This window comes from Bradyrhizobium sp., from assembly GCF_016219575.1.
Classification (GTDB): Bacteria; Pseudomonadota; Alphaproteobacteria; order Rhizobiales; family Xanthobacteraceae; genus Bradyrhizobium.
On sequence record NZ_JACRMG010000037.1, the window covers coordinates 1 to 55,354 of the forward strand.

Consider the following 55,354-nt stretch of genomic DNA (forward strand, 5'->3'; position numbering starts at 1 on the left):
ATTTGCCGAATCGAGCTGCCATTGGCCGAAAGGCGGGCAATCTCGCATCGATCGTCCAGGGAAAGCTGATCGTAACTCCGCCCCATGGCAACACCTCCCTAAGGAAGTGTTGCACTTCGTTTGTGAACTCAGGGGACCCATCAACCAGCGTCGTCGATTGTTGGAATACGCTGGAGCTACAGCTGTACATGACCACGTGCATTCGTGGTTATGCGCCCCGGCCCGCGCCGGGGCGACGGAAAGAATCGAAACGGCCGCCCAATCGGGCGGCCGCTTTGCATTCGGCTTCCGCTATGAGCCCCACATGGTTATGAAAGAGGCCGCCAGCTTAGGCGGTCGCTCGGTGCTTTCGTCCTCGACTCCCGCTAAGGTCGGGGCATTGCGAAGTTGGGGAGGGGATTTACCAATGCGCGCCTTCACTTGCGGTGCGATCGCGTTGATCGCCGCGGCAATGTCAGTGCCGTCCATCGGGGCCGCGTTCGCGCAGGCGGGAAGCACCGGCGGAACGATCGGCAATCGTGAGAAATCGATCATCGGCGGCGAAGAGCAGCCCGTCGCGAGGAAGCAGCCGGCCAGGCGCGCGAGCCAGCCGCCGCGCCGCGGAGCGCAAGCACCGCCGCTGGGGTCATTCGACGGGAACTGGGCGGGGGTGAGCGTCGGCTCCTGCATCGGCCGGTTCGGTTGGAGAGTCCAGGTTTCCAACGGGGTCATTTCCGGCGGCGCCACCGGAAATATAGCCCGCAGCGGCGCTACGAACGGTGACATGGTGATCTTGGGCAAGCACTATCTGTTCAAGGGGGTAACCCGCGCCTCCGGCACAGCCTCCGGTACCTGGACCGCGCGCAACTGTTCGGGAAACTGGACTGCGGTCAGGTCTTAGGCTCGCTCACTTTGAGCCCGAGCAAGCGCTTCGCAGGGGTGTGAAACGAAGACGGCCGCCTGATCGGGCGACCGTCTTTCGATGCGTCCGGGCCGAGGCGAGTCTTCGGTTTTCGCGATGAGACGTGAGCCGACATCGGTTCAGCTCGGCCCACGCGCTCTCGGCCTGGTCTCGTTCAACGGAACCACCTCCACTGTTGCGCTTTCGGTGACCCGCTCGCGCTCGATTGTAAGCCGGACCTGCTGGCCGACCGGCGTGAGCCCGATAATGTTACGCATCTGCGTGGCGCTCCGGATCGGAATGTCATTGGCCCTCAGAATTATATCGCCGCGGCGCAAGCCCGCGCGCTCCGCCGGTGAGCCGGGGCTGACCTCCTTGATCCGGGCGCCCTGCAGCGATCGCGCGGAAGGCATTTCCAGATCCTCCAGCGCGATGCCTATCCGTCCGCGCTCGACCCGGCCGGTCTCAGCGAGTTGCTCCATCACCTTTCGCGCCATGTTGATGGGAACGGCAAAGCCGATCCCCACATTGCCGCCGCCCGGCGAAATGATCGCGGTGTTGATACCGACCAATTCGCCTCTCAGGCTGATCAGCGCCCCGCCGGAATTGCCGGGATTGATGGCCGCATCGGTTTGGATGAAATCTTCATAGCCATGCTTGCCCAGCCCGGTGCGTCCGAGCGCGCTGACGAGACCAGAGGTGACGGTTTGCCCGAGGCCGAAAGGATTGCCCACCGCGATCACGAAATCGCCGACCTGCAGTGCATCGCTGTCGCCGAGCATGATGGCTTTGAGCCCGGTGGGTTCCTTGACCTGGAGCAGGGCAATATCGGTCGGTGCATCGCGGCCGACCACCCGGCCTGCGAATTTACGCCCGTCCTTGGTCCTTATCTGAACAGCCGTGGCATTGGCAACGACATGGTTTGCCGTCAGCACATAGCCGCGCTGCGCATCGACGATCACGCCCGATCCGGTCGCACTGACCTCTTTCTCCAGCTGCCGAGGGACGTTGAAGAACTCTCGGAATAGTGGGTCTTGGTAAAGTGGATTGTCCTCGCGCACCCGTCCCTGCACGGAAATGTTTACCACGGCCGGGGTCACCTCCCGGACCAGAGGTGCAAGGGTAGGCAGGCGCCCAATATGGAGGTCCGGAATCTGGGCACTCACCGGCGCCCCCCACAGCACCCACACGAGCCCGGAGGCGACGCTCAGTCGTCCGAGCAGACGCAAAAGCTGCATAGATATCTCCCTGACATATGCTTGGCGGCCCACGATTGACGGCGCGCGTCGGGTTAGCTGGTTCGGTCCAACCGCCGTTCAAGAGAGCCTCTGGCACCCAACGGGTGCGAGTGAGAAAATTTTTGCGAACCCCCTTGAAGGATTTTTTCTCCCTTCCTAGGTCGTTTTTCGCCCGGGGGCCGGTTCCCGGACCCGGCCTTTAGACATCGCTAACCTGACAAGGAGGATGTGCATGCATTTCCGTCCACTGCACGACCGCGTGCTCGTGTGCCGTATCGATGCCGAAGAGAAGACCGCCGGCGGCATCATCATTCCCGACACCGCGAAGGAGAAACCGCAAGAGGGCGAGATCGTCGCTGCGGGTCCTGGCGCGAGGAATGAGCAAGGCCAACTGATCCCTGTCGACGTCAAGCCGGGAGACAGGGTGCTGTTCGCAAAATGGTCCGGCACGGAGGTGAAGATCGACGGCCAGGACTACCTGATCATGAAGGAGAGCGACCTTCTCGGTGTGGTCGACAAGACCGGTACGCTCAAGAAGGCTGCCTGACAAGATTTCGAAGCTGACAGTCATAAGGGAAAGGAGCAGGCAAGATGGCTGCCAAAGATGTGAAATTCTCCACCGAGGCCCGCGAGCGGATGCTGCGGGGCGTGGATATGCTGGCGAATGCGGTGAAGGTCACATTGGGTCCGAAAGGACGCAACGTCGTGATCGAAAAATCCTTCGGCGCGCCGCGCATCACCAAGGATGGCGTCACTGTCGCCAAGGAAATCGAGCTGGAGGACAAGTTCGAGAACATGGGCGCGCAGATGGTGCGCGAAGTCGCCTCCAAGACCAATGACCTTGCCGGTGACGGAACGACGACCGCGACCGTGCTGGCCCAGGCCATCGTCAAGGAAGGCGCCAAATCGGTTGCCGCCGGCATGAACCCCATGGACCTCAAGCGCGGCATCGACCTTGCCGTCGAGGCCATCGTCGGGGATCTGAAGGCGCACGCCAAGAAGGTTACCTCCAACGAGGAGATTGCCCAGATTGGCACCATCTCGGCCAACGGAGATACCGAAATCGGCCGCTTCCTTGCCGACGCCATGCAGAAGGTCGGCAACGAGGGGGTTATCACCGTCGAGGAAGCCAAGAGCCTCAACACCGAGCTGGAGGTGGTCGAAGGCATGCAGTTCGATCGCGGCTATGTCTCGCCCTATTTCGTCACCAACGCGGAAAAGATGCGGGTCGAGCTCGAAGATCCCTACATCCTGATCCACGAGAAGAAACTGTCCGGGTTGCAGACCATGCTGCCGCTGCTCGAATCCGTCGTGCAGTCCGGCAAGCCGCTGCTGATCGTCGCCGAGGACGTCGAGGGCGAAGCACTTGCAACGCTCGTCGTCAACCGGCTGCGCGGCGGCTTGAAGGTCGCGGCTGTCAAGGCCCCCGGCTTCGGCGACCGCCGCAAGGCAATGCTCGAGGACATCGCGATCCTCACCGGCGGAACAGCGATCTCCGAGGATCTCGGCATCAAGCTCGAGAATGTGACCTTGAAGATGCTCGGACGCGCCAAGAAGGTCGTGATCGACAAGGAAAATACGACCATCGTCAACGGCGCCGGCGCCAAGAAGGACATCGAGGCGCGCGTGACGCAAATCAAGGCGCAGATCGAGGAGACCACTTCCGACTACGATCGCGAGAAGCTGCAGGAGCGGCTGGCCAAGCTCGCCGGCGGGGTCGCCGTGATCCGGGTTGGCGGGGCGACCGAGGTCGAGGTCAAGGAGAAGAAGGACCGGGTGGACGACGCCATGCATGCGACCCGCGCCGCGGTCGAGGAAGGTATCCTGCCCGGTGGCGGTGTTGCGCTGCTGCGCTCGCTGAAAGTGCTCGAAAGCGTGAGGACCGCCAATGCCGACCAGAAGGCGGGCGTCGACATCGTGCGCCGAGCCATTCAGGTGCCCGCGCGACAGATCGTCCAGAACGCGGGCGAGGACGGGTCTCTCGTGGTCGGCAAGCTGCTTGAGAACTCCAGCTACAATTGGGGTTTCAACGCTGCGACAGGCGAATACCAGGACATGGTGAAGGCTGGCGTGATCGATCCCGCCAAGGTCGTTCGCACCGCCTTGCAGGATGCGGCCTCGGTCGCGGCCTTGCTGATCACAACGGAAGCGCTGGTGGCCGACAAGCCCAAGAAGTCTGAGCCGGCTGCCGCCGCGCCGCCGATGGACTTCTGATCGATCAAAATCGAGCCCGGCCGGTGATGGCCGGGCTCCCCAACTACTGCAAGAGAAGGGAACGTACAGCTAAAGGAGCCTCAGATGAGCACACGCATGCAATCACGATCGCACAAGAGCGGGGCGACTGTAGTGCATTGGCTCATGTTCGCCCTCAGCCTTCTCACGATCGCATGGATCAGTTTTCCAACGACAGGAGGATGAGATGACCAGGAATAATACGCTCGTCTCCGCTCAGCCGGGGACTTCCAAACGCCGCGCCTGGACACTTCTTGCCGGCGTCTTCGCGTTGGCAGCGACGCTGCCGCCAATCGATGCATGGGGCTTGGACAGCAGCCCCAAGCAGGCAGTCAATCGAACGGATCAGCTACCGCTCCCGCCTATTGCTTACTTGGAATCGATGCGCTGGATGAGCTGGAAGCCGAATGCGCCGCTGTTCAAGGTTGATACGCTGCTGCTGCCGGACGGCATCCAACCCGGCCAGTTTCGGCTTCCATCCGACTACGAGCGGGATCTCCCGCGGGTGAGCTGAATCTCCGGGGGCACGGCGCACCGTCGCGAGTCGTGCCCCCATGGCGTCGAAGGCAAGAATGCTCGAGCTGGCAAACCGTCCAACGCCGCCGGAAGGGCTGGATCGCTCCCTTCCCGACGCTGTGCGTGCTTTCTTGGTCGAAAGCGAGCGCCGGGTCGTTTTGCACTGCCATAAACTATTGGACAATCGACAGCTTCCTGGCGAAGACCGCTACAGGCTGGCTCGTCTTTCCGAACGGGCAGAAGAGGAACTGCGGCGCTTGGGGGCGTGACTGAGATTTCCTGGACTGGGCGCAAAAAAATTGCGGACTCCTCTTGAAACCACTCCTGCATTTTTCTAATTCTGTTTTACCGCAATTTGCGGTGTCGGGCGCCAGATCGGGTCCGGCATTGAACCGGGCGCCGGACGGTGTCCTGCGCTCCTTCGTATCCATCTTGCTCCCTGGAGGACTTGGTTATGAGGACCAACTTTGACTTCGCGCCCTTGTGGCGTTCCACCATCGGCTTCGATCACCTGGCCGATCTGGTTGACAGCACGCTTCGCCACGCCAACGAGGATAATTATCCTCCCTACAACATCGAACGGTCCAATGAAGATCATTACCGGATCTCATCGGCCGTGGCCGGCTTTGGCGTCAACGATATCACGGTGACGGCTGAGCATAACGCGCTCACCATCGAAGGCCAGAAGCCCGAGGGCCATGCGCGCGAATACTTGTACCAGGGCATCGCTGCGAGACCGTTCCGGCGCGTGTTCAATCTCGCCGACCATGTCCAGGTCAAGCAGGCCTCCTTTCAGGACGGTCTGCTGGTGATCGAACTCGTCCGTGAGGTTCCCGAGGCCATGAAGCCGCGACGCATCGAGATCGGCACCGGCAATTCTACTTCGCCCCAGATCGAGCAGCGGAAAGCCGCCTAGGCACGCGATCAAGGCATCAAGAACGGAGTGTGGATGTACTAGTGCGCCCACACTTCCGCCCATGAGCGAAGGAGAAGAAACATGGCTTTTCGTGATCTCATCCCCTGGACAAAAAACCAGGAGCTTGCGCCTGCGCGCGATAACCTCGATCCGCTCCTGACGTTGCATCGCGAGATGAATCGTCTGTTCGACGATGTATTTCGCGGCTTTGGCAGTGCGAGCCTGTCACCGCTGATGGAGGGGCGCTTCAGTTGGCCAAAGGTCGAACTCAGCGAGAGCGAACAGGCGCTGACAATCTCGGCCGAATTGCCCGGCATGACGGAGAAGGATGTCCAGATCGAAATCGTCAACGGCGTCCTGACGATCCGCGGCGAGAAGAAGGCCGAGCGAGATGGTGGAGGCAAGTACTTTACCGAACGCTATTACGGAGCTTTTGAGCGCCGGATACCGCTGGACGACGTTCAAGAGGACAAGGCTCAGGCATCGTTCAAGGACGGCGTCTTGACGATCCTGCTGCCGAAGTCAGACAAACCGCGAGAGGGGGGCAGGCGTATAGCAATCAATACCCAAACCTAACGTGAGGAGCAGCGTCTGGCTGCGCCGCATCGCAATTGTAAGTCCGTCCCTGGAAAGGAGTGTAAGGAGGGAACGAAGATGGCTAAGATCAATGCTGAAACCGGCACGCATCCGCTTTTCCATCCAGCGGCTCACTATGATTGTCCGGCCGATGTCTTGAACGACGACGCGCTCTCCACGCCAGAGAAGAAAGTTGTCTTGTCGTCATGGGCCTCCGATATGTATGCGGTCGAATCCTGCCCCGGGTTGAGGGAGATACCGGGGATACACCACACCATCCGACTCGCCGACATAATCGCAGCCTTGCGCCAACTTGATGGTGATGATGACCCTCCGCGCGGTGGCGGCGTTCCAATGCGATTGCGGCGGCCTTGGGCCGCCGTATCCGTGGGGAGGCATTATTGATGCTTACCGGAACAGTTCTTGGCCTTGTATGGCTTGGCCACATTGGCGCAGCCTGGACTCTTCCATTAGTCGACGCATGGCAGCTGCTGGGAACATCAAGCGAGCCGAACCGTTCGAGGTAGCCAGACGAGAAGCTTAGCTAGCTCGCGCCTGACAAGCGCCTGCCGTATCGCTGTCCGAAGCGGTCGCCACGTCCGTTTCGGAACAAAGCCCGCACAGGGCCTTCGCAGAGGGGTGAAACGAAAACGGCCTCCCGATCGGGCGGCCGTTCCGTTTCACGCCACGCAACCGACGCACACGCCACGCTTACGCGTAATCGCTGTCGCCGTCGCCGTCGAAGCCGTCGGAATCGTGGTCGATGTCATCCTCGTCGTCATGGTCCTCGTTCGAGGCCTGCTCGTACATGCCCTGGCGCGAGCCGTAATCGCTGCCGCCGCGGCCGGACGAGCCGATGTCGTTGATCCCGGCGTCCTTGGCGAGGCTGCCGCCGTCCCGATCGCCCCACGGCCGGCGGTCCTCGATGCCGCCGCTGTGGCCCGCAGTATCGCCAAAACTCTGGTGATGACCGCCGCCCATCATGCCGCGGATGCCCGAGAGCAGCAGCGAGCCGCCGACGACGCCGGCGGCTGCCGCCGCGGCCGTGCCGAGGAACGATCCGCCACCACCGCCACCGGGGACCGGCGGGGGCTGCGGCGTGCCATAGGGCTGGCCGTAACCGGGCGCTTGACCCGGGGCCTGGCCGTAGCCGGGCGGCAGTGCCTGGCCGGTGTTCCACATCGGCCGGCTGCCGGCATTGGGCACCGAGCCGCGCGGCGGCTGGCCCTGGGACTGACCACCTTGGCCGAACACCGCGTCGCGCATGGAATCGAGGAAGCTGCCGGATTGCTGCGGCTCGGGAGCGTGACCTTCCAACTCCTGGATGCGGGCGTTGGCGCGCTTGAGCGCCTCGTCCTGCACCAGCACCGTCTGCACCAACGCGTAAGCCGCATTCGGCGCGCGCCGCAGGCCGCTCATGATCGCAGCTTCGGCGTCGGCATCGCGCGGCGAGCCCTCCAGCTTCGAAAGCCGGTCGAACAGATCGTCAATCAGTTGGCGTTCCTGCGGTGTCATGTCGAATCTCCTCCGCTCCGGGGACCGAAGCGCCCGGGAATGTAAGGGCGCATTTCGGCGCCAACAGGGGGAACCGCAGAATTAAATTTCGGTAAGCGACAAGTTGACCCGTGGTCTTCCTGCCCGATGTCACGCGAGCGTCACCTTGTTCGCGGCCAGCAGCGGCGGGAAATGCTCACTGGCCAGGAACGCGTGTTCATGTTCGCGCTGGGTGGTCAACGGGTCGAGGCCTTCCAGCGTCTCATCGACAAAACCGGGATGACACATCACCAGCCCGCCTTCCGGCAGGCCGTGCAGGAACTGCTGCATCAAGGCGGCGAAATCCGGCTTGCGCATGAAATCATAGGCGCCGGCAAAGGCCGTATTGAAGGTGACGTTGGCGCGCGCGGCACGCTTGCGGAACTGGCGGCTCAGCGCGTCCAGCAGCAGCGCCTTGGGTGAGTTGAGCCGCTTCAGGAGCGGCCGGTTGCGTCCGCCCTGGCGCACCCAGGCACCGGGTGCGTGCGCGGCGGTCGCCGCGATGAAGGCGTCGCGCACCACCGGAAAGAGCTGCGTATGCTGGTGGCCGTCGGCAAAGTCGGGCGCGCGGCCGAACAGGTCGCGGAAGGCGGCGAACTGTGCCGCGATTTCGGACTGGACGATCTCGCGATCGAGCCGGCGCACGAAGCCATGCTGCAGCATGGTCGGCAGGGACAGGAACATCCCGCCATCGGCCGGCCTGAAATGCATGGTCAGCGGCCGGAATGGCGCGGTCAGCGTGACATGGAGCCCGATGGCGCAGCGCTGGCTCGCGCTCGCGACGTCCTGCAAGGCGGCGACTTCGTCGCGGCCGATCGCATGCCCCACCACCATCACCGAGGTCGCATTGAGGCGGCCCTTGGCGATCAGGTCGCGGATGGCGTGGTTGACGCCGGGACTGATCCCGTAATCGTCGGCGCACAGCCAGATCCGGCGATTCATTCCGCCGCGGTCCGTTCGGGCGCGGCTTCGCCGGCCTTCTCGCCACCCTTGGCGTCTGAGCGCTTCTCGCTGTGTTCGGCAACGAAATAGATCGGCCGCGCTTTCAATTCGCTGAGGATCTTGCCGATATATTCGCCGAGCACGCCGATCATGATCAGCTGCACGCCGCCGATGGTCATCAGGCCGACCACCAGCGAGGGATAGCCGGGCACCTGCTTGCCGGTGGTCCAGACTTCCCAGACGATCGACAGGCCGAACAGGAACGCACCGCCCGCCAGCACGACGCCGAGCAGGCTGGCAAAGCGCAGCGGCGCCACCGAGAACGAGGTGAGGCCCTCGATCGACAGACCGATCAGCCGGCCGGCGTTGAACGTGGTGACGCCATGCGCGCGCGGCGCCGGCTCGTAGTCGACGCGGATCTGGCGAAAACCGATCCAGCTCGCCAGGCCCTTGAAGAAGCGGTTGCGCTCGGGCAGTTGCCGCAGCGCCGCGGCGGCCCGCGGCGACAGCAGGCGGAAGTCGCCGGCGTCTTCCGGAATCTTCTGCCGCGCACCCCAGTTGATCAGGGCGTAGAAGCCGTGCACGGCCATTCGCCGCAGGAACGATTCATTGTCGCGATGCGCCTTGGCGGTATAGACGACGTCATATCCGTCATCGATCCAGTGCCCGACCAGCTGTTCGATCAGCGCCGGCGGGTGCTGGCCGTCGCCGTCCATGAACATCACTGCGCCGCGGCCGGCGTGGTCGAGGCCGGCGACGAGCGCGGCCTCCTTGCCGAAATTGCGCGACAGCGACACCACCTGCACGTCCAGCGCGTCGGGCGACAGCGCGCGCGCGATCTTGAGCGTGTCGTCCTGGCTGCCGTCGTCGACATAGATCACTTCGCAGGAAAGCTGCCAGCGCCTGGCCAGCGTGCGTGCGAGGCCGGCGAGGCGCGCGTGCAGCGCGGCCAGCCCCGCCGCCTCGTTGTAGACGGGGACGACGATCGACAGCCCTTGCACTGCAGCATTAGCCGCGGTGGTGGACAGTCCGGAAACGTCGCTACCCAGCTTCATCGATCAGGTCCCAGTGATGGTCCAACAGCATATGCTACCTGCCGCAAGCTGTCGCCACGATGAACGGGGTTAAATTCCGTTCATCGGCCGAGAAATGTCTCGAGCCGGGCATACAGCGGATTCTGGCGGTCAAGCACATAGTCCAGCGAGGCGATCGAGACCGTATCGGCCCCGTGGTCGCGCAGGAAGCTGCCGAGCGCGTAAAGCTGCGCCGGTGGGCAGTGCAGCGTCAGCATGCCCGAGGAGGTCGGTCCGCCGAACGGGGCCACCACACCGAAGCGGCTATGCGCCTCGCCCAGCAGCTTGTCGTTGCAGCCGGCGAAGCGCGTGCGCACCTCGCGGTACTTGCTGGCCCGCGCCCGGGCGGCGATGTGGTCGAGGATCACGCGCGCCGTTTCGCGCGTGGTCTCGTTCCAGTCGGCCTCGCGCGAGGCGACGAGATTGGCCTGGCTCTTCAGGATCACGCCGTCGTCGAGCACCTTCAACCCGTTGGCGGCAAGCGTCGCGCCCGTGGTGGTGATGTCGACGATCAGCTCCGCGGCGCCGGTCGCGGGCGCGCCTTCGGTGGCGCCGGCGCTCTCGACGATGCGGTAGTCGACGATACCGTGCGAAGCAAAGAAGCTGCGCGTCAGGTTGATGTATTTGGTGGCAACCCGCATGCGGCGATTGTGCTGGGCGCGGAAGCCGGTGGTGACGTCGTCGAGGTCGGCCATGGTGCGCACGTCGATCCAGGCCTGCGGCACCGCGACCACGACGTTGGCGGCACCGAAGCCGAGGCTGTCGATCAAGAGCACGCGCTTGTCGGCGTCTGGAATGCTCTCGCGCACCAGGTCCTCGCCGGTGACGCCGAGATGCACGGCGCCGCGCGCGAGATTGGCGGCGATCTCGCTCGCCGAGAGATAGGCGATCTCGACATTGTCGAGGCCTGAAATGGTGCCGCGATAGTCGCGCGCCCCGCCGGGCTTGGCCAGCGCGAGTCCCGCGCGGGTGAAGAAGGCTTCGGCGTTTTCCTGCAGGCGTCCCTTGGAGGGCACGGCCAGAACGAACGGGGCCGTCATCGCGCGCCCCCGCTCTTGCCGGCCTTCACCAGCGCATCCACCCAGATCGAGAAGCCGACGGCAGGAATGGGCTCGCGCGAACCAAGCTGCGTCATCAGCCCGTCATAGCGTCCACCCGCCACCAATGGCTCGCTGCCATTGCCCTTGTGATGCAGCTCGAATTCGAAGCCGGTGTAGTAATCCAGCCCGCGCCCGAACGAAGTCGAGAAGCGGGTCTTCTTGATGCCGATGCCGCGCGCGGCCATGAAGCCGACGCGGGCTTCGAACTGGTCGATGGCGGCGGTGATGTCGAGTTTTGCGTCGGCGGCCAGCGCGCGCAATTGCGCCACAGCGCCTTCCGGCTCGCCGGCGATCGAAAGAAAGCGCTTGATGGTGCCGATGGCATCGCGCGGCAGTGCGCCCGCCTTCAGCGTTGCCTGTTCGAGGAAGCGGTCGGCGATCTCGGCCACCGTGCGGCCGCCGACATTGGTGGTGCCGGCAATCGACATCAGGTCGGTGACCAGCGCCAGCGCCGCCTTGCGGTCGGAGCCGGCAAGGGCTGCGAGAACGCCCTCATATTCGTTGCGGCCGGGCGCCGTCTTCAAGGTGAGCTGCTCGATGTCGTCGGTCAGGCTGATCTTGCGGTTGAAATCCTTGATCAGGCGGCGCCGCCACACCGGATAGAGGTCGAGCGCGTCGATCAGCGCGTTGAACAGCGCGACGTCGCCGGTGCGGATTTCGACGTCGGCGATGCCGAAGGCGCCGGCCGCCTGCAGCGCCAGTGCCAGCATTTCGGCGTCCGCCGCGGGGCGGTCCTGCCGGCCGAACGACTCGATGCCGGCCTGCAGGAACTCGCTCTTCCTGCCGCTGCGATAGCGGAACACCGGGCCGAGATAGGAGAAGCCGGCCGGCTGCCCGGCGCGAGCGGAGGCGAGATAATCCCGCGCCACGGGGATGGTGAGGTCCGGCCGCAGGCACAGTTCCTCGCCGGTCGCATCCGTCGTCAGGTACAGGCTTTTGCGGATGTCCTCGCCGGAGAGGTCGAGGAAGGGGTCGGCCGGCTGCAGGATGTCGGGCTCGGCATGGACGTAGCCGGCCTGCGCAAAGGATTGCAGCAGGGTGTCCGCCCAGGCGGCGGAGGGGGGCGCGGTTACGTTCATCGGACTAGTCCAGATCGCCGGAAAACGGGGTTCCAACAGGGGGTTAAACGGTTCGAAATGGGGTTATGGGCGGAGCCCTTAGCACGGCCTGCCGCGGGATACGACAGGGATTGGGCAAAGGGCTTAATGGGCGGTGCTTTTTGCGTGCCGTTAACCAGACCCGGCCCAGTCGCCAATTGCGGCCTGTACCAGCGCCAGCGCCGCGACGCCAGCGGTGTCCGCCCGCAATATCCGCGGTCCCAGGCAAAGCCGCAGCGTACGGGGCTGGCGCAACAAGGCCTCGCGTTCCTCCCCGGCAAAGCCGCCCTCGGGACCGATCAGGACGTCGATGCCGCCCGTTGTCCTTGCGGCCTTCAATGCTGCGAGGGGATCGGCGATCTCGGCGGCCTCGTCGCAGAACACCAGCAACCGCTGCGCATCGCGCTCGGCGAGGTAACGCTCCAGCGCGATCGGCGCGGCGACGGCGGCGAGACTGAGGATGCCGCACTGCTCGGCGGCCTCGATCACGTTGGCGCTCATTCGCTCCAGATTGACGCGCGACACCTGGGTGAAGCGCGTCGTCACCGGCTGCAGTTTTGCCGCGCCCATCTCGACCGCCTTCTGCACGACGTAGTCGAGCCGCGCGTGCTTCAGCAGCGCGAAGACGTAGGTGATATCGCCGAGCTGGTCCTGCTCGCGCGTCTGCCTGACGATGGTCAGGCGTTCCGGCCGCTTGCGCCCGGCGATCTCCGCCTGCCATTCGCCGTCGCGGCCGTTGAAGGCCAGGATGGATGCGCCGCTGCCGAGCCGCAGCACATTGCCGAGATAGTTTGCCTGGTCGCGGTCGAGCTCGACGCTGGCTCCTTGCGCGAGCGGGGCGTCGACGAACAGGCGCTGGCTTCGGAAATCGAGTTGGGGCATTTCGTTAATGTTTCTGAACGGGGCCGCTTTTAGCTGAAATGATGAGATTCCGGGGCAATAATTGCGGTCTTGTGCCGCGCTGTTGCCCCATTCCATGGGTTGTTAAGGCCCGGCAAGGATCGTAAAAAGGCCTTTAACCGGAATCGCTTTGATCGGAAGACGTTGGGGCCCCTCGGACATTTGCCTAGGACCTTGCCGGAGAAACACCCTTGATCATCCGTCGCTTGCTTGCGCCGCTCGCAGTCGCCGCCTTTGCCCTCCATGCCGGGCAGGCCGGCGCGCAGGGCGCGTTCCCGGCTCCGCTGCCGAACCAGGCCGCGCAGCCCGCCAATGCGTCGCCCTTTCCGCCGGTTGGTGGTGCGCCGGCGCAATCCTCGCCGTTCCCGCCCGCCGGCGGGGCGGCTGCGGCATCCAGTCCCTTCCCGTCGCAGGGCGCCGCCCCGATGCAGGGCGCCGGCTTCGGAGCGCCGCAGGGGCCGACCTCAGGCCCGTCGGAGGCCTGCATGAAGGGTTTTGTGCCGCTGCGCGAGGAAGCCGAAAGGCGCGGCAAGCTGATCAAGGCGGCATCCGAGCGCAAGGCGCCGCCGGACGAGGCCTGCAAGCTGATCGCTAATTTCGGTGCGGCTGAAGTCAAGATGATCAAGTACATCGAGGCCAACGCGGCGAAATGCGGGATCCCGCCGCAGATCGGCGACCAGATGAAGGCCGGGCACAAGAACACCGAACAGCTGCAGCAGAAGGTCTGCGGCGTGGCGCAGCAGATGACGCAGCAGAAGGCGGCCGCCGCGCCGAGCCTTTCCGAGGCGCTCGGCGCGATCTCCGCCCCCGAGGCGCAGGCCACCCGCAAGGGCGGCTCCACCTTCGACACGCTGAACGGCAACGTGCTGGCGCGATGAGCGACGTCACCGCCCGCGTTGCCGATTCCACCGGCAACTGGGTCGATACCCGCGCTCCGTCCTGGTCGCGGCCTTACTTGCGGCTCTCCCGGTTCGACCGCCCGATCGGCTCATGGCTGCTGCTGATGCCGTGCTGGTGGTCGGCCGCGCTCGCCGCAGGGATCTCCGGCAATGTCGGGTCGCTGCCGCTCACGGCGGCGCTGTTCTTCATCGGCGCCTTCGTCATGCGCGGGGCGGGCTGCACCTGGAACGACATCACCGACCGCCATCTCGATGAAAAAGTGGAGCGCACCCGCTCGCGGCCGATTCCGGCGGGACAGGTCAGTGTGGCGCAGGCCTTTGCCTTTCTCCTGTTGCAGGCGCTGATCGGCCTTGCCGTACTCCTGCAGTTCAACCGCTTTGCGATTTTCACCGGCATCGCCTCGCTTCTGGTCGTCGCCGTCTATCCCTTCATGAAGCGCATCACCTGGTGGCCGCAGGTCGTGCTGGGCCTGGCCTTCTCCTGGGGCGCGCTGATGGGATTTGCGGCGGAATTCTCCCGCATCGATCCGGTCGCGCTGGTGCTCTATGCCGGTTCGATTGCCTGGGTGATCGGCTACGACACCATCTACGCGCACCAGGATGCCGAGGACGACGCGCTGATCGGCATCAAGTCCACCGCGCGGCTGTTCGGCGCCAAGACGAAGCCCGCGCTGGTCGCCTTCTACGGTCTGGCTGTCTTGCTGATCGGCGTGGCGCTGTGGCTTGCCGCCGCGCGCTGGCCGGCCTGGATTGGCCTGGCGCTGTTCGCCTTACATCTGGTCTGGCAGGTGGCCCGGCTCGAGATCGGCAATTCCGCGCTGTGCCTGAAACTGTTCAAGTCGAACCGCGACGCGGGGCTGTTGCTGTTCGCGGGACTGCTGGTCGATGCGGTGATGCGTGCCGCCTAGTTTGTAGGGTGGGCAAAGGCGCGCAAGCGCCGTGCCCACCTTCAGCGGCGTGCTCATGAAGGTGGGCACGCTAGCGCTTTGCCCACCCTACGCGGTGCTGCGTTCGGCTCAGTTGCGCGCGATGATTTCGCGCTCGCCGCGGTAGACGGGCAGTTCGCGCGCGGCATCGCCGGCGCGGCGGCGCACCAGGAATCGCGGACGGCGCTTGCTGATGATGTTGCGGCGGCGGCGCCGGGCGGCGGGCTCGCGCCGCTTTTCCTCCGGCAGCTGCGGCAGCCCGAAGATCTCGCTCCACATCGCCGACGCGCTGTCGAGCTCGTCGCGGTCGGCGCTGATGCCGAGCGGAATGGTCAGCGAGGGATCGCGGTGGATCAGCGCCAGCATCTGTGCGTCGCCGTCGATGCCGCGCACGCCGATGCCGATGAAGTCGCAGACGCGAACGTTGACGGCCATCCGCATGCCCTGAACGGCCCGGCGCAGCACGACGCGTTCGCGATGAATCTCGACCTGCCGCACGCCGCCGTCGGCGCGGATGTCTCGCGCATCGAAGCGTTGCGGAAGGGAAAGAGGGTCGAGCCGCAATGCGCGGCTCGACCCGGCGGGATTGATCCCGCTTGTTTGTGTTTGACGCCTCACGGCTTTGGTCTCCCCGCCGGAATTATGTTCCCGGTCGATGCGTGAGAGCTTGCCACAGCGCCGGCCCGATCCGCTTAAAAAGGCTGGTTAATCGCGTCTCAATGGCCCTGCTTCTGCCTGCATGATTGACAACACCTTGGCGCGCATGATTGACGGGACCTTGCGCGAGGGGCTCGAAATTGATGGCTTTTGCCCGCCTAAAATGCTTGAAGTCCCTGTGAATCAGGCACATCTCAGGGGTTCGCGGGCGCGCCCGCGCGTACCCTAAAATCCCGGGAATTTCGTTCGTGATCTCTTCACCATCGGCTGCTTCGAAGCTTTCGCCTGAGGCCGCCGCATCCGGCCTGTTCGATCAATCGGCGCTGTCGGCGCTGGCCCAGCGCCTGGTCGAGGCCGCCAGACGCGCCGGTGCGGATGCAGCCGACGCGGTCGCTGTGCGCGGCGTCTCGCAGGGCGTCGAGGTGCGCGACGGCCGCGTCGAGGAATCCGAGCGTTCCGAGGGCGACGACGTCGGCCTGCGCGTATTCGTCGGAAAGCGCCAGGCGGTGGTCTCCACCAACGACGTCAACGGCGACGGCATCGCCCGGCTCGCCGAGCGCGCGGTGGCGATGGCGCGCGTCGCGCCGGAAGACAAGTATGTCGGGCTTGCCGATCCGGCGGAGCTCGCGCGCGAGTTTCCCGAGCTCGATCTGCTCGATCCCGATATTCCCTCGACCGAGGTGCTGGAGCGCCGCGCCAAGGAGGCCGAGGCCGCAGGGCTTGCGGTGAAGGGCGTGACCAAATCCGGCGGCGCGTCGGCATCGGCCGGCATCGGCGGCATGGTGCTGGTGACCTCGACCGGTTTCCACGGCTCCTATCTGCGTTCCAGCCAGGGCGTCTCGATGACCGCGATCTCCGGCGAGGGCACGGGCATGGAGCGCGATTACGATTACACCTCGGCGCTGCATGCTTCCGACCTCGCCTCGCCCGCAAGCGTCGGCCGCAAGGCGGGCGAGCGCGCGGTAGCCCGCACCAATCCGCGCAAGGTCGAGACCTGCAAGGTGCCGGTCGTGTACGACCCGCGCGTCTCCAATTCGCTGGTCGGCCATCTCGTCGGCGCCGTCAACGGCGCCTCGATCGCGCGCAAGACCAGCTTCCTCAAGGACAAGCTCGGCCAGCAGCTGTTCTCCGACGGCATCCGCATCGTCGACGATCCCCTGCGCGTGCGCGGCCTGCGCTCGCAGGCCTTCGACGCCGAAGGCGTCAGGGTGAGGAAGCTCGCCATCATCGACGGCGGCGTGCTGAAATCTTGGCTGCTCGATTGCGCCACCGCGCGCGAGCTCGGCATGGCCACGACCGGCCATGCCCATCGCGGCGTGTCGTCGTCGCCCTCGCCGGGCGCGTACAACCTGCATATGGAAGCCGGCAGCGCGGCGCCGAAGGATCTGATCGCCGACATCAAGCAGGGCATCTATGTCACCGACCTGATCGGCTCGGGCGTCAACGGCGTGACCGGCGATTACAGCCGCGGCGCCTCCGGTTTCTGGATCGAGAACGGCGAGATCACCTATCCCGTCAGCGAAGTCACCATCGCGGGCCATCTGCTCGACATGTTCAAATCGCTGACGCCTGCCAACGACCTCGAATTCCGCTACGGCATCAACGCGCCGACGCTGCGCATCGAAGGGCTGACCCTTGGCGGACGTTGAACTGCGCGACACTTTGGCGCGCGACGCGGCGCTGCTGAGCGGAGCGGTGCGGGAGGCAGGCGCACTCGCCAAGTCGCTGTTCGGCACCGAGCTGAAGAACTGGATCAAGGGCGCATCCTCGCCGGTCTCCGAGGCCGACATCGCCGTCAACGATCTGCTGGAACAGCGCCTGCGCACGGCGACGCCGGATTACGGCTGGCTGTCCGAAGAGAGCACCGACGACGAGAAGCGGCTCGGCAAGCGCTTCGCCTGGATCGTCGATCCGATCGACGGCACCCGCGCCTATCTTGCCGGCCGCGACGACTGGTGCGTCTGCGCGGCGCTGGTGGAGGATTCGAGCCCGGTGCTGGCCGCGGTATATGCGCCGGCGAGCGAGGAGTTCTTCTTCGCCGCGCGCGGGCAGGGCGCCTCGCTCAACGACAGGCGCGTGCTCGCCAGTTCCGGCGACGATCTCGACTTTTCCCGCATGGCGGGCCCAAAGCCGCTGGTCCAGCGCCTGAGCCGTTCGTCCGAGGAAATCTCGCTGCATCCGCGCATCGGCTCGCTGGCGCTGCGGCTCTGCCGTGTGGCGCACGGCGCGCTCGATGCCGCCTTCGCCGGCGGGCAGAGCCGCGACTGGGATCTTGCCGCGGCGAATTTGATCGTGCAGGAAGCGAATGGTAGAATGACCGCGCTCTCGGGGGATGCGATCCTTTACAATCGCCGGGACGTGGTGCACGGAGTGCTGGTGGCGGCCGGACGCGATCGTCATGCGCGCATTGTCGCGCATTTCAGGGAACGTCCGCTGCCCTGAGCCTTCTTCCCGCGACGCCGACATCCCCTCGCGACGCCAACATCCGCCTTGCCGGGCAGCTCGTTCAAGAAAGTCCCGATATGTCTGACAATGCCCAGCCGCAACTGCTTCACCTCGTTCTCGGCGGCGAACTGGTCGATCTCGAACACGTCACCTTCAAGGACCTCGACAAGGTCGATATCGTCGGCGTGTTCCCCAACTACGCCTCCGCCTATGCGGCCTGGAAGTCCAAGGCGCAGATGACGGTCGACAACGCCCAGATGCGTTACTTCATCGTTCACCTGCACCGGCTGCTCGATCCGGATCAAGACACGAAACGGTCCCGTTGAAACGCTTCTTCCGCGATCTGCTGCGCAGCCCCTGGGTTCAGCGTGCGCTCGGCGTGCTGGCGGCCGAATATCTGCGGCTGGTCTGGCGCACCACCCGCTTCGGCTACGACCCGGCCAATGTCTATGACCTGGTCGAGCCGGCGCAGCCCGCGATCTTCGCGTTCTGGCACGGCCAGCATTTCATGACGCCGTTCATCAAGACCAAGGACAGCCACCGCGCCAAGGTCCTGATCTCGCGCCATCGCGACGGCGAGTTCAACGCGATCGCCGCCGAGCGGCTCGGCATCGGCACCATCCGCGGCTCCGGCGACCATGGCGGCGCGTTCCACCGCAAGGGCGGCGTCGGCGCGTTCCGCGAAATGGTGCAGGCGCTGGGCGAAGGCTGGAACGTCGCAACCACGGCCGACGTGCCCAAGCGCTCGCGCGTGGCCGGGCTCGGCGTCATCATGCTGGCGCGCGAATCGGGCAGGCCGATCCTGCCTTTTGCCATGGTGACCAGCCGCTTCATCCGATTGAAAAACTGGGACTCCACCACCATCAATCTGCCCTTCGGGCGCGGTGCCGTGGTAGGTATTGACGCCGTTATCGTGCCCCCGGACGCAGACGCCGAGACCATGGAAAGACTGCGCCAGCAAGTCGAGACCTATCTCAACGAAGCGACCCGTCGCGCCTATGCGCAGGTGGGCCGCCCGGAGGCCGGCCTTGGCTGATACGCTGCCGATGACGCTGCGGGTCTACCGGAAGCTGTCGTTCGCGATGGTGCCGCTGGCGCCTGCGCTGATCAGGAGCCGCCTCAAGCAGGGCAAGGAGGACCCCGAGCGCGTCGGCGAGCGGCGGGGCCTGTCGCTGGGCACGAGGCCGTCCGGCCCGCTGGTATGGATTCACGGCGCGAGCGTCGGCGAGGTGCTGGCGGCGGCGGCGCTGATCGAGCGGCTGCGCGCACTCAATCTGCGCATCCTGCTCACCTCGGGCACGGTGACGTCGGCCGCGATCGTGGCAAAGCGCTTTCCGCCCGACATCATCCATCAATACGTTCCCTGGGATTCGCCGCGATATGTCGCGCGCTTCCTCGATCACTGGCGTCCGTCGCTGGCGCTGTTCATCGAGTCCGACCTGTGGCCGAACCTGATCCTGCAGGCCTCCGCGCGCCGGCTGCCGATGGTCTTGATCAACGGGCGGATGTCGCCGCGTTCCTTCCCGCGCTGGCGCAGAGCCCGCAACACGATCTCCGCGCTGCTCGGCCAGTTCGAGGTGTGCCTGGCGCAGTCCGCCACCGATGCGGAGCGTTTTGCCGCGCTCGGTGCCCGCAACGTCATCGTGACCGGCAATCTCAAGCTCGACGTGCCGGCGCCGCCCGCCGACCCCGCCAGGCTCGAAAAGCTGATGGCGATGACGCGCGGCCGGCCGGTCATCGTCGCGGCCTCGACCCATCCAGGCGAGGAAGAGATCCTGATCGAGACCCATCGCACGCTCGCCGGATTCTTTCCGGGGCTGCTCTCCGTGATCGTGCCGCGGCATCCCGACCGCGGCAACGCGGTGGCCGGCCTCGTCGCCGCATCGGGGCTGCGCTTCATGCAGCGCTCGCGCGAGGAACTGCCGGCGGCGAACACTGACATCTACATCGCCGACACGCTCGGCGAGCTCGGCCTGTTCTATCGCCTCGCGCCCATCGTGTTCATGGGCGGCTCGCTGGTCGAGCATGGCGGCCAGAACCCGATCGAGGCGGTCAAGCTGGGGGCCGCCATCGTGCACGGCCCGCATGTCTTCAATTTCTCCGACGTCTATGAGGCGCTGGACAAGGCCGGCGGCGCGCGCCTGGCCGGCCATCAGGAAGCGCTGGTGAAGCAGCTCGGGCAATTGCTGGCCGATCCCGCGGCGCGCGATGCCGCGGCGGCCAATGCCGCCCGCGTGGTGGAGCAGCTCGGCGGCGCTCTGGAGCGGACGCTCGCCGCGCTCGAGCCCTATCTCATGCAGCTGCGCATCGAGATGGGAGCCGCCAATGCGTGAGCCGGCCTTCTGGTACCGGCCCGCGTCCTGGAAATCGCATCTGCTCCGGCCGCTCGCGGCGCTCTACGGCGCCGTCGCCGCGCATCGGCTGAATCGCAAGGGGCTGAACGCCGGCATTCCCGTGCTCTGCGTCGGCAATTATCACGGCGGCGGCGCCGGCAAGACGCCGGCGGTGCTGGCGCTGGCGAAACTGCTGCGCGAGCTCGGCGAGACGCCGGTGGTGCTCAGCCGCGGCTATCGCGGCAGATTGCGCGGCCCGGTGCGGGTCGACGGCGCAAGGCACGGCGCAGCCGACGTCGGCGACGAGCCGTTGATGCTGTCGCAAAGCCTGGGCGTCGTGGTGTCGCGCGACCGCGCCGACGGCGTGGCGCTGGCCAAGTCGCTGGCCGCCACCGTGATCCTGATGGACGACGGCTTCCAGAACCCGACTGTGGCCAAGGATGCCTCGCTGATCGTGATCGACAGCGTGCGCGGCATCGGCAATGCCAGGGTGATGCCGGCGGGTCCGCTGCGCGCGCCGCTGTCGGTGCAGATCGAGCGCACCGACGCGCTGATCGTGATCGGCGACGGCGGTGCAGCCGATGGCGTGGCTGCATCGATCGCCGCGCAGGGCAAGCCGGTGCTGCGGGCACGTTTCAAACCCGACGAAGCTTCGCTGGCCGCATTGCGCGGCAGGCGCGTGCTCGCCTTTGCCGGCATCGGCGATCCCGCGCGGTTCCTGGCCACGTTGCGCGACAGCGGCGTGGATGTCGCGAGCAAGCGGCTGTTCGCCGACCATCACCCGCTCACGGCGGACGAAGCCGCCAGCCTGGTTGCGGAATCGGAAGGCGGCGGCCTGACGCTGGCGACCACGGAAAAGGATCTCGCGCGCCTGCGCACGCCGGACGGCTTGCCCGGCTGGGCACGCGAGATCGTTCCGTTCAAGGTGGCGCTTGAATTCGACGACGCGGCGGCGCTGCGATCGTTCGTCGCCACCCGGCTCTTCAAGGCGCGCGAGCGGAAATCGCAGACCTGAAATTGCAGGCCTAAAGCGCGATGAGATCGGGATGAATCGTCATCGCGCTTCAGGTTGTTGTTTGAGCATGATCTTTTCGGAAAACCGCTTCACACTTTTCCGGATCATGCTCTAGCGAATCCCGATGCGATTGACGCCGCCGTTGACGTTGCGCGGGGTCGCCGTGGTAGCGCGGACGGCGGCGCGTGCGACCGGGCGGGGCCGCAGCACGATTCCGGGCCTTGCGATGCAGCTCGGCGGGTAATCGATGTACTGGCAGTACACCACTGCGGCCGCTGGCTCGGTGCTGAATGTTACGCCCGCAAGTCCCAGCAAAGCGCTCACGGCCAGCCCTGCGATCGTCGCCGGCTTCACGAACTGACTAAGCTGCCGCATGGTGCTTTCTCCCGATCTCGTTGGCGATTTCATCGACGTGCAATTCAGCCGCAAGCCGTGCGACCTTATGGTGTGGAGTGTGGACCGCCCGGAATGAGTGATGTTGATGCAAGTCAAGAATTGCCGCGGCGCCTCGAGGTCGAGGTCGACCGGTTCATGACCGGCGTTCGCGCGGCGTGCCCCGGAATGACGGGGACGGTGTTGCAAAATTGGCGCGACGGGCAAATCGCTTCGGGTTGCCGGAATCGTGTCAAGCCCCGGAATCAAAAATATTTCGCTTTACCGGAATTCTGATTTACGATATTGGTCGCCCCAGCCCGCGTCACCATGAGGGGACGCTTCGCGGTCGTCACGAACGTTGGCGCGGGTTGCGATGGACGCTGCGGCGTCAGGCGGGTTCATTCCCGCCCGACGAAACGTTGGCAGCGTACGGTGAAATCGTGTGGTCCTGGCGCCGCGACCCTGGCGTCTATCCCCGCCGGCCTGTGCTGGCGGGGCAACGGGGGCAAGACAGGCCGTCCCCCGGGGAGAGCGCGACATAAGCCGTAAAGCCATTGCGCGGGGAAAGCCGGGATGTCTCGGCTGTACCTGTCAAACCCGTGTGCATTCCGTTCGCTACAGATCGCACACGGCGATGCGGGCGCAGTCGGCGCCCGGCTTTCCCTGCGCCCTCTCCTCCGGGAGGGCCGACGAATTTGCAAAGCTCAGGCGAAAAACGCGCCGTGAGATTGAGAGCGCATGTCTTTCCACATCGTCACTGCGAGGAGCGAAAGCGACGATCCGTCTACGCTTGCTGCGCAAGCTACGCCGGGCTGGGAGTCCGCCGAAGCTCGCAGAGCGAAGGCGGAAGCAATCCATCTATCCCCGCGGGAAAGGGCTGGATTGCTTCGCGGAGCCCGTCATCGGGCGCGCGTTCGCGCGACCCGTTGGCTCGCAATGACGGCGGCAAGCCCGGCAATGACGGCGGTGGGATTTCGTGCCCGCGCCCGCTACTTCTTCACCTGCCCCGGATGATGCCGCTGCAGCACGGCCACCGGTTGCGCATACGCCTCCTGCAGGTCGACGCTCCAGTATTTCAGCTCGTCGAGCGGGATGCGGACGTCGGTGATGGCGCAGCGGACATAGGTCCCCGGCGAGATCACGCGGAAATCGCCGTCGAGATATTGCACCTGCGCTTCGCCGCTGCCCGAGGGGCCGAACTTGTTCAGCAAGATCAAAAGCTCCGATTCGAAACGGGCTGCTCAAAAGCGCCCGGTCAATGCATTTCCGGATTGCGATCTATCATAAATAAGTCGTGGTGTCCGCCCCCGCAAACCCACCGATTTGTGATGGTTTCGTGGCGAGCGCGCATGCTAGCCTTTTCGACATGGATCGCTGTCCTCCAGCGCCATACCAATCCCGGCACCCCATCATGCGCCTCAAGTCAGCAGTCCTGATCCTGACGCTATCTGCGGTCGTCTGCTCGGCGCGCGCGGCTCCCGCGCCGACGCAGGTCGAGATCCCCTCGGGCAAGCTCGAGCTGCATGCCCAGCTCTACAAGCCCGCCGGCAACGGGCCGTTCCCGGTGGTGATCGCGCTGCACGCCTGCGGCGGACTGGGCGGACAGGGCGAGCCCGTGCTGCCGCGCTATCGCGACTGGACGGAACGGCTGCTGAAGGCTGGCTACGCCGTGCTGTGGCCCGACAGTTTCGGTTCGCGCGAGGCCGGGCCGCAATGCCGCGAGAAGGAGCGCAAGGTGCTGGCGCGCCGCGAGCGCGTCGCCGACATCACGGCTTCGCACAAATGGCTGGCGGCGCAGGGCTGGGTGGCGCGCGACCGCATCAGCCTGATCGGCTGGGCCCATGGCGCGAGCGCCGTGCTGTGGGCGGTGCGTCCGCAGCTCTCCCCCCGCAGCAAGGAGCAGCCGGACTATCGCACCGCGGTTGCCTTCTATCCGGAATGCCGCGTCTCCTCGCGCACCGGCTGGAGCGCGCGGGTGCCGACACTGCTCTTGATCGGCGCCAGGGACGATATCGCCTCGCCGCCGCTGTGCCGGCAGATGGTGGACGGCGCCCGCGGCCGCAGCGCGCTGGCCCGGATCGTGGTCTACCCCAGCGCGCCCCACGATTTCGACCGCGCCAACCTGCCGCTGCGCGCGCTCGAAGGCAAGGATCCCGCCGCGCCGGACCACGGCCATATCGGCACCGACGCCGACGCGCGCGCCGATGCGCAGAACCGCGTCGCGGAGTGGCTGGCAAGGTAGACGTCAATGCGAGGAGCGAAGCGACGAAGCAATCCAGCTTTCTTGTTGTGGCGAACGAAGCTGGATTGCTTCGCTTCGCTCGCAATGACGGTGGAGCAACGAGCTTAGAACAAGTTGCCTTGATCGACCGGCTTCACCACACGCTTCGCAGCAGCGGGCCTCGCGTCGCGAACGGCAGGCTTCGGCGGCGCGGCGACCGCCGGCCGGTCGGCATCCGCGGTGACGCCGACGCGGCCATCGGCAAACTCGACGGAGAGATGCGCACTGGGGCCGATGGAAGCGGCCGCATGCACGGGATGGCCGGCCGCATCGCGCACCAGCGCAAAGCCGCGGTCCAGCACGCTGCGATAGGACAGCGCGGTGAGAAGCTTGCCGCTGCGTTCGACCCGCGCATCGAGCCGCTGCAGCAGCGTGCCGAGCGCGCGGTGCGCGCGTTCGGCGAGGCGATGGGCACGTTCGCGGTCGCGGGCGATCCGCTGGTGCTGCGCCTGGGCGTTGGCGAGCCTGGCAGCCTTGAAGCGCTGCTCGAGGCCGGCAAAGCGCTCGCGGCGGCGATGCAGCAGCGAGCGCGCCGAATGGGTCAGGCGTTCGCCGCAGCTGGTCAGGCCGGCGCGCGCATGGTTCACCTGGCCGCGCAGCACCCGCAGCGTCAGCCGCGCGCTGGATGCGGCAAAGCGGCGGAAATGCGCATGCGTGTTGGCCTTCAGCCCGCGCGGAAGCGCCGCGCCCGCGCTGTCGAGCCGCTGGCGCGGGATGGCGAGCAGTTCGCTCGCGGCGGGCAGCGCGCGGGCGGCGGCGCGCAATTCGTTGCGGCGGCTCTCCTGCGCGCGCTGCCAGCACATCACGGTGCGGCGGGCGAGGCTTTCGACCTCGGCGAACAGCTCGCTGCGCACCGGCACCGCCATTTCGGCGGCCGCGGTCGGCGTCGGCGCGCGCTTGTCGGCGGCAAAATCGATCAGCGTGATGTCGGTCTCGTGGCCGACAGCGGAGATCAGCGGGATCATGCTGTCGGCGGCGGCGCGAACCACGATCTCCTCGTTGAACGACCAGAGGTCCTCCAGCGAGCCGCCGCCGCGGGCGACGATGAGCAGATCGGGGCGGGGAATGCGTCCGCCCTCGGGCAGCGCGTTGAAGCCGCGGATGGCGGCCGCCACCTGCTCGGCCGAGCCTTCGCCCTGCACCTTGACGGGCCAGACCAGCACGTGGCGCGGAAAGCGGTCCTTCAGGCGGTGCAGGATGTCGCGGATCACGGCGCCGGTCGGCGAGGTGACGACGCCGATCGTCTCGGGCAGCCAGGGCAAGAGCTGCTTGCGCCGTTCGTCGAACAGGCCTTCGGCGGCGAGCTTCTTCTTGCGCTCCTCCAGCAGCGCCATCAGCGCGCCGACGCCGGCCGGCTCCAGCGCCTCGATCACGATCTGGTACTTCGAGGAGCCGGGATAGGTGGTGAGCTTGCCGGTGGCGATGACCTCGAGGCCTTCCTGCGGCTTGAAGCGCATGCGGGCGTGGGCGAACTTCCAGATCACCGCCTCGATCTTGGCGCTGTCGTCCTTCAGCGCGAAATAGCAATGGCCGGAGGAATGCGGGCCGCGGAAGCCCGAGATCTCGCCGCGCACCCGGACATGGCCATAGGCGTCCTCCACCGTCCGCTTCAGGGCGGAGGACAGCTCGGAAACGGTGAATTCGGGCGCGTTGGCAAGCGGTTCGGCGGGCATTTCGGCGATTCGGCTGTTTGGGCTTTGTTCGCAAGGTAGGGGCTTCAGCCCGCCCCGCCAACGGACTTGCATTGCCGAGTACTCTATATTATAGAGTCCTCTAGATCTGGTGAAATTGAGGAGAATGACCATGTTCGGACGGTTCATCCGCGGCGGCCTGAGCGGCTTCAAATGGGCCCTGTGCGGCGTCGGCGCGCTGTCGCTGACGGTGCTGGCGCTGCTCGCAACGCCGCTGCAGCGTCCGCCGGAGCTGCAGTCGATCTCGCGGGCGCGGGGCATGGTCGATCTGTCCACCCTGCCTGCGGTCGAGCGCTACCAGGCCCGCGACGGCAGCTGGCTCGGCTTCCGCCATTATGGTGCGCGCGGCGTGCCGGCGGGCCGCGTGGCGATCGTGATCCATGGCTCCTCGGGCTCCAGCGGCGGCACCATCCATGCGCTGTCCCAGGCGCTGGCCGCGCGCGGTGTCGAGACGTTCGCACTCGACATCCGCGGCCATGGCGTCTCCGGCACCCGCGGCGACATCGGCTATGTCGGCCAGCTCGAGGACGATCTCGCCGATTTCGTCGCGGAGCTGCGAAAGGCGAACCCGTCCGCACCAATCACGCTGGTCGGCCATTCCTCCGGCGGAGGCTTTGCGTTGCGCATAGCGTCGTCGCCGGTCCAAAACCTGTTCGAGCGCGCCGTGCTGCTCGCGCCCTATCTCGGCTACGACGCGCCGACCACGCGGCCGAATTCCGGCGGCTGGGCCAAGGCCGACGTGCCGCGCATCCTCGCGCTGACCGCGCTGCGCGCGATCGGCGTCAATTGTTGCGACGCGCTGCCGGTGCTCGCCTTCGCGGTGCCGTCCAACTCCGAGCAAAGGCTGACAACGACCTACACCGACCGGCTGATGCGCAATTTCGCGGTGCGCGATTATCGCCGCGACTTCGCCGCGGTGACCAAGCCGTTCACCATCATCTCCGGCGCGGATGACGAACTGATGTTCGCCGACAAGTACGCCGAGGTCGTCCGCGGCGCGGCTGTGGCGGTCGACGTCAAGCTGATTGACGGCATCGATCACATGGGCATCGTCGCTTCGTCGAAGGCGGCTGCGATCGTCGCCGACGACGTCGCCACCCGCGGCGCGGCGGGGAGCTGAGGAGAGCATCATGATCGACAGCCAGCAGGCCTCCGAAGCAGTTGCCGACATCGACGCCATGGTTCGCCGCGTGCAGCAGTCGCGGATCTACGATCTCGCCAGCCGGTTGATGGTGATGTGGGGCGTGCTGGTCTTCGCTGGCTATCTCGTCACGTATTTCTTGCCGCGCTATGCCGGCATCGGCTGGATCGCGGTCTATGTCATCGGCATCGCCGGATGGGGGGCGTTCAGCGCCATCAATCGACCGAAATCGGGGGTGCGCAGCTTCGACCCGAAATTCCTGCTCGCCTTCGTGATGATCCTCGCGTTCGGCGTGTTCTGCTGCGTGCTCGGCCAGTTCGGTTCGCGCCAGCTGAGCACGTTCTGGGCGATCTATTTCATGACGATGTACGGCATCGCCGGGCTCTGGTTCGGCTACGCGTTCAGCGCAATCGGGCTTGCCGTGTCGGCGCTGACGCTGGTCGGCTATTTCTGGCTCGGCAGCGCGTTCGACCTCTGGATGGCCTTCGTCAATGGCGGGGGGCTCATCGTCGGCGGCTTGTGGATGCGGCGGAGCTAGAGCCATGGCTGAGATCGACGACATCATCCACCAGCCGCTGCGGCTTCGGATCATGGCGGCGCTGAACGCACTGCCTCCCGCCACGGGCCTCGAATTTTCGCGGCTGAAGAAGTTGACCGGCGCCACCGACGGCAATCTCGGCGCCCATATCGAGACGCTGGCGAAAGCCGGCTACGTCGCGGTCGACAAGGCCTTTGTCGGCAAGAAGCCGCAGACCACGGTGACCGCCACCGCGGCCGGCCGCGGCGCCTTCGCCCGGCACGTCGCCACCTTGCAGGAGATCATCGCAGCTTCAGGAGGTGACAAATAGCCGATCCCCCTTGCGGAAGGAGGCGGACTCATGCGAACCGGGGGCCGTCGAAAATCCCCCTCATCCGGCGCGTCCCATGAAAATCCTCCTGATCGGTTCCGGCGGCCGCGAACACGCTTTGGCATGGAAGATTGCGGCCTCTCCGCTGGTGACCAGGCTCTGGTGCGCACCGGGCAATGCGGGCATCGCCAAAGACGCCGAATGCGTCGCGCTCGACATCACGGACCATCCGGCGGTGATCGATTTCTGCGGGAAGAACGCGGTCGATTTCGTCGTGGTCGGCCCCGACGCGGCGATCGCGGCGGGCATTGTCGACGATCTCAATGCCGCCGGCTTCAAGGCGTTCGGGCCGACCAAGGCGGCGGGCCGGCTGGAGAGCTCGAAGAATTTCACCAAGGCGCTGTGCCGCGCCAACAACATCCCGACCGCGGCCTATGAGCACTTCAACAATGCCGACGCGGCGAAGGCCTACATCCGCCGGCAGGGCGCGCCGATCGTGGTCAAGGCGGACGGCCTTGCCGCCGGCAAGGGCGTCGTGGTGGCGATGACGGAGCAAGAGGCGCTGGCCGCGGTCGACATGATGTTCGGCGGCGGCTTCGGCGCCTCCGGCGCGGAAGTCGTCATCGAGGAGTTCATGGTCGGCGAGGAAGCCTCGTATTTCGCGCTGTGCGACGGCGAGCACGCGCTGCCGCTTGCCACCGCGCAGGACCACAAGCGCGCCTTCGACGGCGACCAGGGGCCGAATACCGGCGGCATGGGCTCCTATTCGCCCGCGCCTGTCATGACGGACGCCATGTGCGCGCGCGTGATGGAGGAGATGGTCAAGCCGACCTTGCGCGCGCTGAAAGCGATGGGTTGTCCCTACAAGGGCGTGCTCTATGTCGGCGTGATGGTGACCAGGGATGGCCCGAAGCTCGTCGAATACAACGCGCGCTTCGGCGATCCCGAGTGCCAGGTGCTGATGCTGCGCATGATGAGCGACATCGTGCCGGCGCTGATCGCATCAGCCGACGGTCAACTGAAGAATTTCAGCCTGCGCTGGTATGACGACGCCGCGCTCACCGTGATCATGGCGACCAAAGGCTATCCCGGCGACTACGGCAAGGGCTCGGTCATCGAGGGGCTGGACGAGGCCGCGAAAGTGGAGGGCGTCGAGATCTTCCACGCCGGCACGGCGGTGAAGGACGGCCGCATCGTCGCCAATGGCGGCCGCGTGCTGAATATCTGCGCGCTCGGCAAGACCGTCACGGAAGCGCAAGCCCGCGCCTATCAGGCGGTCGACCGCATCCAATGGCCCGAAGGCTTCTGCCGCCGCGACATCGGCTGGCAGGCCGTGAAGCGGGAGCAGGGGAAGGCGTAGGCGTAGGTTCCGTCATTGCGAGCGCAGCGAAGCAATCCATCTATGCACGCGAAGAATGGATTGCTTCGTCGCTGACGCTCCTCGCAATGACGGTTGTTGCTACAGCAAATCCCCGCCCGCGGCTGACGCCGTGGTGCCGTGCTCGCGGAACGCCTTGATGACGTTCTTGCCGATCTTCCACTTGTGCACCTCGTCGGGACCATCGACCAGCCGCTGCGAACGCACCTGGGTGTACCATTTGGCGAGCGGCGTATCCTGCGAGAAGCCCAGCGCGCCGTGCAGCTGGATCGCGGTGTCGATCACCTTGTGCACCATGTGCGCATGGAAGATCTTGGCGATCGAGTTCTCCTGGCGGATGTCCAGGCCCTTCTCGGCCTTGTAGGCGATATGGAGCAGCATGAGACGGCCGATGTAGAGCTCGCTCGCGCAGTCCGCGAGCATGAACTGCACGGCCTGGCGGTCGGCGAGCAACTGGCCGAAGGTCGAGCGCTTGGTGACGTGCGCCGCCGCCATGTCGAGAGCGCGCTGCGCTTTCGCGACGTTGTGCATGCCGTGGCGCAGCCGGCCATAGGCGAGGCGGTGCTGGCCCATGTTGAAACCGTTGCCTTCGCCGCCGAGCAGATTGTCGGCCGGGACTTTCAAATCCCTGATCTCGATCTCGGAATGGCCGCCGTGCAGGATGTCGTCGTGAGGGCCTTCGATCGCCATGTTGGCGACGTTGCGCTTGATCTTGTAGCCGGGGTTCGGCAGCTCCACGATGAAAGCCGAATGCTGCTTGTGGCGCGGCGCGTTGGGATCGGTCCTGGCGATGACCAGCGCCATGTCGGCGACGCTGGCCGAGGACGAGAACCATTTCTCGCCGTTGAGGATGTAGTTCTCGTTGCCGTCCTTCACGGCGGTGGTCTGCATGCCCGTGGCGTCGGCGCCGGCGGCTTTTTCCGTCATCGAATAGCAAATGCGCTTGTCGCCGTTGAGCAGCGGCTTGAGGAATTTCTCCTTCTGGTATTCCGTGCCGTGGGCGAGGATGGTCATCATCGAGGCGTCGTCGGGGCCTTGCGTGTTCATCGAGAGCGCGCCGAGCATGCTCTCGCCGAGTTCCATCTGTACCAGCGCGTTGGCCAGCGGGCCGAGGCCCATGCCGCCATATTCCTTCGGCACCCACGGGCACCACAGGCCCTGCGCGCGGGCCTTCTTGCGCAGCGGGCCCAGCACGTCGGCGAGCGGCTTGCTGTCGAGTTCCTTCTCGGCGGGAATGCACTCGTCGTGCACCCATTTGCGCACCTTCTCGCGGATCGCTTTGGCTTCAGCCGGAATTTCGAAATCGATCGACATGGCGTTTCCCCTGGGCTTCTGGTTATGCTTTGAGGATGGCATAGACCGCTGACGTGCCAGCGGCAACCAAAACAAAGTTTGAAGCACGATGCGCGGGCCGCCTCGGAGAAATATGCATGTCTGATCTCGCCGACCTCTTCCCCGGCTTCGGTTCCGAATGGATCAATACGTCCGCGGGGCGCATCTTCGCTCGCACCGGCGGCAAGGGGCCGCCATTGCTGTTGCTGCACGGATTCTCCGAGACGCATGTGATGTGGCACCGCGTCGCGCCGCAACTGGCTGACAAGTTCTCGCTGATCATCGCCGATCTTCCGGGCTACGGCTGGTCGGACATGCCGGAGAGCGATGCGGATCATACGCCCTACACCAAGCGCGCGATGGCGAGGACGATGATCGAGGCGATGGAGCGGCTCGGCCATGTGCATTTCGCGCTCGCCGGCCACGACCGCGGCGGGCGCGTTGCCTATCGCCTTGCGCTCGATCATCCCGGCCGGCTGTCCAGGCTTGCCGTGCTCGATATCCTGCCGACCTATGATTACTGGGAACGCATGAACCGGCTCTATGCGCTGAAGATCTATCACTGGACCTTCCTGGCGCAGCCGCATCCGCTGCCGGAGACGCTGATTGCGGGCAATCCGGACTTCTTCCTGAAGTTCAAGATGGCGAGCCAGACCAAATCGAAGACATTGGACGAAATTGATCCGCGTGCGCTGGAGCAATATCTGGCGCCGTTCCGCGATCCCTCGCGCGTGCATGCAATGTGCGAGGACTATCGCGCCGGCGCCTATGCCGATTACGAGATCGACAAGGCCGACCGCGACGCCGGCAACAAGATCACCATCCCGATGCTGGCGCTGTGGGGCGATGCAGGGATTGCCAGCGCGGCGGCAACCCCGCTCGACAGCTGGAAGAAGTGGGCGACGAAGGTCGCGGGCTCGCCGGTCGACAGCGGGCATTTCCTCACCGAGGAGAACCCGGATGTGACGGCGAAGCTGCTGCGCGAGTTCCTTACCGCCGCACCTTGAAGAAGTCCTTCAATAGCGTCGCCGCCTCGCGCTCGCCCACCGCGGAATAGACTTCAGGCGCGTGATGGCAGGTCGGGGAAGCAAAGAAGCGCACGCCGGAATCGACCGCGCCGCCCTTGGGATCGGCGGCGCCGTAATAGAGCCGGCGGATGCGGGCAAAGGAGATCGCGGCTGCGCACATGGTGCAGGGCTCGAGCGTGACGTAGAGATCGCAATCGACCAGACGCTCGGTGCCGATCGCTTCGGCCGCCTGACGGAGCGCCAGGATTTCCGCATGTGCGGTCGGGTCGCAATCGGTCAGGGTGCGATTGCCGGCCGCGGCGATGACCTCGTAGTCGCGGACGATGACGCAGCCGATCGGAACTTCGCCCGATTTTCCGGCATTTTCGGCCGTTTTCAGCGCCAAATCCATGAAAGAAGGGGTAGTCATGCCTCGTATCATCGGAAGAAACCTGCTACTAGCTGCGCCTTCAGCAAACGTGGATACCGGTTTTGCGTGAGAATGCGGCTCGAAAACGGGCGCGCATGACTGCCCTTTGACCGACCCCGTATGAATTCTGCGAGACCTTTCATGCCCCGCGACAGCGATAAAAACAACGATTCCCGCGGCCGGCGTGACCGTCCTTCCGGCGGCAAGGGCCGTTCGGGCGCCGCACGCGGGCCCGAGAAGAAGTTCGCCAAGCGCGGGTTCGGCAAGAGCGAGGGCGGCAAGCGCCCTTACGCCGGCAGCCGCGACGACCGTCCGCCGCGCCGCAGGGATGACGAAGCGGCTCCCCGCCGCGACTACGGCGACCGGCCGCGCGCGCCGCGCTTCGACCGGGACGATCGCCCCCGTGGCGAGAAGCGCGATTTCAAGCCGCGCGGAGACCGTCCGAAATTCGAGCGTGGCGACCGTCCGAAGTTCGACCGCGACCGGGCGCCGCGTGGCGAGCGCAGTGAAGGCCGCCCCGAAGGGCGCTTCTCGGACCGCAAGTTCGGTGACCGTCCGCGCACGCCGCGGTTTGACCGTGAAGGCGGCGAGAAGCGGGATTTCAAGCCGCGCGGAGATCGCCCGAAGTTCGAGCGCGGCGACCGTCCGCGATTCGATCGGGAAAATCGTGCGCCGCGCGGCGAGCGCAGCGAAGGACGTTTCTCCGACCGCAAATTCTCCGACCGGCCGCGCAAGGACTTCGGCGACCGTCCGCCGCGCGGCGAATCCAAGCCGTGGCAGAAGCGCGAGGGTGGCGACCGCGACGAGCGCAGCACGCGGCCGCGGTTCGACAAACCGCGCTTTGACCGTTCGCGTGACGAGCGTGGCGGCGACGAGCGCCCGCGTTTTTCGCGCGGGCGCGAGGATCGCGCGCAAGGTGATCGTCCCCGCGGCGATCGGCCATTCCGCGAGCGGCCGAAGTTCGATCGTGGCGATCGTCCGAAGTTTGACAGGCCGCCGCGGGCGCGCGACGACGACAGGCAAGAACGCGGCGAGCGCAAGTTCGATCGGCCGCGCCGCGAGCGGCCGGAAGGCCGCACCGACTGGCAGGAGCATCCGCGCAGCGAGCGTGGCTCCTCCGATCGCTTCGGCGACCGGCCGCGCCGCGAGAACGAGGACGACAGCAAGGTTTTTGCCAAGCGCCCGGCCTTCGGCGGCCGCGGCGCCTATCGCGAGCGCAAGCCGGATTTCGACCGCCGCGCGCCGCGCGAGGAGCCGAAGCAGAAGAAAACCGGCGAGCGCATCGCCAAGGTGCTGGCGCGCGCGGGACTTGCCTCGCGCCGCGACGCAGAGGAGATGGTAACGCAAGGTCGCGTCACCGTGAACGGCCGCGTCATCAATTCGCCGGCGCTCGATGTCACCGCCAACGACGTCGTGGCGGTCGACGGCAAGCAATTGCCGCCGCGCGAGCGCACGCGGCTTTTCATGTATCACAAGCCGCGCGGGCTGATGACCACGCATGCCGACCCCGAAGGGCGGCCGACGGTGTTCGGCAATCTGCCGGAAGGCCTGCCGCGGCTGATCTCGATCGGCCGGCTCGACTTCAACACCGAGGGCCTGTTGCTGCTCACCAATGATGGCGGGCTCGCGCGGACGCTGGAACTGCCCGACACCGGCTGGCTGCGCCGCTACCGCGTGCGCGCCCATGGCGAGGTGACGCAGGCGCAGCTCGACGAGCTGAAGAAGGGGATCGAGGTCGACGGCGTCAAATACGGCCCGATCGATGCGACGCTTGAGCGCGACCAGGGCGCCAATGTCTGGCTGGTGTTCGCGATCCGCGAAGGCAAGAACCGCGAGGTGCGCAATGTCATGGCGCATCTCGGGCTCGAGGTGAACCGGCTGATCCGGGTGTCCTACGGGCCGTTCCAGCTCGGCGAGCTCGCCGAGGGCCAGGTCGAGGAGGTCAAGACGCGGGTGCTGCGCGAGCAGCTCGGCGAACGCGTCGCGAAGCTCGCGGGCGTGGATTTTGCGCGGCCCGAGCAGAGCGAAGCCGGCGACGAGGCCGAGGCGCCGCGCGGCAAGAAGCCGTTCAAGCCGGCGGGCAAGAGCGCGCTGATCGCCGACCGCAAGGGCCGCCGCGTGCTGGTGCAGCGCACCGGCAGCGAGGAGGCGCGTGCCCGCAACGAGGAAGAAAACGCCGCCTATGGCCCGCCACGCCGCGTCAAGCGCGGCTATCACGGCAAGCGCGATCTGAAGCCGCAGGATGAGTAGACGATGCGGGTCGCATGGCGTGCAATGTCGAAAGAGTCGTCATGGCCGGGCTTGACCCGGCCATCCACGTCTCACTTGCCTGAAGCGCCAAAGAACGTGGATGCCCGGGTCAAGCCCGGGCATGACGGGAATTCTTGATGCGGGTGGTCGGCGGACGATTGAGGGGCCGCAATCTGGCTTCGCCTTCCTCGCGCGAGATCCGCCCCACCGCGGACCGCTTGCGCGAGTCCGTGTTCAACATCCTGATGCACGCCTACGATAATCCGATCGAGGGCGCACGCGTGCTCGACCTGTTTGCCGGTACCGGCGCGCTCGGGATCGAGGCGATCTCGCGCGGCGCCAAGTTCGCGCTGTTCGTCGACAATGGCGCGGAGGCACGTGCGTTGTTGCGCAACAATGTCGAGGCGCTCGGCCTCGGCGGCGTGAGCAAGGTCTATCGCCGCGACGCCACCAACCCGGGGCCCGCGCATCCCCTCGAGCCGTTCTCACTGGTGTTCCTCGATCCGCCCTATGGCAAGGGACTGGCGGAGCAGGCGCTGGCCGCCCTGCGCGACGGCGGCTGGCTGACGCCAGGCGCGCTGCTGGTCGTGGAAGAGGCGAAGGCCGCGGCGTTTGCGGCGCCCGAGGGTTTCGAGGAACTGGAGCGGCGGGCGTATGACGATACGGAGTTCGTGTTCTTGCGGGCGGGATAATGCAACTAAGTATTCGCTCGTCATCACCCGCGAATGCGGGTGATCCAGTACGCCGAGACGTTCAGGACAATCACGATCGCCGCGGCGTACTGGGTCGCCCGGTCAAGCCGGGCGATGACAGCATGGTGTGCGGCGCTACCTTCGCCCGAACAGCTTCTCGATATCGGCGAGCTTCAATTCCACATAGGTCGGCCGGCCGTGGTTGCACTGGCCGGAGTTCGGCGTGTCTTCCATTTCGCGCAACAGCGCGTTCATTTCTTCCGGCTTGAGGCGGCGGCCGGCGCGCACCGAGCCGTGGCAGGCCATGGTGGCGGCCACATGCATCAGCCGGCGCTCCAGCGGCAGCGCCTCGTCCCACTCGGCCATGTGCTCGGCGAGGTCGCGCAAGAGACCCGCGGCATTGGTCTTGCCGAGCAGCGAGGGCGTCTCGCGCACGGCGATCGCGCCGGGGCCGAAGGATTCGACGGTGAGCCCGAACGAGGCCAACTCCGCGGCGCGGTCGAGCAGTTTCTCGACGGTTGATTCATCAAGCTCGACGATTTCGGGGATCAGCAGGATCTGCCGCTGCACGCCGTTCTTCGCCAGCGAGGCCTTCAGCCTCTCATAGACGATACGTTCATGGGCGGCATGCTGGTCCACCACGATCAGCCCGTCGCGGGTTTGCGACACGATATAGGTCTCGTGGATCTGCGTGCGGGCGGCGCCGAGCGGGCGGTCGAGGAGATCGGCGGATGGAGATTCCTGGAAACGCACATCGGCGGTCGGCGAACCGACGTCGAAGGCAGTCTGGTCGTGCTCCGCGAATGCAGGCGCAGCCGAGCCTTCAAAATTCGGCAGCGGTGCGACGGGATAGGACGGCGACCGACGCCAGTCCCAATTGCCGGGGCGCGGTGCGAAAGAGGGGCGGAAGGCGGAGATCGCCGCGCCATCGGTGTTGGCCGCGGTGCGCCTGCCTTCGCGCGCAAGGCCTTCCTTCAGCGCGTGCACGATCAGTGCACGGACGAGGCCGGCATTGCGGAAACGCACTTCGGTCTTGGCCGGATGCACATTGGCGTCGACCTCCTGCGCATCGAGCGTGACGAACAGCGCCACCACGGGATGGCGGTCGCGCGGCAGATAGTCGGAATACGCCGCGCGCACCGCGCCGAGGATCAGCTTGTCGCGCACCGGGCGGCCGTTGACGAAGAGATATTGCCCGAGCGCGTTGGCGCGGGTCAGCGAAGGCGCGGCGGCAAAGCCCTCGACCGTGACGCCGTCGCGCTCGGCGCGTACTTCGATGGCGCTGCTGCGGAAGTCGCTGCCGAGGATATCGCCCAGTCGCGTCAGCCTGCCGGGCGCGCCGGGCAGCGCCGCGGCCCAGGTCACGGGGCTGCGCTCTTCGCCGGCCAGCGTGAAGGCAATGTCGGGCCGCGCCATTGCCAGCCTTCGTACCACCTCGCGGATGGCTTCCGCCTCGGTGCGGTCGGTCTTCAAGAATTTCAGCCGCGCCGGCGTCGCATAAAAGAGATCGCTGACCTCGACGCGGGTGCCATGGCCGAGCGCGGCCGGCATGATCTCCGACTTGGCGCCGCCCTCGACCGTGAGCGACCACGCATGCGGCTCGCTGCAGTGGCGCGTGGTGATGCCGAGCCTGGCGACGGCGCCGATCGAGGGCAGTGCCTCGCCGCGGAAGCCGAGCGTGCGGATGCGCAGCAGGTCCTCGTCGTCGAGCTTGGAGGTGGCGTGGCGCTCCACGGCGAGAGCGAGGTCGCCCTGGGTCATGCCGCTGCCGTCGTCGGTGATGCCGATGCGTCGCCTGCCGCCGCCGTCGGTGAAGATGTCGATCCGGCTGGCGCCGGCGTCGATCGCATTCTCCACCAGTTCCTTCACCACGCTCGCAGGCCGCTCCACCACCTCGCCGGCGGCGATGCGGTTGACGACCTGTTCGGGGAGCTGGCGGACGGGCATGGCACGCAATGTAGTCGCTCGAGCCGAAAAGCGCGAACCCCGGGCTGAAAAAAGCTGTGCGCGCACGAACCCTTCTGCCGGCTGCGCGGCTCTATCGGAATGGGAACGAAAGGTTCTCGCCAACGTCGGAAGGGGATTTCATGTTCTATCGCAAGAACCTGCCGGGATGGGAACGCGCCATCCGCGTCATTGCCGGCCTCGCACTGATCGCCTGGGGATGGCTCGGGTCTCCGGCCATGCCGCCCGGCTTTGCCATTGCGGCCGGCGTTGCGGTCATACTCACCGGCTTCTTCGGTTTCTGCCCGATGTGCGCCATGGTCGGCCGCAAGCTGCCGCCGGCTTGATGCCTCAGTCGTCGAAGCCGCGCGAGCCGCGGCCGGCCTTGACGTCGCCGCGGCGCTTCTTGCCTTCGAGGCGGCGCTGTTTCGAGCCGAACGTCGGTTTGGTCGGCCGGCGCGGCGTCGGGCGAATCAACGATTCCCGCAGCAGCTCCACGAGGCGATCGATGACATCGGCGCGGTTGCGCTCCTGGGTGCGATAGCGATCGCCATGGATCACGATCACGCCCTCCTTGGTCATGCGCCGGCCGGCGAGACGCGTCAGCCGCGCACGGGCGTCGTCCGCCAGCGTGACCTTGTTGGTGTCGAAGCGCAGCTGGGCGGCGGTCGCGAGCTTGTTGACATTCTGTCCGCCCGGGCCGGAGGCGCGGACGAATGCGATGTCGATGTCGTCTTCGTCGATCGAAAGCGCGTGCGAAACCCGCAGCATGGCGTCACCGGGGAGAGAAGGTGACGGACATGTAGCACATCCGCCGCCGGGCGCGCGAAATGCGCGCCCTTCCAGCGGCGGTTTGTGGAAAAGCCCGGTTCGCCTTCTCAGTTCGCCTTATCAGTTTGCCTTGGGCGGGGCCGCGGCGGGCTGTGCCGCCGCCTGCGGCGCGCGGCCGACGATCACGGTGAGCAGGCCCTGGCCCCACAACCGCCTGGAAGCGCGCTTGGCGTCCTCCAGCGTCACGGCGTCGACCAGCGCGTTGCGCTTCTCGATGTAGTCGATCGGCAGCTTGTCGAGTTGGTACTGCAGCAGGCCCTGCGCCAGCTTGGAGGAGGTGTCGAGCGCCAGCATCTGCGAGCCCTTCAGATAGGACTTGGCGTCGTCCAGCTCCTTCTGGGTCGGGCCTTCCTCGGCGATGCGGCGGATCTCCTGCTCGACGGCGTCGACGGTCTCGCCGGCGCGGTCGGCGCGGGTGCCGGTATTGCCGATGAACAGCGCCGAGTGCTGCATCCACATCAGAGATTCATAGACGGAGTAGGCGAGGCCGCGCTTCTCGCGCACCTCGCGATAGAGCCGCGACGACAGTCCGCCGCCGCCGAGAATGTGGTTCACGACATAGCCGGCCATGAAATCCGGATCGTGGCGCAGGATGCCCGGCCCGCCGAAGGTGACGGTCGTCTGCGGCACGTCGAGCGGAATGAAGGCGCGCTGCGGCGGCCTCGCGGCAACGACGTCGGCGACCGGCGCAAGATTGCCCTTGGCCGGCAGTCCGCCAAAGGTCTTGTCAAGCAGCTTGCCCAGCGCGTCGGCATCGACGTCGCCGACCACGGAGATGCGCAGGGTGTCCCTGGCGACGACGCGCGCGACGTAGTCGCGCAGGTCGGCGACCGTAATGGTCGGCACGCTCTCCAGCGTTCCGTTGGCGGGACGGCCGTACGGGTGATCGCCATAGGCGACTTCGAGGAATTTCCGCCCTGCCAGCGAGCTCGGGTTGGTGGATTCGCGGCGCAAGCTGGACAGCACCTGGTTGCGGATGCGCTCGATGTCGGTGCTCTCGAAGCGCGGCGCCGACAGCGCCATGCGCAGCAGATCGAAGGCTTCGTCCTTGTTCTCCTTCAGCATGCGCAAGCTGCCGCGGAACGTGTCGCGCGAGGAGGAGAAGCTGAGCTCGATGGCGCGGCGGTCGAGCCGCTCGTGGAAGGTCTTGGAATCGAGATCGCCGGATCCCTCGTCGAGGAGGCTCGCGACCATGTTGCCGACGCCAGGCTTGGCCGCGGGGTCCTGCGCCGCGCCGCCGCCGAAGGCATACTCCATCGCGATCAGGGGTACGGTCGCATCCTGTACGAACCAGGCCTCGATGCCGCCCGGCGAGACCAGCCGCTGGATTTTCGCGGCGGCCTGCGAAGGCGAGGAGGCGAACGAAGTCAAGGCAAGCGCGGCGGCGCCGCCAATCAGCGCGGTGCGACGGGTGATCAACAGGCTCACGAACGTTTCTCCTCGCGCTTGGGCGCCTGATCCTTGATCAGATAGCCGGTCACCGAGCGCTTCTTGTCCAGCCATTTCTGTGCGGCGTCACGCACCTGCTCGGCGGTGACGGCGCGGATCCGCTCCGGCCAGCTCCTGATATCCTCGATGCTCAGCCCCGAGGTCAGTGCGCCGCCGTACCATCGCGCCATGGTCGCCTGGTTGTCTTGGGCGTAGACGGCTTCCGCGATCAACTGGGTCTTGACCCGCTCGAGGTCTTCTGCGCGTGGCGGATTTTGCGAGAGATCGGCGATGACGGCGTCGATCGCCTGCTCGATCTGCAGGAACTCCACGCCGGGTCTCGGCGACACCGATATCTGGAACTGGGTCGCATCGAGGGCCGTGCCCTGGTATCCGGCGCCGGCGCTGATCGCGAGCGGCTTGTCGATGACGAGCGCGCGGTAGAGATAGGAATTGGCGCCGCTGCCCATCAATTGCGAGAGCACGTCGAGTGCGGCGCTCTCGCCGGCAGCCGCCGTGGTCGAGGACGGCACGAGATAGTAGCGGCGGATGTTGGTCTGCTCGACCCGCGGGTCGGACAGCGTCACGGTGCGCGGGGCGGCCGGAACCGGCTCCTGCGGGCGGACGCGCCGTTCGGGTATCGAAGATTGCGCCGGAATCGGTCCATAGAACTTCTCGACCAGCGGACGAACCTCGTTGGCCTCGACGTCGCCGGCGATGATCAGGATCGCATTGTTCGGTGCGTAGAAGCGCTTGTAGAAGGCGAGCGCGTCCTCGCGATCGAGCTTCTCGATCTCCTGGCGCCAGCCGATCACCGGACGGCCATAGGGGTGGTTGAGGTAGAGCGCGGCCATGATCTGCTCGCTCAGCCGCGCATCGGGATTGTTGGCGACGCGCATGTTGAACTCTTCCAGCACCACGTCGCGCTCGGGCAGCACATTCTCGTCCTTGAGAATGAGACCCGTCATGCGGTCGGCCTCGAACTCGATCATGAGTGCGAGCTGGTCGCGCGGAACGCGCTGGTAATAGCCGGTGTAGTCGGTCGAGGTGAAAGCGTTCTCGTTGCCGCCGACCTGAAGCACGGTCTTTGAGAATTCGCCGGCCGGGTGCTTCGCCGTGCCCTTGAACATCAAATGCTCGAGGAAATGCGCGAGCCCCGATTTGCCCGGCGTCTCGTCGGCAGAGCCGACCTTGTACCAGATCATCTGCGTGACCACCGGGGTGCGGTGGTCGGGGATCACCACGACCTGCAGGCCGTTTTGCAGCGTGAAGCTCGCGGGCGGTTGCGGCTTGCCGTTGGTCTGGGCGAGGGCGCTGCCTGCGAAAACAGGCAAGAGGGCAGCGAGAAGGGAAACTGCAAATCGTTTTGAAGGCATCATGACCTGTCGGTACAGTCCGGACAAAATCGTCCGGAATTAGCTGCGGTATACACCGCGCGGGCGCCGGCCAGCGTCACGAAGGCGAGAGACAAGCTTAACTATTCGCCATATTTGCCGGCGGCCGGATTGTATTCCTTGTTCATCGATTCCTTCGGCCCGGTACCGTAGGCGAAGTTCGGCGACGGCGTCTGATAACCCGTCGGCGGTTGCGTCAGCGAGTCGCGCGTCGGCTCGCCCTTGAACGGCGCGGTCTCCGACTTGTTGCCGCCGAACAGGCCGCTGAAGCCGCCGTTGTAGCCGAGTTGCGATGGCGAGAGCAGATTGGAATTGCCGCCTGGCTGATCGGCCGTGCTGTCGCCCGACGACCTGCCGGTGCCCTTCTGCGCGAGTTCGCTCGGCGCCAGCAGGCGGGATGCCTCGCGGGGATCCTTGTTGGCCTTCTTGCGTGCCTCGACCGCCGCCTTGCGGCGCTGCTCGTCGGGATCCTTCGGCCAGTTCGGCACCTTGGAATCCGCAGCCGCCTGCCCGGGCGGGGGCAGATTGAGCTTGGGCGGTACCACTAACGGCGAGCGCTCGCGATACTCGATGCCGCGGTTCTCCATATTGGTGCCGCCCATGCCGCGCATGATGCCTTCGATGATCTTTTCCTCGAAGGTCTTGTCGTCTTCGTCCTCGTCATCGGCCGCACGTACGGGGCCGGCGGCCATGACGAGGCCGATGCCGAGGGCGGCAGCCGTGAGCCAGACCGCCCGCATGAGGGGAGCCCTTACCATCCATCCGCTCGCTTCGGTCTTGCGCATCGCGCTGTTCCTGCTCACAAATTTCGACGCTATCCGCCCCTCGGGCGGGCGCATTACGAGGGTTCGTATCTGCCGGGATCAGGGCGCTTTTGCGGCGGGTACCCCCAAGAATGAATCATACAATAGGGCCGCTACCCCGGCAACGATAGCCACGTCGGCCACGTTGAATACGTACCAATTGAAGGTCTTTCCGGCGATTTCGACGTGAAACAGGGCAAAATCGACCACCGCGCCATAGGCAAAGCGGTCGATGGCATTGCCGATGGCCCCGCCGATGATGAGGCCCAGGGCGATGGTGGCGAGCATGGTCCGCGACCAGGCCATCCAGATCGCCAGAGCAATCACGGCGGCCGCCTTCACCGCGGTCAGGATCGCCTGCGCGATCCAGCTGTCGTTCTGGAACCAGCCGAAGCTGATGCCGACGTTCCAGGCCAGCACCAGGTCGAAGAACGGCGTGACCTGCACCGCGCCGCGCCGGCCGAGCTCGAAGACGTAGAGCAGCCAGAGCTTGCTCGCCTGGTCGAGCACGAGCGCTGCAAGCGCCGCGAGGATGCCGGCGCGGAGCGGGCGGCTCATGGCTGAGACGCCGTCGCAATTGGCGCTGTCGTCCCGGCGGAGGCCGGGACCCATACGCCGTGTCGTTCGTTGCCGGGAAGACTGCTGGTCATCTGCCTTTGTCCACTCGGAGAGCCGTGGATATGGGCCCCGGCCTTCGCCGGGGCGACGAAAAGATCAAACCGAGACTCCCAGCGCCTTCCATTCGCGCAGCGCCAGTGCGTCACGCGGCGAGACGTCGGGATACTCCTTGTCCTCGCCGACGCTGGGCAGGATCTTCCACGACCGCGCGCATTTGGTGCCGACTGCCTGTTCGACGACGACGGCGACGCCCTTGACGTCGGGCAGCGTGAATGCACCGGCGGGCGGGGTATCGTTGGTCACCATCGCATTGGAGGTGATGCAGACCTCCGCGAGGTCCGCGTCGAACAGCGTGGCGAAGATCGCCTTGTCGGAGACATAGACCAGCGGCGAAGCCTCCAGCGACGAGCCGATCCTCTTGGCGGCGCGCTCCAGCTCGAGCGCGCCGGTGACGACCCGGCGGACGTCGCGGATGGTCTGCCATTTTCTCGCCAGCGCATCGTCGCGGAACGAACCGAAATCCGTCGGGAACAGCGTCAGGTGCACGGAGGGTTCGGCATCCCTGCGGAACATCCGCCAGGCTTCCTCGCAGGTGAAGCTCAGCACCGGCGCCAACCATTTCAGGAGGGCGTCGCAGATGATGTCGATCGCGGTCAGCGCGGCCTTGCGCGTCAGCGACGACGGCGGATCGCAGTACAGCGAGTCCTTGCGGATGTCGAAATAGAACGCCGACAGCTCGCTGTTCATGAAGCTCGCAAGGCTCGCCACCACCGTCTTGTAGTCGAACTCGGCATAGGCCTTGCGGATGTCGTCGGCCTGCAGCGCAAGCTGGTGCAGCATCAGCCGCTCGAGCTCCGGCATGTCCGCATGCGCTACAGCTTCGCTGCGTTTGAAGTGATGCAGCGTGCCGAGCATCCAGCGGATGGTGTTGCGCAGCTTGCGGTAGGTCTCCACCGTGTTCTTGAGGATTTCCGGGCCGATGCGCTGGTCGTCGGTGTAGTCGCACGACGCCACCCACAGCCGCAGGATATCGGCGCCGGATTCCTTGATCACCTTCTGCGGTTCGATGGTGTTGCCGAGCGACTTCGACATCTTGCGGCCGTCCTCGGCCTGGGTGAAGCCGTGGGTCAGCACGACGTCGTAAGGCGCGCGGCCGCGGGTGCCGCAGCTCTCCAGCAGCGAGGAATGGAACCAGCCGCGGTGCTGGTCGCTGCCTTCCAGATACATCACGGTGTCTTGGCCGCCGTCGATCTTGCGCACGATGTGGCCGAGCTGCGGGAAGTTCTGACGATCCTCCAGCACGAAGGCGTGCGTGGAGCCCGAGTCGAACCAGACGTCGAGGATGTCGTCGACCTTGTTCCAGTCTTCCTTGGCACGCGAGCCCAGGAAGCGCTCGCGCGCGCCGTCGCGGTACCAGGCATCGGCGCCTTCTTCCATGAAGGCCTCGACAATGCGCTGGTTGACGACGTCATCCTGCAGGATTTCCGCCGAGCCGTCGGCCTTTTCGCGCACGAACACGGCGATCGGCACGCCCCAGGCGCGCTGGCGCGAGATCACCCAGTCCGGCCGGCTCTCGATCATGCCATTGATGCGGTTCTGGCCCGACGGCGGCACCCATTGCGTCACCGAGATCGCGTGCAGCGCGCGGGCGCGCAGCGTATCGCCGGGCTTCACCTTGCCGTTCGTGGCGATGTCCTTGTCCATCGCGATGAACCATTGCGGCGTGTTGCGGAAGATCACCGGCTTCTTGGAACGCCAGGAATGCGGGTACTGGTGCTTCAGCCTGCCGCGCGCCAGCAGCTTGCCGGCATCGACCAGCGCCTTGATCACGGCCTCGTTGGCGTCGCCCTTCTCGCCCTTGTCGTTGATGACGCGTTTTCCCGTGAAGCCCGGTGCCTGATCGGTGAAGGCGCCGTTCTCGTCGACGGTGTAGGGGATTGCCGTGCCGATGCCGCGTGCAGCCAGCTCGCGGCCGTTCGCCATCCAGACGTCGAAGTCCTCGCGGCCGTGGCTTGGGGCGGTGTGGACGAAACCGGTGCCGGTGTCGTCGGTGACATGCTCGCCGTCGAGCAGCGGCACCGTGAACCCGTATCCCCCGGCGAGGCCCTTCAGCGGATGCGCGCACTCGATCGCATCCATCGTGTCGGCGGGAATGTCGCGCACCTTCTCGTAGGACGTGACGCGCGCCTGCTTGAACACGTCTGCCGCCAGCGCATCCGCCAGGATCAGGAGATCGCCGGTCTTCGCCCAATTGTCGGCGGGAGCGTCGGTGACCTTGTAGAGACCATAGGCGATCTTCGACGAGAAGCTGACCGCGCGGTTGCCGGGCAGCGTCCACGGCGTGGTGGTCCAGATCACGACCGAGGCATTGGCGAGCGCGCCGTGTGCCGGCGAGGTGACCGGGAATTTCACCCACACCATGTCGGACTGATAATCCTCGTACTCGACCTCGGCCTCGGCCAGCGCCGTCTTCTCCACCACGCTCCACATCACCGGCTTGGAGCCGCGGTACAGCGTGCCGTTGGCGGCGAACTTCATCAGTTCGCGCGCGATCTGCGCTTCCGCCGGATAGGTCATGGTGGCGTAGGGATGGTCCCAGTCGCCTATCACGCCCAGCCGCTTGAATTCCTCGCGCTGGATGTTGAGCCAGTGGGTCGCATAGGCGCGGCATTCCTGGCGGAATTCCACCATCGCCGCGGAATTGCGGAAGTCGGGCTTCTGCTTGCCCTTGGAGCGGTAGTTCTCCTCCTCGACCTTCCACTCGATCGGCAGGCCGTGGCAGTCCCAGCCGGGCACGTAGTTGGAATCGAAGCCGAGCATCTGCTGGCTCTTGGTGACGAGATCCTTGAGGATCTTGTTCAGCGCCGTGCCGATATGGATGTTGCCGTTGGCGTAGGGCGGGCCGTCATGCAGCACGAATTTCGGACGTCCCGCGGCCGATTTGCGCAAGCGCTCGTAGAGGCCTGTATCGTACCAGAATTTGAGGATTTCCGGCTCGCGCTGCGGCAGCCCGGCGCGCATCGGGAAATCCGTCTGCGGCAGGAACAGGGTTTTGGAATAATCGGCGGAATCGGACTTTTGCGGCTTTTCGGACATGAATGCTCTGATTTGGCTCGTAGACGGCGCGGGGGACGCGATCGATCGCGGTGGAAACGAGGAAATTCCCGGTCTTGCGCCGAGCCAAAAGGCTCAGGCGGAAGCCGGGCCGCTAATCCCTATGATGCGCCGCGCGAACATGGGGCTTCCATAGCAGGGGAGGGCCGAAATCGCAAAGCCTGACGGCTGATTCAGCCAATCGTACCTAACCGGGGATAGGCCTCCGGCGCCGCCGCCAGATCGGCGCGGGCGCGGGCGGAATCCTCGTTCATCCGTGCCACCAGCGCGCCGATGCTGTCGAATTTCAGCTCGTCGCGGATGAAGGAAATGAAGGCGACGTCGAGCTCGGCGCCGTAGAGGTCGCCCGTGAAATCGAACAGGAACACTTCGAGCAAGGGGGCGCCATTGTCGAAGGTCGGGCGGCGGCCGAAGCTCGCCACGCCATCGAAGCGTTCGGCTCCACGGCCGACCCGCACCGCGTAGATGCCGTGCTTCAGCTCGCAGTTCTTGTCGAGGCGGATGTTGGCGGTGGGAAAGCCGAGGCCGCGGCCGCGCTTCTCGCCATGGATCACCGTGCCGGTGACGAACCAGGGTCCGCCCAGCATGGTGGTGGCGTCGGCAATGTGCCCTTCCGCCAGCGCCATGCGGATGGCCGTGGAGGAGACCGGCCGCTCGTCGATATCGACATGGGCCTGCACGTCGACCTCGATGCCGAGCCGCGGCGCCTCGGCCACCAGCAGGCTCGGCGAGCCCACCCGGCCCTTGCCGAAATGGAAATCGTAGCCGACGGCAATCCCGCTGATGCCGAGCCGCTCGATCAGGTCATGGTGAATGAAATCTTGCGCCGAGGTTCCGGCGCGGGTCCCGTCGAAGGTCATCACCACCGCGCCGGCAAGCCCGGTGCCGGCCAGAAGCCGCAGCTTGTTGGTCTCGGTGGTCAGGCGGAATTGCGGGCTGTTCGGGCTGAAGAAGCTGCGCGGATGCGGCTCGAAGGTCACCGCGAAGGATGGCCTGCCATGGGCTCGGCCCATCTGCAGGGCAGCCCCGATCACAGCCCGGTGGCCGAGATGGACGCCGTCGAAATTGCCCATCGCCACCACCGCTCCCTTGGGGATAGCAGAGGCGGGCGTGGTGTCGCGGATAACGGTGAATTGGGACGGCATTTCCGGGGATTTCTGGTCGATTCCTGATGAATTCCCGGCTCAGCCGGGACGCGGCCGGACCGTGACTTGGCCGGGCGGCTCAAGTCAAGCGGGGGCCAAATGCGCAGCAAAACGGGTGTTCTACGGACCTTCTCGCAGAGGTCGGCTTAACGCCCTGTTTAACGCCTCGGTGCTAAGCGTTGGGGGCGGATTGCAGGTTTGGCGCGATCCGGCATGTCTGTTGTGGCGTAAAGTGTTGGGGGTAGAGGATGGCGGTTGATCTTTCGATGCCGGTTCTGGTGGTGGACGATTACAGCACCATGATCCGCATCATCCGAAATCTTCTGAAGCAGCTCGGCTTCGAGAATATCGATGATGCCAGCGACGGTTCGGCGGCGCTGAACAAGATGCGCGGCAAGAAATACGGCCTGGTGATTTCCGACTGGAACATGGAGCCGATGACCGGCTACGACCTGTTGAAGGAAGTCCGTGCCGATCCCAATCTGGCGACGACGCCCTTCATCATGATCACGGCGGAATCCAAGACCGAAAACGTGATCGCGGCCAAGAAGGCCGGTGTGAACAATTACATCGTCAAGCCGTTCAATGCGGCGACGCTGAAGACCAAGATCGAGGCGGTCTTCCCCGACATGACGATGGCGTAAGCCGAGATTCCAAGCGAGCTCCATCCGTTTCCTCATGCCCGGGCTTGTCCCGGGCATCCGCTTTATTGAGGGCCGAAAAGCAAGACGTGGATAGCCGGGATAGGCGAGCGAAAGCGACGCCGTCCTTCGGAGGGCTATGCCCGGCCATGACGCGGAGGGGCTTTACCAGCGCAATTCGCGGATCAGCGCCTTGGGCGGGTGGCCGAACAATTCCTTCACCGAAGCCGGGTCGAGCTGCTCGATGCCGGCGAATTCCTCGGCGTGGATGCCGCGGGTGACGAACAGGCAGTCGATCCCGAAGCGGTGGGCGCCGGTCAGGTCGGTGCGGACGGAATCGCCGATCGCGAGCACGTGGCGCAGCTCCGCCGGCTCGCCGCGGCGCTCCGCGGCCAGCGTCATGGCGCGCTCATAGATCGGCCGGTGGGGCTTGCCATAGAACACCACCTCGCCGCCGAGTTCGCGGTAGAGTTCGGCAATGGCGCCGGCGCAATAGATCAGCCGGTCGCCGCGCTCCACCACGATATCGGGGTTGGCGCAGATCAGCGGCACCTTGCGCGCGAGCGCCTTTGACAGCATCGGCCGGTAGTCCTCGGCGGATTCGGTTTCGTCGTCGAACAGGCCGGTACAGATGATGTAGTCGGCGTCCTCGAGCTCCGACATCACGGGGTCGAGCCCGCGATGGATCGAGCTGTCGCGCTCCGGGCCGACCCAGAACAGCTTCTTGCCGGGATGATCGGCCACGAAACGCCGGGTGAGATCGCCCGAACTGACGATGGCGTCATAGGTTTCGTCGGCGACGCCGAGCTTGCGCAACTGCCGCTGCACCGAGTCGGCCGGGCGCGGTGCGTTGGTGATGAGGATGACGACGCCGCCCTGCCGGCGATAGCTGTGCAGGGCCGCGCAGGCGTCCGGGAACGACTCCAGCCCGTTATGCACCACGCCCCAGATGTCGCTGAGCACGACTTCGACGCCGTCAACGACGTCGCGCAGCCTCTCGACAAAACGGAGCGTCATGGCAGCGAGGGACGGTCAGTTCGGACCGACGGCGCGGCGCGCCAGCGCAGCGTTGCCGGTCGCGCGCGGCGGCGGATCGACGGCTGCAGTTTCGATGGGGGCCGGATTGCCGGAACCATTGGCTTCCTGTGGCTTGGTGGCGGTGGCCCCGCCGGTAGCAGATGCCCCCTCGGGCCGCAACGGCCGCGGCGGGGCAAACAGGAACCCTTGTCCGAACCGGACGTCGAAATCGAGCAGATCGACCACGGCGCGTTCGCCCTCGATCTTCTCGGCGATCAGATCGATGCCGAAGCGGCCGAGCAAATCGGACAGGTCGGAGGGGTGGATGTCGGAGGTCGAGCTCTGCTTGGGATCGAGCAGCAGCGAGGCCGGCACCTTGATGAAGCGCACGCCGCGGTCGGCGAGCTCGCGCGGCTCGAAACGCAGATCGGTCACGTGGTCGATCGAGAAACGGTAGCCGCGCTGCGAAAGCGCGGCGAGATTTTCCGTCTCCGCCGGGCCGAGCTTGCGCAGCGTCTCCTGCTTGAATTCGAGTACGAAAGAGGGCGCGAGCGCCCGGTTGGCTTCGAGGAAATCGAGGCACTGGGCGAAATTGGTCGGATTGGTCAGCGTGGTCGCCGAGACGTTGCAGAACACGCCGACTTCCTTGTTGCGCACCATCAGGCGCCGCAGCACCTGCACGCAGCGCAACATCACGGCGTGATCGATGCGGCCGATCAGGCCGGCGCTCTCGGCCGTGGCGATGAAATCTTCCGCGACGAGAACGTGATCCTTGTCGTCGCGCAGCCGGGTCACCGCCTCGTAGTAGCGCACCTTGCGCTGCGGCAGCGTCACCATCGGTTGCAGATAGATATCGAGCCGGTTCTCCTCGATCGCGTTCTTTATCGCGCCGATCAGCTGCGTCTGACTGCGGGAAGGTGCAGCCGATGCGGTGGGGGTGGGCGCGGGCGTAGGCGGCGCTTCAGTGATCGTGACGGCGTGGGCGGCCTCCGGTGCATCCCTTTGCTCAGCCTCGGGCCGGCTCGGAGGCGTCGGCGCGGCCGGAGGGCCGGCGGCCAGCATCTCTTCATGGGTCGCAACCGTCGTCGCGAGTTGCTTGACCAGCACGCCGAGTTCGTTGATCTCGCCGATTACGCCCTGCATGCGGTCGGCACTGGCGGAATTGGCCGAAACCACCTTGCCCTCGATGACGGAGAGCCGGCGGCCGAACTCGGCGACCTGGCGCGCAAGGTCGGCGGTACCGCGGGAGAGGTCGGCGATCTGGCCGCCGACATCGGTGCGGTCGCGCAGCCGCATGGAGACGGCATTGTAGAGGATGAGGAAGGTCAGCGCGGTCAGCGCCACCAGCGCGGATTCATATCCGCTGATGCCGGCCCAGGAATACAGCACGAGGCCGAGCGAGGCGGCGACCAGCACCATGCAGACGGCGATGAAGATCGTGGAAATACGGATCATTGTGCGCGCATCGCCTTCATGTCCGGAACGCCCCGATGCGAGAAAACACGGAATCCTTCAGGCATGGTCTCGTATGCGCTCCCCACGGCGGGAGCAAGCTTAGCACCATTGTTGATTCGAGGGGATAGAAGCTTCGGCCGGGACCGGTTGCCGGCGACCCGAAGCGCCCGCCTGCGCAGGCCGGTTCCGGGAAGCGGGCCTGGAGGCCGGGCCGGAAGGGGTCCGGCCCGGTCCGCCGGTCGTTCTACGCGACCGCGCGGATGACCTTGCCGACCTTGTCGACGATCTCGCCGATCTGGTCCTCGGTGACGATCAAAGGCGGCGTCAGCGCCAGCGTGTCGCCGACGGCGCGCAACATGATGTCATGGTCGTGGAAGGCGCTGTTGAGCCCGGCGAAGCCGCGCTTGCCCACCCCGTCCGCCTGCGGCGCCAGGTCGATGCCGGCGGTCAGGCCCACGGTGCGGATGTCGAGCACATTTGGCTGGTTCTTGAGCGACATGATGGCGTCGGCGAATTTCGGCTCGAGCTTGTTGGATCGCTCGAACAGCTTCTCGTCGCGATAGATGTCGAGCGTGGCCAGCCCCGCCGCACAGGCCAGCGGATGCGCCGAATAGGTGTAGCCATGGGTCAATTCGACCATGTGCTCCGGCCCGGTCATGAAGGCGTCGTGGATGGTGTCGCGCACCAGCACGCCACCCATTGGGGCTGCGCCATTGGTGACGCCCTTGGCAAAGGTGAGCATGTCCGGCAGCACGCCGTAGCGCTCGGCGGCAAAGGCAAAGCCGAGCCGGCCGAAGCCTGTGATGACCTCGTCGAAGATCAGCAGGATGCCGTGCTTCTGGGTGATCTCGCGCAGCCGCTTGAGATAGCCCTTCGGCGCGGCCAGCACGCCGGTCGACCCCGCCATCGGCTCGACGATGACGGCGGCAATGGTGTTGGCGCCGTGCAGATTGACGAGATCCTCCAGCGCATCGGCGAAATGCGCGCCGTATTCCGGCTCGCCCTTGGTGAAGGCCTGCTTCTCGCGGTCATAGGTCGCCGGCAGATGGTCGACGCCGGCAAGCAGCGAACCGAAGATCTTGCGGTTGCCCACGATGCCGCCGACGGAGGTGCCGCCGAAGCCGACGCCGTGATAGCCGCGGACGCGGCCGATCAGGCGCGACCGGGCGCCCTGGCCGTTGATCTGGTGATAGGCCAGCGCGATCTTCAGCGCGGTATCGGCCGCTTCCGAGCCGGAGTTGCAGAAGAACACGTGGTCGAGGCCCTTGGGCGCAAGATCGGCGATGCGGCTTGCCAGTTCGAACGCCTGCGGGATGCCGAACTGGAACGGCGGCGCGTAATCCAGCGTCGCGGCCATCTTGCCGATGGCGTCCGATATCTGGGTGCGGCCGTGGCCGGCATTGGTGCACCACATGCCGGCGGCGCCGTCGATCAGCTTGCGGCCGTCGACGGTGATGTAGTGCATGTCCTTGGCGCCGGCGAGCAGCCGCGGCGCCTTCTTGAAGGCGCGGTTGGCCGTGAACGGCATCCAGTGCGCGGCAAGGTCGTTGGGAACGTTGACGGGGGACTTGGTGGGGCTCTTGTCCAGCATGGGAGGCCTCTTTTCAAAATGTCGGGGCGCGACGGCTCGGGTGTGGAGGCTACCAGCTTCGCCGCGACGGGGGAATCCAAACGGTCGTGATATTTCCGCGCAAGCAGGCTGATCAGAGGTCGGAGGCGGCGATCCAGAACACTTCGCCCTCGGAATCCTCGGTATCGAGCCAGAGCAGCGGCAATTGCGGGAAGGCGGCCTCGAGATTGTCGCGGCCGCGGCCGATTTCGCAGAGCAGGCCACCTTGCGGTGCAAGATGCGCCTTGGCCTGGGCCAGGATGCGTCTGACGATGTCGAGCCCGTCGGCCCCGCCGTCGAAGGCGAGCGCAGGTTCGGCCCGGCATTCGGCCGGCAGGCCCGCCATGCCCTCGGCGTCGACATAGGGCGGGTTGGAGATGATGAGATCGTAGCGCTTCCTGCCAAGCGGTGCGAAGAGATCGCCGCGGTGCAGCGTGATGCGATCGTCCAGGCCGTGATCGGCGACGTTGCGCGCAGCGACGGCGAGCGCGTCCTTGGAGATATCGACCGCATCGACCGTCGCATGCGGAAAATGGCGGGCGGCGAGGATCGCAAGACAGCCGCTGCCGGTGCAGAGGTCGAGCACGCTCTCCACTTCCGCCGGATCGCCGATCAGCGAGGTCGCATCCTCGCCGTCGCCGAAATGGGAGTCCAGCAGCTCGCCGATGAAGGAGCGCGGCACGATGGTGCGCTCGTCGACATAGAACGGCAGCCCCCGCATCCAGATCCTGTTGACGAGATAGGCCGCAGGCTTGCGGGTCGAGACGCGGCGCTCGATCAGGGCGAGGATTTTCCTGCCTTCCGCCGCGGTGACGCGGGCATGGGCGAACTGCTCGAACTGGTCGGGATGCAGATGCAGCGTCTCGGATACGAGGAACGCGGCTTCCGCGACCGGATCGGTGGTGCCATGGGCGAACACGAGCTTTGCTTCGGCAAAGCGGGTCACGGCATAGCGGACGAAATCGAGCAGCGTCTGCAACTCGCCGGCGCCGACCTTTGGTGCCTTCGCAACGGGTCGACCGCGCCTTGCGGCTGGCTTTGCGCGCCTTGCCATCAGGATTTGGTCCAGCGCGCGGCGGCTACGTCGTCATGGTCGCGCGCCTCGATCCAGCTGTTGCCGCGCGCGCTCTCCTCCTGCTTCCAGAACGGCGCGTTGGTCTTGAGATAATCCATCAGGAATTCGGCTGCCTCGAACGCCGCCTGCCGGTGCGAGGAAGCGGTGACGACCAGAACGATGTTTTCACCGGGCGCGATGCGGCCGAAGCGGTGGATGATGGTGAGCCCCTGCAGTGGCCAGCGCGCCATCGCTTCGTCGGCGTGGCGCTTGATCTCTGCTTCCGCCATGCCGGGATAATGCTCGAGCGTGAGCGCCGCGATCGGTTCGCTGCCCTCGGTGCCGCGGCAGATGCCGGTGAAGCTGACGACGGCGCCGACGTCGGTGCGGCCCTGGCCCAGCGCTGCGATCTCCCGCGCGATGTCGAAATCGGCCTCTTGTATTCGGATGGTTGCAGCCATGCCCATGGCGAAAAAACTCAGCCGCCGGTCATCGGCGGAAAGAACGCGATCTCGCGTGCGCCGGCAATCGCCGCATCCGGCTTGACATGCGCATGGTCGATCGCGGCGCGGATCACCTTCGGCTTCTCGAACGCATGGGCATAGGCATCGCCGCGGTTCGACAGCCACGCGATCAGTTCATCGACCGTGCGCACGCTGGCCGGCGGCTCGACGGTTTCTTCCGCCTTGCCGATCCGCTCGCGCACCCAGGCGAAATACTTCACCTTCATCCCTCGTCCTCCTCGATGAGGTGATGGATGCCGGCGCGGAAATAATCCCAGCCGGTGTAGATCGTGACGATCGCCGATATCCAGAGCAGCACGATGCCGATCAGTGTAGTGGCGGGAATGAGCTGCTCGCCGGCCTCGCCGGCGATCAGGAATCCGATGGCGACGAGCTGGACGGTGGTCTTCCACTTCGCGAGCTTCGTGACAGGCACGCTGACCCGAAGGGCTGCGAGATATTCGCGCAGGCCCGAGACCAGGATCTCGCGGCACAGGATCACGACCGCGGCCCACAGCGTCCAGCCGTGGATCGAGTTGTCGGCGGCGAGCATCAGCAGGCACGAGGCGACCAGCAGCTTGTCGGCGATCGGGTCGAGCATCCGGCCGAAGGCGGATTGCTGGTCCCAGATTCGCGCATAATAGCCGTCCAGCCAGTCCGTGATGGCGGCGCCAATGAACACGGCGAGCGCCACCCAGCGCAGCCACAGCGGGCCTTCCAGCACCGACTGGAAGTAGACGCAGCCGACCACCACCGGGATGGCGGCAATCCGCCCCACGGTCAGGATATTCGGGATCGAAAAGCTCTTGGAGTGGCTTCTGGTGGTCGCGATGTTCATCCGTCTTACCAATACCGGGGAAGCAGGGAGGTCAACACCTTGGCGCACATGAGGGGCGGAGATGACGCAAATATAGTATCAAACCCGTATTCAGCCGGGCTGGGTGTGGAAATACTCGAAGATCCGGCGGGCGCTTTCGGCGCTGACCCCCGGAACCTTGCCGAGATCGGCGATCGAGGCCCGCTCGATCTCCTTCAAGGTTCCGAAGTGCAGCAGCAAGGCACGTTTGCGTGACGGGCCGATGCCGGGGATTTCCTGCAGGCCGGCCTCGCGGATGTCCTTCTTGCGCAGCTTGCGGTGCGAGCCGATCACGAACCGGTGCGCCTCGTCGCGCAGCCGCTGGATGAAATAGAGCACGGGGTCGCGCGGCTCGAGCTTGATCGCCTCGCGCTCCGGCATGAACAGGGTCTCGCGGCCGGCGTCGCGGTCCGGCCCCTTGGCCACGCCGAGCAGCGTGACCCTGTCGACGCCGAGCCCGGCGAGGATTTCGCGCGCCGCATTGAGCTGGCCGCGGCCGCCGTCGATGATGACGAGATCGGGCCATTGCGGAAACGAATCGTCGTCGCGCGGCTTGCCGTCGTCGCCATCGGCGGGCTTCAGCAGCCGCTTGAAGCGGCGCTGCAGCACCTCGCGCATCATGGCGTAGTCGTCGCCCGGCGTGAGCCCTTCCGACTTGATGTTGAACTTGCGGTACTGGTTCTTCATGAAGCCGTCGGGCCCTGCGACGATCATCGCGCCGACCGCATTGCTGCCCTGGATGTGGCTGTTGTCGTAGACCTCGATGCGTTTCGGGGCGTGCGGCAGGCCGAGTGTCGTGACCATGGCTCCCAGGAGCCGGCCCTGGGTCGCGGTGTCGGCGAGCTTGCGGCCGAGCGCCTCGCGCGCATTGGTCAGCGCATGCGCGATCATTTCCTTCTTCTCGCCGCGCTTGGGCACGGAGACCTCGACCTTGAAGCCGGCCTTGACCGAAAGCGCGTCGGCCAGCAGCGCGGTGTCTTCCACCTCATGCGAGAGCAGGATCAGTTTCGGCGGCGGCTTGTCGTCGTAGAATTGCGTCACGAAGGAGTTCAGCACCTCTTCCGGCGTGAAGGTCTTCTCCGCGCGCGGGAAATAGGCGCGGTTGCCCCAGTTCTGGCCGGTGCGGAAGAAGAACACCTCGACGCAGGAATAGCCGCCTTCCTGGTGAATCGCGAACACGTCGGCTTCCTCCACGCTGCGCGGATTGATGCCCTGCTGCGACTGGATCGCCGACAGTGCGGCGAGGCGGTCGCGGAAGGTTGCGGCGGTCTCGAATTCGAGCTCGCCGGAGGCTTTCTCCATTTCGGCGGCGAGCAGCTGCTTCACGGCGTGGCTGCGGCCGGAGAGGAATTCGGTCGCCTCGCGCACCAGCTCCGTGTAGCCGGGGAAATCGATCTCGCGCGTGCAGGGGCCGGCGCAGCGGCGGATCTGGTAGAGCAGGCAGGGCCGGCTGCGGCTCTCGAAGAAAGAGTCGGTGCAGGAGCGGATCAGGAACGCGCGCTGCAGCGCCGTGATGGTGCGGTTGACCGCGCCGGCGGAGGCGAACGGGCCGAAATAGCGGCCGGGCCGGGTCTGCGCGCCGCGATGTTTCAGGATCTGCGGCGCCCAGTGGTCGCCGGTGATCAGGATGTAGGGAAACGACTTGTCGTCGCGGAGCTGCACGTTGAAGCGCGGGCGCAGCTGCTTGATGAGATTGGCTTCCAGCAGCAGCGCTTCGGTCTCGGTCGTGGTCGAGACGATCTCGACATTGGTGGTGGCCGCGATCATGCGCAGGATGCGCGCCGGCTGCGGTGCGTTGACCCGCGCATACGAGGTCAGGCGCTTCTTGACGTTCTTGGCCTTGCCGACATAGAGCACGTCATTGGCTGAATTGAGCATGCGGTAGACGCCGGGCGAGGTGGGGGCGAGCCGCACCGCGTTCTCGATCGCCGCATGTCCCGCCGTCAGCCCGCCTTCGGCGATGGCCTCCGCCGCTTCCTCGGCCATGTCCGGCAGCCGCGCTTCCTCGTCGTCCTCGGCGCCGGCTGTCGCCGGGTCGATGTCGCCCGCCACATCTTGTGGCGGCCCGGCGTCCTGCTGCGGCACGTCGCCGGCAGAACCGGGCTTGCCTTTGCGCGGGCGCGGTGCCGGCGGATCGCTGGAATCGTCTTTCATGGGGCCGAATTTATGCATTGGCGCGCCGCATCGCCAGCAGGCGCGCGCTGTCGGCAAGTAACACATTTTTAAGAATGATGAGCGG

Annotated in this window: 56 protein-coding genes; 27 read left to right on the forward strand and 29 right to left on the reverse strand. The window is 65.9% G+C overall.

The annotated features are described in order from the left end of the window. Window positions 1-406: 406 nt before the first annotated feature. Window positions 407-880 carry a hypothetical protein gene (locus HZB49_RS27185; protein ID WP_291617072.1) on the forward strand — a complete coding sequence of 158 codons (474 nt, stop codon included), beginning with the start codon at window positions 407-409 and terminating at the stop codon, window positions 878-880. Between the two features lie 140 nt (window positions 881-1,020). Here HZB49_RS27185 and HZB49_RS27190 read toward each other — a convergent pair whose 3' ends face one another. Further along, window positions 1,021-2,118 (reverse strand): trypsin-like peptidase domain-containing protein, encoded by a 1,098-nt coding sequence (locus tag HZB49_RS27190; RefSeq protein ID WP_291617074.1) that lies wholly within the window; start codon window positions 2,116-2,118, stop codon window positions 1,021-1,023. 232 nt (window positions 2,119-2,350) lie between these two features. Here HZB49_RS27190 and groES point away from each other — a divergent pair, with 232 nt between their 5' ends. From groES to HZB49_RS27225, 7 genes are all read left to right on the forward strand, one after another. After that, a complete protein-coding gene (gene groES, locus HZB49_RS27195) occupies window positions 2,351-2,665 on the forward strand; it encodes a co-chaperone GroES (protein ID WP_291617076.1) in 315 nt (104 codons plus the stop codon). Between the two features lie 44 nt (window positions 2,666-2,709). After that, complete coding sequence (gene groL / locus HZB49_RS27200) at window positions 2,710-4,332, forward strand: chaperonin GroEL (protein ID WP_291617077.1); 1,623 nt, start codon at window positions 2,710-2,712, stop codon at window positions 4,330-4,332. 205 nt (window positions 4,333-4,537) lie between these two features. Further along, on the forward strand, window positions 4,538-4,864 hold the full coding sequence (locus HZB49_RS27205; protein WP_291617079.1) for a hypothetical protein: 327 nt from the start codon (window positions 4,538-4,540) through the stop codon (window positions 4,862-4,864). 58 nt (window positions 4,865-4,922) lie between these two features. After that, on the forward strand, window positions 4,923-5,135 hold the full coding sequence (locus tag HZB49_RS27210) for a hypothetical protein (protein ID WP_291617081.1): 213 nt from the start codon (window positions 4,923-4,925) through the stop codon (window positions 5,133-5,135). A gap of 185 nt (window positions 5,136-5,320) precedes the next feature. Beyond that, a complete protein-coding gene (locus HZB49_RS27215; RefSeq protein ID WP_291617083.1) occupies window positions 5,321-5,782 on the forward strand; it encodes an Hsp20 family protein in 462 nt (153 codons plus the stop codon). 81 nt (window positions 5,783-5,863) lie between these two features. Then, on the forward strand, window positions 5,864-6,358 hold the full coding sequence (locus HZB49_RS27220) for an Hsp20/alpha crystallin family protein (RefSeq protein WP_291617085.1): 495 nt from the start codon (window positions 5,864-5,866) through the stop codon (window positions 6,356-6,358). A 78-nt stretch (window positions 6,359-6,436) separates the two neighbouring features. Continuing rightward, entirely contained in the window at window positions 6,437-6,763 is a 327-nt protein-coding gene (locus HZB49_RS27225) for a hypothetical protein (protein ID WP_291617087.1), read from the forward strand. Window positions 6,764-7,069: 306 nt separating this feature from the next. Here the strand turns inward: HZB49_RS27225 and HZB49_RS27230 are convergent, their stop codons facing one another. The 6 genes from HZB49_RS27230 to HZB49_RS27255 all read right to left on the reverse strand — a co-directional run bounded on the left by HZB49_RS27230 (window position 7,070) and on the right by HZB49_RS27255 (window position 12,985). Beyond that, window positions 7,070-7,873, reverse strand: a complete 804-nt coding sequence (locus HZB49_RS27230; RefSeq protein ID WP_291617089.1) for a DUF2076 domain-containing protein — start codon at window positions 7,871-7,873, stop codon at window positions 7,070-7,072. A gap of 129 nt (window positions 7,874-8,002) precedes the next feature. Next, window positions 8,003-8,833, reverse strand: coding sequence for a ChbG/HpnK family deacetylase (locus HZB49_RS27235; RefSeq protein WP_291617091.1), 831 nt, complete (start codon window positions 8,831-8,833; stop codon window positions 8,003-8,005). Next, window positions 8,830-9,888: a glycosyltransferase family 2 protein gene (locus HZB49_RS27240; protein WP_291617093.1), complete on the reverse strand. Its 1,059-nt coding sequence runs from the start codon at window positions 9,886-9,888 to the stop codon at window positions 8,830-8,832. Before HZB49_RS27240 ends, HZB49_RS27235 begins: the two co-directional genes overlap by 4 nt. Before the next feature lie 80 nt (window positions 9,889-9,968). Continuing rightward, window positions 9,969-10,946, reverse strand: coding sequence for an ATP phosphoribosyltransferase (gene hisG / locus HZB49_RS27245; protein ID WP_291617095.1), 978 nt, complete (start codon window positions 10,944-10,946; stop codon window positions 9,969-9,971). Further along, on the reverse strand, window positions 10,943-12,085 hold the full coding sequence (locus tag HZB49_RS27250; RefSeq protein WP_291617097.1) for an ATP phosphoribosyltransferase regulatory subunit: 1,143 nt from the start codon (window positions 12,083-12,085) through the stop codon (window positions 10,943-10,945). The genes hisG and HZB49_RS27250 overlap by 4 nt, the downstream gene beginning before the upstream one ends. Before the next feature lie 150 nt (window positions 12,086-12,235). Beyond that, on the reverse strand, window positions 12,236-12,985 hold the full coding sequence (locus tag HZB49_RS27255) for a 16S rRNA (uracil(1498)-N(3))-methyltransferase (RefSeq protein ID WP_291617099.1): 750 nt from the start codon (window positions 12,983-12,985) through the stop codon (window positions 12,236-12,238). 212 nt (window positions 12,986-13,197) lie between these two features. On the opposite strand from HZB49_RS27255, the gene HZB49_RS27260 reads away from it, so the two are divergent. Beyond that, complete coding sequence (locus HZB49_RS27260) at window positions 13,198-13,881, forward strand: hypothetical protein (RefSeq protein ID WP_291617347.1); 684 nt, start codon at window positions 13,198-13,200, stop codon at window positions 13,879-13,881. Beyond that, window positions 13,878-14,810, forward strand: a complete 933-nt coding sequence (ubiA, locus tag HZB49_RS27265) for a 4-hydroxybenzoate octaprenyltransferase (protein ID WP_291617101.1) — start codon at window positions 13,878-13,880, stop codon at window positions 14,808-14,810. Before HZB49_RS27260 ends, ubiA begins: the two co-directional genes overlap by 4 nt. A gap of 108 nt (window positions 14,811-14,918) precedes the next feature. On the opposite strand, the gene HZB49_RS27270 is transcribed toward ubiA, so the two are convergent. Continuing rightward, window positions 14,919-15,446: a DUF6101 family protein gene (locus HZB49_RS27270; RefSeq protein ID WP_291617103.1), complete on the reverse strand. Its 528-nt coding sequence runs from the start codon at window positions 15,444-15,446 to the stop codon at window positions 14,919-14,921. 290 nt (window positions 15,447-15,736) lie between these two features. On the opposite strand from HZB49_RS27270, the gene HZB49_RS27275 reads away from it, so the two are divergent. The 6 genes from HZB49_RS27275 (at window position 15,737) to lpxK (ending at window position 21,278) form a co-directional block, all read left to right on the forward strand. After that, window positions 15,737-17,134, forward strand: coding sequence for a TldD/PmbA family protein (locus HZB49_RS27275; protein ID WP_291617348.1), 1,398 nt, complete (start codon window positions 15,737-15,739; stop codon window positions 17,132-17,134). Beyond that, entirely contained in the window at window positions 17,121-17,927 is an 807-nt protein-coding gene (locus tag HZB49_RS27280; protein WP_291617104.1) for a 3'(2'),5'-bisphosphate nucleotidase CysQ, read from the forward strand. The genes HZB49_RS27275 and HZB49_RS27280 overlap by 14 nt, the downstream gene beginning before the upstream one ends. Window positions 17,928-18,007: 80 nt before the next feature. Beyond that, on the forward strand, window positions 18,008-18,256 hold the full coding sequence (locus tag HZB49_RS27285; RefSeq protein ID WP_291617106.1) for a DUF4170 domain-containing protein: 249 nt from the start codon (window positions 18,008-18,010) through the stop codon (window positions 18,254-18,256). Beyond that, window positions 18,253-18,966, forward strand: coding sequence for a lysophospholipid acyltransferase family protein (locus HZB49_RS27290; RefSeq protein WP_291617108.1), 714 nt, complete (start codon window positions 18,253-18,255; stop codon window positions 18,964-18,966). The genes HZB49_RS27285 and HZB49_RS27290 overlap by 4 nt, the downstream gene beginning before the upstream one ends. Then, complete coding sequence (locus HZB49_RS27295; RefSeq protein WP_291617109.1) at window positions 18,929-20,263, forward strand: 3-deoxy-D-manno-octulosonic acid transferase; 1,335 nt, start codon at window positions 18,929-18,931, stop codon at window positions 20,261-20,263. Before HZB49_RS27290 ends, HZB49_RS27295 begins: the two co-directional genes overlap by 38 nt. Then, window positions 20,256-21,278, forward strand: coding sequence for a tetraacyldisaccharide 4'-kinase (lpxK, locus tag HZB49_RS27300; RefSeq protein ID WP_291617111.1), 1,023 nt, complete (start codon window positions 20,256-20,258; stop codon window positions 21,276-21,278). The genes HZB49_RS27295 and lpxK overlap by 8 nt, the downstream gene beginning before the upstream one ends. Window positions 21,279-21,389: 111 nt before the next feature. Here lpxK and HZB49_RS27305 read toward each other — a convergent pair whose 3' ends face one another. After that, window positions 21,390-21,653, reverse strand: a complete 264-nt coding sequence (locus tag HZB49_RS27305) for a hypothetical protein (RefSeq protein WP_291617113.1) — start codon at window positions 21,651-21,653, stop codon at window positions 21,390-21,392. Between the two features lie 93 nt (window positions 21,654-21,746). Here HZB49_RS27305 and HZB49_RS27310 point away from each other — a divergent pair, with 93 nt between their 5' ends. Next, window positions 21,747-21,947 (forward strand): hypothetical protein, encoded by a 201-nt coding sequence (locus HZB49_RS27310; RefSeq protein WP_291617115.1) that lies wholly within the window; start codon window positions 21,747-21,749, stop codon window positions 21,945-21,947. Between the two features lie 695 nt (window positions 21,948-22,642). On the opposite strand, the gene HZB49_RS27315 is transcribed toward HZB49_RS27310, so the two are convergent. Continuing rightward, a complete protein-coding gene (locus HZB49_RS27315) occupies window positions 22,643-22,864 on the reverse strand; it encodes a DUF2093 domain-containing protein (RefSeq protein ID WP_291617117.1) in 222 nt (73 codons plus the stop codon). Window positions 22,865-23,064: 200 nt separating this feature from the next. Between HZB49_RS27315 and HZB49_RS27320 the strand changes: the two genes are divergently transcribed. Continuing rightward, entirely contained in the window at window positions 23,065-23,895 is an 831-nt protein-coding gene (locus HZB49_RS27320; protein WP_291617119.1) for a dienelactone hydrolase family protein, read from the forward strand. 104 nt (window positions 23,896-23,999) lie between these two features. On the opposite strand, the gene xseA is transcribed toward HZB49_RS27320, so the two are convergent. Beyond that, window positions 24,000-25,607: an exodeoxyribonuclease VII large subunit gene (gene xseA / locus HZB49_RS27325; RefSeq protein ID WP_291617121.1), complete on the reverse strand. Its 1,608-nt coding sequence runs from the start codon at window positions 25,605-25,607 to the stop codon at window positions 24,000-24,002. 130 nt (window positions 25,608-25,737) lie between these two features. Between xseA and HZB49_RS27330 the strand changes: the two genes are divergently transcribed. The 4 genes from HZB49_RS27330 to purD all read left to right on the forward strand — a co-directional run bounded on the left by HZB49_RS27330 (window position 25,738) and on the right by purD (window position 28,974). Further along, window positions 25,738-26,745 (forward strand): alpha/beta fold hydrolase, encoded by a 1,008-nt coding sequence (locus HZB49_RS27330; protein ID WP_291617124.1) that lies wholly within the window; start codon window positions 25,738-25,740, stop codon window positions 26,743-26,745. Between the two features lie 10 nt (window positions 26,746-26,755). Then, a complete protein-coding gene (locus HZB49_RS27335; protein ID WP_291617125.1) occupies window positions 26,756-27,304 on the forward strand; it encodes a hypothetical protein in 549 nt (182 codons plus the stop codon). 4 nt (window positions 27,305-27,308) lie between these two features. Next, complete coding sequence (locus tag HZB49_RS27340) at window positions 27,309-27,614, forward strand: transcriptional regulator (protein WP_291617126.1); 306 nt, start codon at window positions 27,309-27,311, stop codon at window positions 27,612-27,614. Window positions 27,615-27,690: 76 nt separating this feature from the next. Continuing rightward, on the forward strand, window positions 27,691-28,974 hold the full coding sequence (gene purD, locus HZB49_RS27345; protein ID WP_291617127.1) for a phosphoribosylamine--glycine ligase: 1,284 nt from the start codon (window positions 27,691-27,693) through the stop codon (window positions 28,972-28,974). Between the two features lie 99 nt (window positions 28,975-29,073). Here purD and HZB49_RS27350 read toward each other — a convergent pair whose 3' ends face one another. Then, window positions 29,074-30,306, reverse strand: coding sequence for an acyl-CoA dehydrogenase family protein (locus HZB49_RS27350; RefSeq protein WP_291617129.1), 1,233 nt, complete (start codon window positions 30,304-30,306; stop codon window positions 29,074-29,076). A 116-nt stretch (window positions 30,307-30,422) separates the two neighbouring features. Between HZB49_RS27350 and HZB49_RS27355 the strand changes: the two genes are divergently transcribed. Then, entirely contained in the window at window positions 30,423-31,331 is a 909-nt protein-coding gene (locus HZB49_RS27355) for an alpha/beta hydrolase (RefSeq protein WP_291617130.1), read from the forward strand. On the opposite strand, the gene HZB49_RS27360 is transcribed toward HZB49_RS27355, so the two are convergent. Then, complete coding sequence (locus HZB49_RS27360) at window positions 31,315-31,773, reverse strand: nucleoside deaminase (protein WP_291617132.1); 459 nt, start codon at window positions 31,771-31,773, stop codon at window positions 31,315-31,317. The genes HZB49_RS27355 and HZB49_RS27360 overlap by 17 nt on opposite strands. A gap of 129 nt (window positions 31,774-31,902) precedes the next feature. Between HZB49_RS27360 and HZB49_RS27365 the strand changes: the two genes are divergently transcribed. Continuing rightward, window positions 31,903-34,011, forward strand: coding sequence for a pseudouridine synthase (locus tag HZB49_RS27365; protein WP_291617134.1), 2,109 nt, complete (start codon window positions 31,903-31,905; stop codon window positions 34,009-34,011). Between the two features lie 137 nt (window positions 34,012-34,148). Then, on the forward strand, window positions 34,149-34,703 hold the full coding sequence (gene rsmD, locus HZB49_RS27370; protein ID WP_291617136.1) for a 16S rRNA (guanine(966)-N(2))-methyltransferase RsmD: 555 nt from the start codon (window positions 34,149-34,151) through the stop codon (window positions 34,701-34,703). A 135-nt stretch (window positions 34,704-34,838) separates the two neighbouring features. Here the strand turns inward: rsmD and mutL are convergent, their stop codons facing one another. Continuing rightward, window positions 34,839-36,650: a DNA mismatch repair endonuclease MutL gene (gene mutL, locus HZB49_RS27375; RefSeq protein ID WP_291617349.1), complete on the reverse strand. Its 1,812-nt coding sequence runs from the start codon at window positions 36,648-36,650 to the stop codon at window positions 34,839-34,841. A 140-nt stretch (window positions 36,651-36,790) separates the two neighbouring features. Between mutL and HZB49_RS27380 the strand changes: the two genes are divergently transcribed. Then, on the forward strand, window positions 36,791-36,994 hold the full coding sequence (locus HZB49_RS27380; RefSeq protein ID WP_291617138.1) for a DUF2892 domain-containing protein: 204 nt from the start codon (window positions 36,791-36,793) through the stop codon (window positions 36,992-36,994). A 4-nt stretch (window positions 36,995-36,998) separates the two neighbouring features. Here HZB49_RS27380 and arfB read toward each other — a convergent pair whose 3' ends face one another. From arfB to HZB49_RS27415, 7 genes are all read right to left on the reverse strand, one after another. Next, window positions 36,999-37,418, reverse strand: coding sequence for an alternative ribosome rescue aminoacyl-tRNA hydrolase ArfB (arfB, locus tag HZB49_RS27385; protein WP_291617140.1), 420 nt, complete (start codon window positions 37,416-37,418; stop codon window positions 36,999-37,001). 120 nt (window positions 37,419-37,538) lie between these two features. After that, window positions 37,539-38,906 (reverse strand): pitrilysin family protein, encoded by a 1,368-nt coding sequence (locus HZB49_RS27390; RefSeq protein ID WP_291617142.1) that lies wholly within the window; start codon window positions 38,904-38,906, stop codon window positions 37,539-37,541. Beyond that, entirely contained in the window at window positions 38,903-40,285 is a 1,383-nt protein-coding gene (locus HZB49_RS27395; RefSeq protein WP_291617143.1) for a pitrilysin family protein, read from the reverse strand. Before HZB49_RS27395 ends, HZB49_RS27390 begins: the two co-directional genes overlap by 4 nt. A 98-nt stretch (window positions 40,286-40,383) precedes the next feature. Next, complete coding sequence (locus tag HZB49_RS27400) at window positions 40,384-41,085, reverse strand: hypothetical protein (RefSeq protein ID WP_291617145.1); 702 nt, start codon at window positions 41,083-41,085, stop codon at window positions 40,384-40,386. Between the two features lie 78 nt (window positions 41,086-41,163). After that, window positions 41,164-41,661 carry a signal peptidase II gene (lspA, locus tag HZB49_RS27405; RefSeq protein ID WP_291617147.1) on the reverse strand — a complete coding sequence of 166 codons (498 nt, stop codon included), beginning with the start codon at window positions 41,659-41,661 and terminating at the stop codon, window positions 41,164-41,166. Window positions 41,662-41,817: 156 nt separating this feature from the next. After that, window positions 41,818-44,817 (reverse strand): isoleucine--tRNA ligase, encoded by a 3,000-nt coding sequence (gene ileS, locus HZB49_RS27410; protein WP_291617149.1) that lies wholly within the window; start codon window positions 44,815-44,817, stop codon window positions 41,818-41,820. Between the two features lie 191 nt (window positions 44,818-45,008). Beyond that, window positions 45,009-45,980 carry a bifunctional riboflavin kinase/FAD synthetase gene (locus HZB49_RS27415; protein ID WP_291617151.1) on the reverse strand — a complete coding sequence of 324 codons (972 nt, stop codon included), beginning with the start codon at window positions 45,978-45,980 and terminating at the stop codon, window positions 45,009-45,011. Between the two features lie 248 nt (window positions 45,981-46,228). Here HZB49_RS27415 and HZB49_RS27420 point away from each other — a divergent pair, with 248 nt between their 5' ends. Further along, entirely contained in the window at window positions 46,229-46,624 is a 396-nt protein-coding gene (locus HZB49_RS27420) for a response regulator (RefSeq protein ID WP_291617153.1), read from the forward strand. 162 nt (window positions 46,625-46,786) lie between these two features. Here HZB49_RS27420 and HZB49_RS27425 read toward each other — a convergent pair whose 3' ends face one another. From HZB49_RS27425 to uvrC, 8 genes are all read right to left on the reverse strand, one after another. Continuing rightward, on the reverse strand, window positions 46,787-47,638 hold the full coding sequence (locus HZB49_RS27425; protein ID WP_291617155.1) for a TIGR01459 family HAD-type hydrolase: 852 nt from the start codon (window positions 47,636-47,638) through the stop codon (window positions 46,787-46,789). 15 nt (window positions 47,639-47,653) lie between these two features. Next, window positions 47,654-49,093: an EAL domain-containing protein gene (locus HZB49_RS27430; protein ID WP_291617157.1), complete on the reverse strand. Its 1,440-nt coding sequence runs from the start codon at window positions 49,091-49,093 to the stop codon at window positions 47,654-47,656. Between the two features lie 244 nt (window positions 49,094-49,337). Then, on the reverse strand, window positions 49,338-50,684 hold the full coding sequence (locus tag HZB49_RS27435; protein WP_291617159.1) for an aspartate aminotransferase family protein: 1,347 nt from the start codon (window positions 50,682-50,684) through the stop codon (window positions 49,338-49,340). Between the two features lie 112 nt (window positions 50,685-50,796). Next, window positions 50,797-51,756, reverse strand: coding sequence for a 50S ribosomal protein L3 N(5)-glutamine methyltransferase (gene prmB / locus HZB49_RS27440; protein ID WP_291617160.1), 960 nt, complete (start codon window positions 51,754-51,756; stop codon window positions 50,797-50,799). Then, the gene (locus HZB49_RS27445) at window positions 51,756-52,223 is read right to left on the reverse strand and encodes a molybdenum cofactor biosynthesis protein MoaE (protein WP_291617162.1); all 468 of its coding nucleotides are present in this window, start codon (window positions 52,221-52,223) and stop codon (window positions 51,756-51,758) included. Before HZB49_RS27445 ends, prmB begins: the two co-directional genes overlap by 1 nt. Before the next feature lie 11 nt (window positions 52,224-52,234). Beyond that, window positions 52,235-52,486: a molybdopterin converting factor subunit 1 gene (gene moaD, locus HZB49_RS27450; protein ID WP_291617164.1), complete on the reverse strand. Its 252-nt coding sequence runs from the start codon at window positions 52,484-52,486 to the stop codon at window positions 52,235-52,237. After that, on the reverse strand, window positions 52,483-53,097 hold the full coding sequence (pgsA, locus tag HZB49_RS27455) for a CDP-diacylglycerol--glycerol-3-phosphate 3-phosphatidyltransferase (protein WP_291617166.1): 615 nt from the start codon (window positions 53,095-53,097) through the stop codon (window positions 52,483-52,485). Before pgsA ends, moaD begins: the two co-directional genes overlap by 4 nt. A gap of 90 nt (window positions 53,098-53,187) precedes the next feature. Further along, window positions 53,188-55,269, reverse strand: a complete 2,082-nt coding sequence (uvrC, locus tag HZB49_RS27460; RefSeq protein WP_291617167.1) for an excinuclease ABC subunit UvrC — start codon at window positions 55,267-55,269, stop codon at window positions 53,188-53,190. Window positions 55,270-55,354 lie beyond the last annotated feature (85 nt).

Bases quoted from the DNA above. Each gene is read 5' to 3' on its own strand.
- HZB49_RS27295 (WP_291617109.1), top strand. From the start codon at position 18,929: ATGCGCAGGTGGGCCGCCCGGAGGCCGGCCTTGGCTGATACGCTGCCG.
- HZB49_RS27305 (WP_291617113.1), bottom strand. From the start codon at position 21,653: ATGCGGCAGCTTAGTCAGTTCGTGAAGCCGGCGACGATCGCAGGGCTG.
- HZB49_RS27380 (WP_291617138.1), top strand. From the start codon at position 36,791: ATGTTCTATCGCAAGAACCTGCCGGGATGGGAACGCGCCATCCGCGTC.
- groES (WP_291617076.1), top strand. From the start codon at position 2,351: ATGCATTTCCGTCCACTGCACGACCGCGTGCTCGTGTGCCGTATCGAT.
- HZB49_RS27185 (WP_291617072.1), top strand. From the start codon at position 407: ATGCGCGCCTTCACTTGCGGTGCGATCGCGTTGATCGCCGCGGCAATG.
- rsmD (WP_291617136.1), top strand. From the start codon at position 34,149: ATGCGGGTGGTCGGCGGACGATTGAGGGGCCGCAATCTGGCTTCGCCT.
- HZB49_RS27215 (WP_291617083.1), top strand. From the start codon at position 5,321: ATGAGGACCAACTTTGACTTCGCGCCCTTGTGGCGTTCCACCATCGGC.
- HZB49_RS27320 (WP_291617119.1), top strand. From the start codon at position 23,065: ATGCGCCTCAAGTCAGCAGTCCTGATCCTGACGCTATCTGCGGTCGTC.
- mutL (WP_291617349.1), bottom strand. From the start codon at position 36,650: ATGCCCGTCCGCCAGCTCCCCGAACAGGTCGTCAACCGCATCGCCGCC.
- HZB49_RS27430 (WP_291617157.1), bottom strand. From the start codon at position 49,093: ATGATCCGTATTTCCACGATCTTCATCGCCGTCTGCATGGTGCTGGTC.
- arfB (WP_291617140.1), bottom strand. From the start codon at position 37,418: ATGCTGCGGGTTTCGCACGCGCTTTCGATCGACGAAGACGACATCGAC.
- HZB49_RS27330 (WP_291617124.1), top strand. From the start codon at position 25,738: ATGTTCGGACGGTTCATCCGCGGCGGCCTGAGCGGCTTCAAATGGGCC.
- HZB49_RS27310 (WP_291617115.1), top strand. From the start codon at position 21,747: ATGAGTGATGTTGATGCAAGTCAAGAATTGCCGCGGCGCCTCGAGGTC.
- groL (WP_291617077.1), top strand. From the start codon at position 2,710: ATGGCTGCCAAAGATGTGAAATTCTCCACCGAGGCCCGCGAGCGGATG.
- HZB49_RS27225 (WP_291617087.1), top strand. From the start codon at position 6,437: ATGGCTAAGATCAATGCTGAAACCGGCACGCATCCGCTTTTCCATCCA.
- HZB49_RS27425 (WP_291617155.1), bottom strand. From the start codon at position 47,638: ATGACGCTCCGTTTTGTCGAGAGGCTGCGCGACGTCGTTGACGGCGTC.
- HZB49_RS27220 (WP_291617085.1), top strand. From the start codon at position 5,864: ATGGCTTTTCGTGATCTCATCCCCTGGACAAAAAACCAGGAGCTTGCG.
- HZB49_RS27235 (WP_291617091.1), bottom strand. From the start codon at position 8,833: ATGAATCGCCGGATCTGGCTGTGCGCCGACGATTACGGGATCAGTCCC.
- HZB49_RS27435 (WP_291617159.1), bottom strand. From the start codon at position 50,684: ATGCTGGACAAGAGCCCCACCAAGTCCCCCGTCAACGTTCCCAACGAC.
- pgsA (WP_291617166.1), bottom strand. From the start codon at position 53,097: ATGAACATCGCGACCACCAGAAGCCACTCCAAGAGCTTTTCGATCCCG.
- HZB49_RS27205 (WP_291617079.1), top strand. From the start codon at position 4,538: ATGACCAGGAATAATACGCTCGTCTCCGCTCAGCCGGGGACTTCCAAA.
- HZB49_RS27360 (WP_291617132.1), bottom strand. From the start codon at position 31,773: ATGATACGAGGCATGACTACCCCTTCTTTCATGGATTTGGCGCTGAAA.
- HZB49_RS27285 (WP_291617106.1), top strand. From the start codon at position 18,008: ATGTCTGACAATGCCCAGCCGCAACTGCTTCACCTCGTTCTCGGCGGC.
- HZB49_RS27420 (WP_291617153.1), top strand. From the start codon at position 46,229: ATGGCGGTTGATCTTTCGATGCCGGTTCTGGTGGTGGACGATTACAGC.
- lspA (WP_291617147.1), bottom strand. From the start codon at position 41,661: ATGAGCCGCCCGCTCCGCGCCGGCATCCTCGCGGCGCTTGCAGCGCTC.
- ileS (WP_291617149.1), bottom strand. From the start codon at position 44,817: ATGTCCGAAAAGCCGCAAAAGTCCGATTCCGCCGATTATTCCAAAACC.
- prmB (WP_291617160.1), bottom strand. From the start codon at position 51,756: ATGGCAAGGCGCGCAAAGCCAGCCGCAAGGCGCGGTCGACCCGTTGCG.
- HZB49_RS27395 (WP_291617143.1), bottom strand. From the start codon at position 40,285: ATGATGCCTTCAAAACGATTTGCAGTTTCCCTTCTCGCTGCCCTCTTG.
- ubiA (WP_291617101.1), top strand. From the start codon at position 13,878: ATGAGCGACGTCACCGCCCGCGTTGCCGATTCCACCGGCAACTGGGTC.
- HZB49_RS27415 (WP_291617151.1), bottom strand. From the start codon at position 45,980: ATGCCGTCCCAATTCACCGTTATCCGCGACACCACGCCCGCCTCTGCT.
- HZB49_RS27230 (WP_291617089.1), bottom strand. From the start codon at position 7,873: ATGACACCGCAGGAACGCCAACTGATTGACGATCTGTTCGACCGGCTT.
- HZB49_RS27400 (WP_291617145.1), bottom strand. From the start codon at position 41,085: ATGCGCAAGACCGAAGCGAGCGGATGGATGGTAAGGGCTCCCCTCATG.
- lpxK (WP_291617111.1), top strand. From the start codon at position 20,256: ATGCGTGAGCCGGCCTTCTGGTACCGGCCCGCGTCCTGGAAATCGCAT.
- xseA (WP_291617121.1), bottom strand. From the start codon at position 25,607: ATGCCCGCCGAACCGCTTGCCAACGCGCCCGAATTCACCGTTTCCGAG.
- HZB49_RS27355 (WP_291617130.1), top strand. From the start codon at position 30,423: ATGTCTGATCTCGCCGACCTCTTCCCCGGCTTCGGTTCCGAATGGATC.
- moaD (WP_291617164.1), bottom strand. From the start codon at position 52,486: ATGAAGGTGAAGTATTTCGCCTGGGTGCGCGAGCGGATCGGCAAGGCG.
- HZB49_RS27335 (WP_291617125.1), top strand. From the start codon at position 26,756: ATGATCGACAGCCAGCAGGCCTCCGAAGCAGTTGCCGACATCGACGCC.
- HZB49_RS27445 (WP_291617162.1), bottom strand. From the start codon at position 52,223: ATGGGCATGGCTGCAACCATCCGAATACAAGAGGCCGATTTCGACATC.
- purD (WP_291617127.1), top strand. From the start codon at position 27,691: ATGAAAATCCTCCTGATCGGTTCCGGCGGCCGCGAACACGCTTTGGCA.
- HZB49_RS27240 (WP_291617093.1), bottom strand. From the start codon at position 9,888: ATGAAGCTGGGTAGCGACGTTTCCGGACTGTCCACCACCGCGGCTAAT.
- hisG (WP_291617095.1), bottom strand. From the start codon at position 10,946: ATGACGGCCCCGTTCGTTCTGGCCGTGCCCTCCAAGGGACGCCTGCAG.
- HZB49_RS27340 (WP_291617126.1), top strand. From the start codon at position 27,309: ATGGCTGAGATCGACGACATCATCCACCAGCCGCTGCGGCTTCGGATC.
- HZB49_RS27255 (WP_291617099.1), bottom strand. From the start codon at position 12,985: ATGCCCCAACTCGATTTCCGAAGCCAGCGCCTGTTCGTCGACGCCCCG.
- HZB49_RS27190 (WP_291617074.1), bottom strand. From the start codon at position 2,118: ATGCAGCTTTTGCGTCTGCTCGGACGACTGAGCGTCGCCTCCGGGCTC.
- HZB49_RS27210 (WP_291617081.1), top strand. From the start codon at position 4,923: ATGCTCGAGCTGGCAAACCGTCCAACGCCGCCGGAAGGGCTGGATCGC.
- HZB49_RS27350 (WP_291617129.1), bottom strand. From the start codon at position 30,306: ATGTCGATCGATTTCGAAATTCCGGCTGAAGCCAAAGCGATCCGCGAG.
- HZB49_RS27250 (WP_291617097.1), bottom strand. From the start codon at position 12,085: ATGAACGTAACCGCGCCCCCCTCCGCCGCCTGGGCGGACACCCTGCTG.
- HZB49_RS27365 (WP_291617134.1), top strand. From the start codon at position 31,903: ATGCCCCGCGACAGCGATAAAAACAACGATTCCCGCGGCCGGCGTGAC.
- uvrC (WP_291617167.1), bottom strand. From the start codon at position 55,269: ATGAAAGACGATTCCAGCGATCCGCCGGCACCGCGCCCGCGCAAAGGC.